Source organism: Corynebacterium sp. CCUG 61414 (assembly GCF_024453945.1).
Classification (GTDB): domain Bacteria; phylum Actinomycetota; class Actinomycetes; order Mycobacteriales; family Mycobacteriaceae; genus Corynebacterium; species Corynebacterium pseudogenitalium.
Genome location: NZ_JAGPYU010000003.1, coordinates 1 through 56,861, shown reverse-complemented (window position 1 = coordinate 56,861; position 56,861 = coordinate 1). Strand labels below are relative to the sequence as shown.

Genomic DNA, 56,861 nt, shown 5'->3' with positions numbered 1-56,861 from the left:
GGTAATCAACATGATGTTCATCACGCCGATACCGCCGACGAGTAGCGAGATCCCGCCGATTGCGGAGACCACCACGCTCATCATGGTCAACGTCTGGTTGAGCTGATCGATGTCACGCTTCATGTCGGCCACTTTCCCCTTGTAATCGGGGTCGTCCTCATAGGCACGGTCCGCCCACGCCTGGACGTCCTTGGCCACTTGATCGGTGTCGGCGCCATCGGCGACGCGCACACTCACGTTGTCTACGCCAGGCACCGGTGTGCGCATCATGTCCGGCTGCACCGTGTACGGCACCGCCATCATCGACTGCGAAAAGTCCCCGACCAGCACGCCTTGCTTCTCAAAGTGCCCGTACGCGCCGACCACCTGCACCGAAGCATACTGCCCGCCGATGTCCAGCTCGACTTCCTGCCCGATCGCCGAATCAGGGTCGTTATTGAACAGCTGCTCCACAACCTCCGGCGAGACCACCGCCACGGCGCGGTTCGCCTCAATGTCGTCTTGGGTCAGAAATCGCCCGGCGGTCAGCGGCAGGTTCTGCATCTCCAGCTGGTCAGCGTTGACAAAACTCACCATCGTGGTGCCGTGCGCCAGCCCGCGTGTCGCCTGAGCTGTCGAGCTATCCAACTCAAACGCGATACCCTTCGCCCGCGTCCCGAGTTCGGCGCGCAGGTCCTCGAACATGTCGGGGGTGAGCTTCGAGGCGTCGTCAATTTCTTGGAACATATAGCGGGCGGCCTCGCTGTCATCCTCTTGGCGGGGCTTGACTTCGAGGTGGACGTCGTGAATGCCGAACTGCTCCAGGCTATCCAGCGTCTGCTTCTGCATCGCCTTACCCAGCGTCATAATCGCAATCACCGAGGCGATGCCAATGATCACCCCGAGCAGCGTCAGCGCCGAGCGCATCTTGTTCGCCCGCAGGCTCACCGTAGCGAGCCTGACAGATTCGCGCGGGTTCACTCCTGCTCCTCAACCAAGGTCACGGTGGCACCGACGCGTTCGCGATACTCGGCAGGCTTGTTCAGCACCCGCGTCCCCTTCTCGACGCCCTCTACGACCACATCCGAATCCGACACCAGCCCAACCTTGACCGGCGTCTTCACTACCTCGAACTTGTCCCCGTCATCCTTCGGGCGCAGCGCGTACACCGAGTAGCTACCATTCTCATCGACGACGGCCTCCCGCGGCACAGCGAGCACGTCCTTCGCGGACTCCGTGGTGATCTGCGCCTTTGCCGTCCCGCCGATCTTGAGGCCCTCGGTATCACCCAGAACCTCGATCTCCACGGGGAACTCCGGGCGCGCCGCCTGTGCCGACGCCCCATCCGCCGCGGGCTGCGTTTCCGCAACTGATGAAACATCTAGCACACGGCCCTTAAACTTCTTCGCGCCGGTGCCAGGCGTGGTGAACGTGACGGCGTCGCCCGGCTGCATCTTCGCCGAGTCCAGCTCCTTGACGCTCGCGCGCAGCACCAGCCGATTCGGGTCCGCCACCGAGAGCAGATAGCCCGTCGGCGTTTGCCCCTGCTTCACCGCTACCTCCGCGACCACACCCGCGATCGGAGCACGCACCTGACCCGACGCCACGTCGACCTCAAGCTGCGCGATTGACTGGCCAGCTGCCGCCTGCGCCGCCTGCACCCCACGCTGTGCCTGCTGCACAGCCGCCGCCTGGGAATCGAGCTGCTGCTGGGCGGCAAGCTTCGCCACCTCGAGCCCAACCGCCGCCTCTGCTTTCGCATCAAATGCCTGGGCAACCGCGCGCTGCTTCGCCGCAAGATCCGCGTCGGTGTCGTTGAGGGCGGCATCGTACGCCTTTTGCGCCGCAGAAAGGTTGTGCTTCGCGCCGCGGAAACGCTCGTCAGCCTCCAGTTTGCTCAGCAACGGCTGCACAGCATCGTCTTGCGCCATCCCAGATTGGAAGATGCTGTGGTTGCCGCGCACAGACTCCAGGGCCGCCGTCAGCGCGTCACGACGCGCCGAGTCCACGCCCTGCGCCTGCGTGAGCAGCGTGCTGTCCAGGCCCGCCGCAACTGCCTTCTTGCGTTGCTCAAAGACCGCGGTAGCCTCCTGCAGCTGGCCATCAGCCTGGCGAAGCGCCGCTTCCGCCTGCGTCACCTGTGGGTTCAGGCCACGCTGCATCGCGTCGCTCGACTGCTGGTAGGCCTGCTGGGCCTGCTCAAGCTGGTTCTGCGCCGCGACATCCGCCGAAATCTGCTGTGCCCGCTGCGCATCAATCTCACGCTGGACCCCCGACGTATCCAGGACCGCAACGACCTGGCCGGCCTCAACGCGCTGCCCCACCTTCACGTTCAGGGCTGTGACCGGGCCGGTCAGGTGCGTCGTCAACGCGGTCACCGTGGCAGCCTCCACCGTCGCGGTGACCGGCACTTTGGCAGCAACATCACGAGGAGCGAGCTCTGTCGTATCAGCTGCCATGACCGGCTGACCGCCCCCAAACCCGCACGCAGCGGTAGAGGCAAGAATACAAAGCCCGAGCCCCACGGTGGCAAGGGTCCGGGAAACGACATGGTTCGTTCGGCGCAGTCCTTTATTCACAGCGCTAAGGATAGCCGAAGTTTCACATCAATCAGAAGTTTTACGGATATAAAACTCCGGGTGATCCGCGCGCAGCAACGTGTTGCCAGTCAGGCCGCACCAGGCACGAATATCGATATCGATCGCCTCGTTCGTGGACCGCAAGTGCAGCACTTCCCCGTCCTTGATCTGGTCGCGGAACAAGAGGAAGAGGCGCACCAGGACATCACCGCACGCGATGTCCTGGGCGTCCCAGTAATGATCCTCATGCATTGCGGCGTGCCATCACGTTGTCGCGGGCCTGCACAATGAGCGCGAGCTGCTGCTCAGCCAAGTTCGCGGCCACGATTGGGTTATCCGCAAACGTTGCAAAACCGCAGTCCGTCGAGAAGACCACCCGGTCAGCTCCGAACGTGTCCATTGCGCGCTCGATGCGCTCCTCCACTGCCTCGACGGGCTCCAGCTCCTGGAGTTTTTGGTTCAGCACGCCAACGCAGATGCGCTGGTCGTCGCGGATTCCCTCGAGGGCTCGGATATCGCCGGCGCGTGGCGTCGCCAACTCCATGGAAAGCATACCCACGTTCAGCGAGGCGAACAGCTCAACAAACGGAGCGTAATCGCCCGTCAACGCCGCGGACTCATCCGTGGTCCAGTTGCCGCGGCACACGTGCAGCGCCAACCGCTCCTTCGGCAGCCCCTCCGTCAGCTCGTCGAGCAACGACTTCGCGAACTCCAGCTCCTCATCCACCGTGCCCTCCAGGCCGTCGAGCGCGCCACACATAAACGTGCGGCCGCCCCCGCCTGCCTGCCCGTACACGACTTCAGTAAGCACCGGCTCATCGATCTGCACCAGCGCCGTGCCCTTCGCCAGCAATTCGTGGAGCTCCTCGCGTAGCACGCGGACGATATCCTTCGACATCTCCTCGCGGTTCTCGTACGCGCGGTCGGAGACACACTCCATCCACATCGTGCGCGTGAGCAGATACGGCCCCGGCAGGCACACCTTCACCGGGCGGTCGGTGAGCTGCTGCACGAACTCAACCTCGTGCGCAACCAGCGGCTTATCGCGACCAAGCGGGCCAAAGACCGCCGGGTGGCGCACCTCGCCCGCCGGGACGTCCAACGCGCGAAGCTCACGCTCGAACTCCTCCGGGTCATCCACGTACGGCAGCAGGTCCGTAATCGGGATGAGCTGGCAGTTCTGCAGACGCCCCGCGACGAAGCTCGAGTAGTTGTCGCGTCGCATTTCACCATCCGTGACGACGTCCACTCCGGCCCGCTCCTGCGCCGCAAGCACAAGGCGCACTGCGTCGTCGGCTGTGGCCTGGAACGTGCCCTCATCCATCCGCTCTTCGAGGTGGCGGTGCAGCGCATCCAACAACCACGGAGACCGTGGCCAAGAGCCCATCGTCAGCACAGATCCCGCCGGAATCTCCGGCGCGGGAGCTGGCTCAGGCAGTTCCTTGGCGATCGTCGGCTCCACGACCTCCTGCGTCACCGGCATCTGCGGGCGCTTGCGCGGCCCCTTCTTCTTTTTCGGGCGCACAGCCTCGGGAGCGGCCGGGATGTCAGCAACCTCCACGGGCTTCGTGAACGCCCCCTTCGACACAAGGAAGCGCCACCGCTTGTGCTCTGGCTCCTCAACCACGTTGACCAGGTCGTTGCCAGTCAAGTTACACCAGGAAGGCAGGTCCACCTTGACTGTGGGGTCGTAGGAGATAATCTCCAGCAGCTGGCCAGACTCGAGCGGATCGATGTTCTTTCGGATCAATAACAGCAACCCGTTACCGCAGTCCAGATCGCCACCGTCGAAGCTGGCGTCTGGGGCGTACGGGTGCAGATTCTCGGACTGAGACATCGTTGCCTTAGTAGGAAACGCTTGGGGTGCCGTCTGCCAGGAACTCAACCAGCTTTGCGCCGCCGACGATGGTGGCGCCGTCGATAAGATCCTCTTCTCCGAAGCCACGCTTCTTGGCACAAGGCGCGCACACGTACAGCTTGCCCTCTGCAGCAACGAAGTTCTCAATCAACTCCTTGATTGGAGCGAAGCCCTCCTCATGAATGTCGTCCGCGTAGCCCTTCACCGCCAGGCGAGCACCCTCAGAGGAGAGGAACACCATCGTGTCCTGCGCGGAACCTACCGCAGCGTTCGCGACCACGAAGCCGAGCGTCGCCAGATCCTCATTGTCCTTCGCGTGTGCAACGGTGACGCAAAACTTACCAGTACCCATCATGTACTCCTTCAAATTGAATGTTTCGAACACCAGAAAGTGTACCGAAACACAAAAAGCACCACCCCCAAGTTGCGAAACTCGGGGGTGGTGCTGAGTTGTCCTTGAGTCGGACGCGTCTACCGGATGGGTTTAGCGTGCCTTCTCAATGATCTCCACGAGACGGAAGTGCTTGTCCTTGGACAGCGGACGCGTCTCCTGGATGCGGACGAGATCGCCGACACCGGCGGTGTTCTCCTCGTCGTGTGCCTTCACGCGCTTGGTGGTACGGACAATCTTGCCGTACAGGGCGTGGGACTTGCGGTCCTCGACCTCGACAACGATGGTCTTGTCCATCTTGTCGGATACGACGTAGCCGCGGCGGTTCTTCTGAACACGCTTCTCATTGGTCTGTTCGTTCACGTTTGCCTCACTCATGATTAAGCCTCAGCTCCCGGAACAACGGACAGGCCGAGCTCGCGCTCGCGCAGCACGGTGTACATACGTGCAATGTCGCGCTTCACGGTGGAGATGCGGCGGTTGTTGGTCAGCTGGCCGGTGGCAAGCTGGAAACGCAGGTTAAACAGCTCTTCCTTTGCCTCGGACAGACGAGCGCGCAGCTCTTCGTCGTTGAGCTCGCGGAACTCGGATGCGGGGGTACCGTTTGCCATTAGAACTGGTCCTCCTTCTTGATGATGCGAACCTTGCAAGGCAGCTTCGCGCCTGCGCGGCGCAGTGCCTCGATAGCGGTTGCGTCGTTCGGGTAGGACATCTCAAAGAGAATACGTCCCGGCTTTACGTTAGCGACCCACTTCTCGACAGGGCCCTTACCGGAACCCATACGAACACCGAGCGGCTTCTGCGTCAACGGACGGTCCGGGAAGATGTTGATCCAGACCTTGCCACCACGCTTGACGTGGCGGTTGATCGCAATACGAGCCGCCTCAATCTGACGGTTGGTGATGTACGCCGGCTCGAGAGCCTGCAGAGCGTAGTCACCGAAGTTGATCGTGTTGCCACCCTTGGACACGCCAGAACGAGTCGGGCGGTGCTGGCGGCGGTACTTCACACGCTTAGGAATAAGCATTGATTAGCCCTCCTGCTTCTGCTCTGCACGCTGGCGGCGCTGGCCACCACGGCGTGGGCGGCGATCGCCACGGCCACGACGCTCGTTCGACGGAGCGTTGAGCTCGGACTCGCGCACGCCACCGACGACGTCGCCCTTGTAGATCCAAACCTTGACGCCGATGACGCCGAAGGTCGTGTGTGCTTCTGCGATGCCGTAGTCGATCTCAGCACGAAGGGTGTGCAGTGGCACACGGCCTTCGTGGTAGCGCTCGACGCGGGACATTTCAGCGCCGCCGAGACGACCCGAGGTCATGACCTTGATGCCCTTGACCTGTGGGTTACGCATAGCGGACTGGATTGCCTTGCGCATCGCACGACGGAACGCAACGCGGTTGACCAGCTGTTCAGCGATGGACTGAGCAACGAGCGTCGCGTCGGCGTCGACGTTCTTGACCTCGAGGATGTTCAGCGCAACCATCTTGCCGGTGAGCTTCTCGAGCTCACGGCGGATGCGGTCAGCCTCAGCGCCACGACGGCCAATCACGATGCCCGGGCGGGCAGTGTGAATGTCGACGCGGACGCGGTCACGGGTGCGCTCGATGACAACGTCGGAGATACCGGCGCGCTCGAGGCCCTTGGACAGGAACTCGCGGATCTTGATGTCTTCTGCGACGTAATCAGCGTAGTTCTTGTCGGCGTACCAGTGGGACTTCCAGTCGGACGTGATACCCAGGCGCAGGCCGTGTGGGTGAATCTTCTGGCCCATTACTTCGCCCCTTCCTTGGACTCGACAACTACGGTGATGTGCGAGGTGCGCTTCCGGATCTGGAATGCGCGACCCTGAGCGCGTGGCTGGAAGCGACGCATGGTCGGACCTTCGTTTGCCCAGCACTCGGAGACGACCAGCGTACGCGGGTCCAAACCGAAGTTGTTTTCAGCGTTGGCGGCTGCAGATGCAACAACCTTGGCAACGTCCTTCGCAGCACTCTGTGGTGCGTACTTCAGGACTGCGAGAGCCTCGGAGACGGACTTCCCACGGACGAGGGCGAGCACGCGGCGCGCCTTCATCGGAGAAACACGAACGAACTTGGCCGTCGCGGATGCAGTGGTGATGGTGTCAGCCATTGCTTATCGACGTCCCTTCTGTTCCTTGACGTGACCCTTAAAGGTCTTGGTTGGTGCAAACTCACCGAGTTTGTGGCCGACCATGGACTCGTCGACAAACACCGGGACGTGCTTGCGGCCGTCGTGGACGGCGAAAGTGTGTCCGATGAAATCTGGGAGAATGGTCGAACGGCGAGACCAGGTCTTGATTACCTGCTTGGTGCCTGCATCGTTCTGAGCGTCCACCTTGTTGAGGAGGTGCTCATCGACGAACGGGCCTTTCTTTAGGCTACGTGGCATGTCTTACTACCTCCTCTTAACGCTTCTTGTTCTTCGAGCGACGGCGTCGCACGATCATGTTGTTTGAGTAACGGTTTGGGTTGCGGGTGCGAACTTCCTTCTTGCCCCATGGGGACACTGGGTGACGACCACCGGAAGTCTTACCTTCACCACCACCGTGTGGGTGATCCACAGGGTTCATGACAACACCGCGGACCGTTGGGCGCCAGCCCTTCCAGCGCATACGGCCAGCCTTGCCCCAGCGGATGTTGATCTGGTCAGCGTTGCCGACCTCACCAACGGTTGCGCGGCAGCGGATGTCCACGCGGCGAATTTCGGAGGACGGCATACGCAGCACTGCGTAGGAACCTTCCTTACCGAGCAGCTGGATAGAAGCGCCTGCGGAACGAGCAAGCTTGGCACCTGCCCCAGGTTTGAGCTCAACAGCGTGGATCGTCGTACCGGTCGGGATGTTACGCAGTGGGAGGTTGTTACCAACCTTGATGTCGGCGTTAGGACCAGCCTCAACGACGGCACCCTGCTTCAGGCCCTTCGGAGCGATGATGTAGCGCTTCTCACCGTCGTAGTAGTGGAGCAAAGCAATGTTAGCGGTGCGGTTCGGGTCGTACTCGATGTGAGCAACCTTTGCCAGCACGCCGTCTTTGTCCGAACGACGGAAGTCAATCACGCGGTAACGACGCTTGTGGCCGCCACCACGGTGACGAGTGGTGATGTGGCCGTGCGTGTTGCGGCCACCCTTCTTCGGGAGCGGGCGCAGCAGCGACTTTTCCGGAGTGGAGCGAGTAAGCTCCTCAAACTCCGAAACAGAGCTGGCACGGCGACCCGGGGTTGTCGGCTTGTACTTACGAATAGCCATATTTTGTCCTTTTCTATCGAGTCACTTAGACGGCTGCGCCGCCGAAGATGTCGATGGGATCGCTGCCCTCGCGGAGAGTAACGTAGGCGCGCTTGGTGTCCTTGCGCTTACCGAAACCAGTGCGGGAACGCTTGCGCTTGCCCTCACGGTTCACGGTGTTCACCGAAGCGACGTCGACGCCGAAAATCTCTTCCACGGCAATCTTGATCTGGGTCTTGTTAGCAGACTTCGCTACAAAAAACGTGTAGGTGTTCTGCTCCATCAGCGCGTAGGTCTTCTCAGAGAGGACCGGCGCGATGATGATGTCGCGGGAATTCACGATCTTAGCCATTTACTTCTCCTCCTCCGCAGCTTCAGCCTTGCCACGGTTGATGAAGGTGTGCAGCGCCTCAACCGAGAACACAACGTCATCGGCGTTCAGCACGTCGTAGGTGTTCAGCTGCGCCGGCTCAAGAATGGTGACGCCCGGCAGGTTCCTTGCGGACAGACGGGAGTTAACATCCTCACGGCCGATCACGAGCAGCACCGACTTACGGTCAGTCAGACGCTCAATGAACGCACGAGCAGACTTAGTCGAAGGCTTCTGGCCCGGAACAAGCTCCTCAATGAGGTGGAGGCGCTCGTTGCGAACACGATCAGTGAGTGCACCAGCAAGTGCAGCCTTGATCATCTTCTTTGGGGTGCGCTGCGCGTAAGAACGCGGCTGCGGACCGTGGACAATGCCACCGCCGGTGAAGTGTGGCGCGCGGATCGAGCCCTGACGAGCGCGACCGGTGCCCTTCTGGCGGAATGGCTTCTTACCACCACCGCGGACCATGCCGCGGGTCTTGGTGGCGTGAGTGCCCTGACGAGCGGCTGCCAGCTGAGCTGTCACAACCTGGTGCATCAGGGGAATGGAAGCTTCACGGTCAAAAAGTTCTGCCGGAAGCTCAACGGAACCGTTGGTCTTTCCGTCTGCGGTGTGGACGTTCAACGTCAGGTTCGTCATGCGTGAGCACCGCCCTTCACTGCGGTCTTGACGGTAACAACAGAACCCTTCGCACCAGGGATTGCACCCTTGATGAGGAGGAGGTTGTTGTCGCCGTCGATGCGTTGAATCTTCAGGTTCTGGGTAGTAACGCGGTTACCGCCCATACGGCCAGCCATGCGCTTGCCCTTGAACACGCGACCCGGCGTAGACGCGCCACCAATGCCACCAACGCGACGGTGAGCAGCCTGGTTACCGTGTGCTGCACCCTGGCCCGCGAAGCCGTGACGCTTCATTGCGCCAGCGAAGCCGTGGCCCTTGGTGGTGCCAGCAACGTCGACGAAGACGTCGCCGTCAAACACGTTGACGGTGATCTCTTGGCCGAGTTCGTACGCAGAGGTGTCATCCATGCGGATTTCAGCTACGTAGCGACGTGGGGTGACGCCAGCCTTCTTGAAGTGGCCAGCCTCTGGCTTGTTCGTCTTACGGGGATCGATGTCGCCGTAAGCAATCTGGATGGCGGAGTAGCCATCAGTCTCTGGTGTACGGATCTGGGTGACCACGCACGGCCCAGCCTCAACGACGGTAACCGGGATAACACGGTTCTCGTCGTCGAAGATCTGGGTCATGCCGAGCTTGGTGCCCAGAATGCCCTTGATCTGGTTATCAGACATGTATTAGTTCTCCACTACTTACAGGTTGTCGGATCTCTAGTGATTACTGGATGTTCACGTCAACGCTTGCAGGAAGGTCGATACGCATGAGCGCGTCAACCGTCTTCGGCGTCGGATCGAGAATGTCGATGAGACGCTTGTGCGTGCGCATCTCAAAGTGCTCGCGAGAGTCCTTGTACTTGTGGGGAGAACGAATAACGGCGTACACGTTCTTCTCTGTGGGCAACGGCACCGGTCCAACGACGCGGGCACCCGTGCGGGTGACCGTCTCAACGATCTTCTTCGCAGATGCGTCGATCGCTTCGTGGTCGTAGGCCTTCAGCCTGATGCGGATCTTCTGTCCCGCCACGCTTACCTCTTCCTCGCATCCCCACATTCTGAACGAAGCGGTGGGGTTGTAGCTTCTAGTTTCTCTATAACGTTGTCCGGGCTGGGCCCATGGCTCAACGCCAGTGTCGTTTTCATTGACTGTTTGACACTTCCGGAAGGTGAGTAACGCGACAATAAACTGCGCGCTTACTTCAGTGCTTCCGCCTCGGTGCACACGTGCATCGGGGTGTCAGACTCGGAAGGGTGCGTGACCCTTGCGTACTGCCGCTGTTTATTTGCCATGTCCCTTCTCCGGTTTCTCACCTAGTTAACCTAGATAAAAACCTTCTTTGGAAGGTGTCATGTTTACCCCACCATCACAACCTTGCGGCCATCATGTCGAGGCAACCCGAGTATTAAAACACGTTCTTGCAAGAAGTGCAACCCCTTCTCCGAACATTTCAGTTTGGTTGCAGACTGATATCCATTCGGAAATTTTTGCATCGATTCAGGCAAGCTAGCTGGTTGCTGTGTACCCTGGGTGTTTACACGGGCGTCTGTCCGTCGTACTTTTCTTTACCCAATATATAGACGAAGGGATTTTCCATGGCCGACCACAATGCAACCGAGAACACTCCTGCCACCACCGAGGCAAAGGAGACAGAGCAGGTTCGCACCCGCAACTCCAACCTTGAGACTGAGCACGGCACCACAATGATCGACGACAACGTCGTCGGCAAGATCGCCGGCATCGCCGCCCGCGAAGTTTCCGGAGTTTACAACCTGGGCGGTGGCGCTGCACGCATGTGGGGCGCTGTTCGCGAGTCGCTGACCTCCTCCACCAATGTTCAGCAGGGCGTCGATGTCGTTGTCGAGGACGGCCACGCTTCCGTCGCTGTTGCAATTATTGCGGAGTACGGCGTCGCCATCCACGAGCTCGCAAACGCCATCCGCGAGAACATCACTGTTGCTGTTACCCGCATGACCGGCCTTATCGTTGACCGCGTCGACGTCACTGTTCACGACGTCCACCTGCCGGAGCAGGACAACGAGGAGTCCAACGAGGCCGCTTACAACGCTAACCAGGCGCTGGCTCAGTAGTTATGGCGTACACCTCCGTTAGCCGCGAGGTGGCCGAAGCCGCCCGGGACGCCATTTTGGCTGTCCCTGGCGTTGCGGGTATGCACGGCGGGTTCTTCGGTGAAGTTGCCCTCCTGCTACCCGGCGAGCGGATCGAAGGGCTCAAACCCGCGACGCGATCCTCAGACCCCAACCTCCGCGGCCTTGAAGTCAACTTTATTTACGACGTTTCGAGCGAACGGGACATTCACTCCGTCGCCGACGACGTACGCACCGCTACCCTGCGCGCCACCGATGTCGATTTCGTCGACGTTGTTGTCGCCGACGCCGAATAGGAACGCCCGTTAGGGCGTCCGCGTTGCGTACCCACAACTACAAGTAAGTGGTGAACAATGAATCTTTTATCTAACAAAGCGTTAACCGGTGTCATTATCGGCATTATCGTTGCTTTCTTCGTCACCTTTGGCGGCGGACTCGGGCTACTGTGGCTCGTTCTCTTCTCCGTCATTGGTGGTGTCGTCGGCGCCCAGCTTGATGGCAAGCTGGACCTCGCAGAAATCCTGAGCACCAGCTCGGGCAAGGGTCGTAGCTAATGGCGTCGAACCAATTCCATCTCAGTGAGCGCGTCATCGCGCAGATTGCTGAGGTGGCGGCTTCGTCAGTGCCCGGCACGATCGAAATGGACGCAAAGCTTGCAGGTTTGGCAGGCCGCAGCTTTCCCCAAATCGATGTCCGCCTGGACCGAGTTTCAGGCACCGCGGCCGTCGAAGCCGAGATCGCTACTACTTACCCTGCCCCCATTGCTGCCATCACGGACGCCGTGCGTTCAACGATCATCTCGCACATCCGGACATTGACTGGGCTGGACGTCTCCAGCGTCAATATCGAGGTGGCAAACGTCACCGCGAACGCCGGTGAACCCGTCTCGTGGGACGACGTTGCAAACCACCAGTCGTTCATCATCCCAACTCCGCTGAAGGTCAAGCCTTTGGACGTAGAGTCCCCGACGACGAAGGAGCCGGAACCGTTGCACGATATCGTCGCTCGCTCGCTTGTCGACGACCTGACGGACACCCACGTTCCAGAGCCAGTCTCTGTGAAATCCATTGCCGCTCCGACTCCGTACCCCGTGCGTACCAAGGGCTTCGAAGCACAGCCCACGCGGGTTTTCCGTCCACAAACGCCGGAGCCTGCCCGGCTGCTTGGCGTGCAAACACGCCAACAGCGCGTATATAGCCCGAGCGTTCCGCAACCTGCGCCGCTCAAGCCCATTCGCGTGAAGCGCACAGCGGCACCGACGACAGTATCGGCACCGCAACCTCAGCCGCTTCGTGAAATTACGATCAAACCGGCGGTGAAGTACTATGACCGAACCTAATACACCCGTCGCCCCAGTAGGCCCGCACCCGGCTGCCGCACCGAAAGCTAGCCCAGTTGCACGCTGGATCACCGTGCTCGCCGGCCTGGCGTTCCTCGGGGGCGCCGTTGTTATCGGGCACGACGTTTGGGTCCGCCTCCAAGAAGCAGATGGCCAAACCGAATGGCTCCCCGAGCTCTACGACCAGTTGACGTTGAATCTCATTGACATTACGTGGGTAGCCGTCGCCGTCGGCATCGTTGTGATGTTGGTGGGGCTTGCGCTCGTGATTGCGTCGTTGAAGCCACGCCAGAAAACTCATCTACGCGTGCAGTCACCGGTTTCGATCTGGACGCGACCCGTGGATATTGCGCGGAAGTCGACGTTCCTTGCAACGTCTCAGTTTGGCGCAAACCATGCGCGTACCAAAGCGGACCGGAACAAATTGACGCTCACAATGCAGACCGACGTCCAGCGGCCCGATGTCGAGCAGCAAGCGCACGAAACTCTCGTTGGTGAGTTCCAGCGTCTGGAGCAGGTACCCGCCATCACCATCAAGACCGAAGCGCCAGCACCAGTTGCTGAACAGGAGGCGAAGTAAATGACCAAGACACTTGCGTTCTTTGACCGCCTGCTCGTGTTCATCATTGGCGTTCTCCTGCTCTGCGTCGGGTTTATCCCACTCACGTACTTCTGGGACATCCCCTACGTGAGCGAATGGATCCAGCAGGTCGATCCAGTGGTGATCGGCAACCTGCCCTACCGTTCCTGGTACAACACCGCGTTGATCGTCGGTGCGGTTGTGCTGGTAATTATCGGGCTGTGGGCCATTATCGCGAACACACGCAGCCGCGGATTCTCGACCCGAGCAATCACCGCGGCCGACGCCGAGCATGGCACAACCGAAATCAACGTCAAACGCGTCGCCGAAGCGGCGTGCCACCACTTGGCTATGGACCCCATGATCAACTCCGCCGACGCCAAAGTTGCGATGGTCGAGACCAGGCCGACCGTTGAATTCGTTGCGATTGCCAACCCAGCATTCTCGCTTGACGAAGTCGTTGACGTTCTCGAACGCGCCGATCAGGACTTCCGAATGGCAAACCACACAATGAACGTGGATACCCTGTGGAAGCTGCACTTCGACCAGGTTAGCGCCTAAAAGTACTCACGCGAATGCTCCCCACCAACAGGTGGGGAGCTTTTCGTGTCCAGACGGTGCGGCTTAAGGGACATTTTGTGTGTATAAATCTATTCGGTTTCCCGGACTCCCGATATGGTTTTCAAAACAGTTCCATTCGCCGGTCTTGAGAATTGAACGCCGGATGACGTCTGACGTGTGGGATGTATCGAGTCTGCGGGTAGCGCAGCGAGATTGGTGGCTCTAGAGAACAAGAACCGGTCTCTCTACGCGTTGGGCGATCGCATACTGCCAGGGGGACGAGCAAAGCCCTGGGCGTGCACGATACTGGCCAGGGCACGAACAGGACCGGGAAGCAAGGCATTGGGGTATGCCGTTAAGCGAGCTGCCATACAGCCTGCGGGGCGAGAGACGATCTTGCACACAGCGGTGCACTGAATGGGCGGCTGAAAGAATTCAATACTGGCAATGATCGTCAGTGCAACCCCAGTCTAGCCGTGAGAAAGGGGTGGGCTGGACGCGGCTAGTTACACACAAAATGTCCCTTAAGTCGGCGGTGCCCAATGCACTGAAGTAACAGCACGGTGACCAGCTGCAGGACATAGTGGTCCTAGAACCGTTGCCTTCCCAACGCACTGTAGGCATGAAAAAAGGTCACTCCCCGATGGGGAGTGACCTTTACGTCACGTTATCGGACTGAATTAGCCGAGGATCTTGGTGACGCGGCCAGCGCCGACGGTACGGGAGCCCTCGCGGATAGCGAAGCGCAGGCCCTCGTCCATAGCGACTGGGTGGATCAGCTCGACGGACATGTCGACGTTGTCGCCAGGCATGACCATCTCGGTGCCCTCAGGCAGGTGCACAACACCGGTAACGTCGGTGGTGCGGAAGTAGAACTGAGGACGGTAGTTGTCGAAGAATGGCGTGTGACGGCCACCCTCGTCCTTGGACAGGACGTAGACGGAGCCCTCGAACTTGGAGTGAGGGGTGTAAGCGCCCGGCTTGATGACAACCTGACCACGCTCAACGTCCTCACGCTTCAGGCCACGAAGCAGCAGAGCCGCGTTGTCGCCAGCCTCAGCGGTGTCGAGAAGCTTGTTGAACATCTCGATGGAGGTGACGGTGGTCTTCGTGGACTTCTCGCGGATACCGATGATCTCAACTTCGTCGTTGAGGTTCAGGACGCCACGCTCAACACGGCCGGTAACAACGGTACCGCGGCCGGAAATGGTGAAGATGTCCTCGATCGGCATCAGGAAGTCACGGTCGGTCTCGCGAACTGGGTCCGGAATGGAGTTGTCGCAAGCTTCCATGAGCTCAACGATGGAGTCAACCCACTTCTCCTCGCCCTCAAGAGCCTTCAGAGCGGAGATGTGAACGATTGGAGCCTCTTCGTCGTAATCCTGCTCTGCGAGAAGCTCACGAACTTCCATCTCGACGAGCTCGATGATTTCCTCATCGTCGACCATGTCGCACTTGTTCAGAGCAACGAGGATGTAAGGAACGCCAACCTGGCGAGCAAGCAGAACGTGCTCGCGGGTCTGAGGCATCGGGCCGTCGGTAGCAGCAACCACGAGGATTGCGCCGTCCATCTGAGCAGCACCGGTGATCATGTTCTTGATGTAGTCAGCGTGGCCTGGAGCATCCACGTGTGCGTAGTGACGCTTAGGAGTGTTGTACTCGACGTGGGAAATGTTAATGGTAATGCCGCGCTCGCGCTCTTCCGGCGCCTTGTCAATCGCGTCGTACGCGAAGGACTTGTTCTCCTCCGGGTACTTGTCAGCGAGCACCTTGGTGATAGCAGCCGTGGTGGTCGTCTTACCGTGGTCGACGTGACCAATGGTACCGATGTTGACGTGCGGCTTTGTACGTTCGAACTTTGCCTTTGCCACTGTATGTCCTCCTAGGACTTCATGGTGGCTACGACCTTCGCAGCCACGTGGTTTACATTTGCCTTTGCCTTCGAAAAGGCGTCGGCTCATTCACAATGTGCCAGTTACCTGATCCTAGAGATTCCCAGTCTGATTTTCAAACCGTCAGACCGAAAGTTCCGGGATCATTCGTCGCGAGTAACGGCCGGCTCAAACCACCACTTCAATCTTGTGGCGATTCCAGCGCGACCGCTACTAGCGGCCATCCCCGCTTCCTTCTACCGGTCACGCTCACTGGCACGTGAGCAGGCCGTCGAGAAGCAGGGAGCAGCGATTAGTTGCCGTTGCGGGCGTCGATGATTTCCTGAGCGACGTTGGACGGAACTTCACCGTAGGAGTCAAACACCATGGTGTAGTTCGCGCGACCCTGCGTCTTGGAGCGCAGGTCACCAACGTAGCCGAACATCTGCGACAGCGGAACAACAGCCTTGACAACCTTGGCGCCAGAGCGGTCGTCCATCGAGTTGACCTGGCCACGACGGGAGTTCAGGTCACCGATGACGTCACCCATGTACTCCTCAGGCGTGACAACCTCAACAGCCATCAGCGGCTCGAGCAGCACTGGCTTCGCCTTAGCGACAGCCTCCTTGAGCACCTGCGAACCGGCCATCTTGAAGGCCATTTCGGAGGAGTCAACCTCGTGGTAAGCGCCGTCTTCGAGGGTTGCCTTGATGTTGACCAGCGGGTAGCCAGCGAGGTAGCCGTACTGCATCGCGTCCTGGATACCGGCATCCACGGAAGGGATGTACTCCTTCGGCACGCGACCACCGGTGACCTCGTTGACGAACAGGTAGGTTGCGCTCTCGCCCTCTTCCAGGGTCTCTGGATCCGGGTTGTAAGGCTCGATGGAAACGATAACCTTTGCGAACTGACCGGAACCACCAGTCTGCTTCTTGTGGGTGTAGTCCAGGGACTGCACCTTCTTGCGGATGGTCTCGCGGTACGCAACCTGTGGAGAACCAATGTTCGCCTCGACCTTGAACTCGCGCTTCATGCGGTCAACGAGGACGTCGAGGTGGAGCTCGCCCATGCCGCCGATAACGGTCTGGCCGGTCTCCTCATCCAGGTGAACGGTGAAGGTTGGGTCCTCTTCAGCAAGCTTCTGAATAGCGGTGCCCAGCTTCTCCTGGTCAGCCTTGGTCTTCGGCTCAATAGCAACCTGAATAACCGGATCCGGGAAGTCCATGGACTCGAGGATGATCGGATGATCAGGGTTGCACAGGGTGTCACCAGTAGTGGTGTGCTTCAAGCCAATGAACGCGTAGATGTTGCCGGCGTCAGCGTGCTCAACCGGGTTCTCCTTGTTCGCGTGCATCTGGAAGAGCTTGCCCACGCGCTCACGCTGCTGCTTGGTGGAGTTCATCATGTTCTCGCCCGGGATAGCCTGGCCCGAGTACACGCGCACGTAAGTCAGCTTGCCGAAGAACGGGTGCACAGCAATCTTGAACGCCAGTGCAGAGAACGGCTCATCAACGGAAGGCTTACGCGTGAGGTCTTCCTCACCGTCGACGGAGGTGCCGTGAACCTCGCCGATATCCAGCGGAGAAGGCAGGTAATCGACGATGGCGTCCAGCACAGGCTCGACACCCTTGTTGCGGTACGCAGTACCACAGAACACTGGGTAAACTTCCGAATTAACGGTCAGCTTACGGATGCCAGCCTTGAGCTCTTCGATCGTGAGCTCTTCGCCGCCGAAGTACTTCTCCATGAGCTCTTCGTCGGACTCAGCAACGGTCTCGACGAGCTTCTCACGGTACTCCTCAGCCTTTTCCTTCAGATCGTCCGGGATCTCGGTGATCTGTGCAGGAGTGCCGGTCTCGACCTTGCCTGGCCACAGCATTGCCTTCATCTCGAGAAGGTCAACGACACCGTCAAAGTCATCCTCAGCACCGATCGGAAGCTGCATTACCAACGGCTTGGCGCCGAGACGATCGACGATCGTGCCAACGGTGTAGTAGAAGTCAGCGCCCAGCTTGTCCATCTTGTTGACGAAGCAGATACGCGGAACGTCGTACTTTGCAGCCTGACGCCAGACCTGCTCAGACTGCGGCTCAACGCCTTCCTTGCCGTCAAACACAGCAACTGCGCCATCGAGCACGCGCAGGGAACGCTCAACCTCAACGGTGAAGTCCACGTGACCCGGCGTATCGATGATGTTGATCTGGTTGTTATTCCAGAAGCAGGTCACTGCTGCGGACGTAATGGTGATGCCGCGCTCTTTCTCCTGCTCCATCCAGTCGGTGGTTGCGCCACCGTCGTGGGTCTCGCCGACCTTGCGGTTAATACCGGTGTAGAACAGAATGCGCTCTGTCGTGGTGGTCTTACCAGCATCGATGTGCGCCATGATGCCGATGTTGCGGACCTTGTGCAGATCCTTAAGCACTTCTTGTGCCACGTTATTTACCCCAACTTAAAAGTCGTCGACGTGCTGCACACGTCTTGGCGAATATTTACCTAGTTCATTGTGCCACTGTTTGCCCAAGATGGGCAGAGCCAGCCTGTAAGTCACTTCAAAACAAAAACCCGGACGCCGCACGTGCACCCACATTGGTGGGTAACCACGTATGCAATTGTGCACACGTTGTCCGTGTCAGCATGGTCCGGGCGCTTTGTTTCATATATGACCTACCGGCGACTACCAGCGGTAGTGAGCAAACGCGCGGTTTGCCTCGGCCATCTTGTGGACGTCCTCGCGACGCTTCACGGATGCACCCAAGCCGTTGGACGCGTCCAGGATCTCGTTAGCGAGACGCTCGATCATCGAGTTCTCACGACGCTGGCGCGTGAAGGTGACCATCCAGCGCAGAGCCAGAGTGGTTGCACGAACTGGCTTCACCTCGACTGGAACCTGGTAGGTAGCGCCACCGACACGACGGGAGCGAACCTCAAGGTCAGGACGGATGTTGCCGAGTGCCTTTTCCAAGGTGCCAACCGGATCGGTGCCGGTCTTTTCACGGCAGATCTCGAGTGCACCGTAGACGATGCGCTCAGCGGTGGACTTCTTGCCGTCGAGAAGCACCTTGTTGACCAGCTGGGTCACGAGTTCAGAGTTGTATACCGGGTCCTTAACGATGGGACGCTTCGGAGCTTGCTGCTTACGCATTTCTGATTACTGTCCCTTCTTTGCGCCGTAGCGGGAACGAGCCTGCTTACGATCCTTGACACCCTGGGTATCCAAGGAACCACGAATAATCTTGTAGCGAACACCCGGGAGGTCCTTCACACGACCACCACGGACAAGCACCATGGAGTGCTCCTGGAGGTTGTGGCCCTCACCTGGGATGTATGCGGAGACCTCAATACCGGAGGTCAGACGAACACGAGCAACCTTACGAAGCGCCGAGTTCGGCTTCTTCGGCGTGGTGGTGTACACGCGGGTGCACACGCCACGACGCTGCGGGGAACCCTTCAGCGCTGCAGTTGCTACCTTGCCACGCTTGTCGTGGCGGCCCTTGCGGACCAGCTGCTGGATAGTTGGCATAGATTTTCCTTCTAATTTTTACGCTGAGGCGGACAATCGCCTGAACATGCAAAAATGAGGGCTCTTTCCCGGGGCCCTGCCGCACGTCCAGAACACTCCGCCACGTTTATGCGAAAACGATCAGACACTTCACCTTGAGGTGGTGAACCGTCCGACAGAGTATCACGAACCACCCCAGCTTTGCAAGACCGAAACTTCCTCCACAGCACATACCCCTATTCGAGGGTGTGCTGAAGATGCATAGCAACGCTACTACACCTACCCCTATCGTCCGACGTCCACCAAGGGCACACACCCCCATGGCTACCACATGTTGTACCTCAGTGACTCTTTGTGTCCATATCTACTAAATACGACCAATGGAATTACAGCTACGTTAGTTACGAACCGAGAGAAAGGAAGCAGCATGGCCGCCAACAACGTCGACCCCCAAGCCACCATCAACGAATACCTCCACCGCGCTGACTGGCGCATCAACGCAAACGCCAACCAGGACTACTCGCTCGGCGGAATGATTCTCAACTCCGCCGGCAAAATCACCGCCAACTACTGGCTGGACGAAGTGTTTTCCGACGTCGCCGGCAATGCCCACCGCAACGGCGACCTCCACATCCACGATCTCGACATGCTCTCCGGGTACTGCGCAGGGTGGTCATTGAGGCAGCTCCTTGAAGAAGGGTTCGGAGGGGTACCTGGCACGATATCTTCTCTGCCACCAAAACATTTCTCCTCCGCGTGCGGACAAGTAGTGAACTTCCTCGGCACACTGCAGAACGAATGGGCTGGCGCGCAGGCATTCTCCAGCTTCGATACCTACATGGCACCATTCGTGCGGCTGGACTCGCTCACCTACGAGGACGTCTTGCAACACATGCAGGAGTTCGTCTTCAACCTCAACGTTCCCTCGCGTTGGGGGACGCAGACTCCGTTCACAAACCTTACATTTGACTGGACGTGCCCTCAGGACCTCGCTGAGCAGACTCCGTTCATCGGTGGAGACCCTGTCGACTTCACTTACGGCGAGCTCCAAGAAGAGATGGACATGATCAACCGCGCGTTCATTGAGGTTATGTCCCAAGGCGACGCCGACGGCCGACCATTTACCTTCCCCATCCCGACGTACAACATCACCAAGGACTTCGACTGGGGCTCGCCAAACGCGAAAGCCCTGTTCGACATGACTGGCAAGTACGGCCTCCCCTACTTCCAAAATTTCCTCAACTCGGATTTGGACCCAGGCATGATCCGCTCGATGTGCTGCCGCCTCCAACTCGACCTGCGTGAGCTACTCAAGCGCGGAAACGGTCTGTTCGGTTCCGCGGAGCTCACTGGCTCCATTGGCGTAGTCACCCTGAACTGCGCACGCCTCGGGTACCTCTTCCCCAACGATGAGGCTGCGCTACTGCGCAGGGTTGACGAGTTGATCGAGGTGGCTGTCGATACGCTGGAGCGGCGTCGCGCGTTTGTGCAAGATTGCTTCGATAAGGGGCTATACCCGTACACGAAACGGTGGTTACCGGGGTTTGACAACCACTTCACCACCATCGGGGTCAATGGTTGCAACGAAATGGTACGTAACTTCACGCACGGCGCCTACGACATCACCGACCCCCAAGGCCATGCACTTGTGGCGCGCCTGCTCGACCACATCAATGCCCGCATCACGGAAGCTCAGGAACGTACAGGGCACCTCTACAACCTAGAAGCGTCCCCCGCGGAAGGCGCAACGTACCGCTTTGCACGCGAGGACCGTGCCCGCTATCCCGGCATCATCCAGGCAGGTACCGAGGAGCAGCCGTACTACACCAACTCCTCCCAGCTGCCTGTTGCGCACACTCCAGATCCGTTCGCGGCGCTCGCCGCCCAGGAGGACCTGCAAACGAAGTACACCGGCGGCACGGTGCTTCACCTGTACATGGGCGCAGCAATGTCCAGTGGCGAAGCAACCGCCAAGCTCGTACGACGCAGCCTAGAAACCTTCCGCCTGCCGTACATCACTATCACGCCGACGTTCTCCATCTGCGCAAACCACGGCTACATCTCCGGCGAGCACCCCGAATGCCCGCACTGCGGAAGCGCCACCGAAATGTGGACGCGCGTAATGGGCTACTTCCGGCCCGTGCAAAGCTTCAACACTGGGAAGAAGGGTGAGTTCGCTGAGCGTCACTACTTCGCAGAAGCCTTCGCCTAACCTGCCGGTGGCGGGGATCATTCCGTTCTCCGCCACCGACTGGCCCGGCCGTCTCACGGTCACGGCATTCACACAAGGCTGCCCACTGCGCTGCAGCTACTGCCACAACCCTAGCTTGCAGGAATTTACTCCTGCTCCCCACGATTTCTCGGAAGTGCTCGACTTACTGCGGGCTCGACACGGACTTATTGACGCCCTCGTCATTTCCGGCGGCGAACCACTCGCATGCGCAGGTCTCGGCGAAGCGATTGCCGCGGCCCATGAGATCGGGTTTCCCGTCGGGCTACACACGAGTGGTTACGTTCCCGCGAGGCTGGGTTCCATTCTCGCTGACTCGGCTACCCGCCCCGACTGGATCGGGTTCGACGTCAAGGCGCTTCCCGAGCACTTACCCTCGGTCGCTGGTGTCACCAGCGTGGTGGCTGCACGGATGTGGGAAAGCCTCGACATCGTGTGCACCGCGGCCCGCGAACATGGCATGGGACTGCAGCTGCGTACTACGTTGTGGCCGGGGTCCGTCATCGAGCAAAACATCGACCAGCTGCAGGACGCCGCCGCACAGCGGGGCCACGCGCTGGTATTGCAGTGGGCTCGCGGAGTTGACGCCGACGGCGTGTACAGCGCCTAAGGCAAAGCGCCCCGCCTCCCTGGGTTCAGGGGGCGGGGCGCCGGTGCTGGGGTAGCAGACCTAGCTATAAGCCAGAGTCACTAGATCTGGTCGTACCCGTATTCCTCCAGTGGGACGGAGGCGCCGGTGTAGTCGCCGTATGCCTCGTCGCCGTAGATGCCGTCGCCGAAGGACGGGATCGAGTAGGCGGCGGAGCGGGCGGCTTCCGTCGGCTTGACCGTGATGTTGCGGTAGCGCGAGATACCGGTACCAGCCGGGATCAACTTACCGATGATCACGTTCTCCTTCAGACCGATCAGCTGGTCAGAACGCTTGTTGATAGCAGCGTCCGTGAGCACACGCGTGGTCTCCTGGAACGAGGCGGCGGACAGCCAGGACTCGGTTGCCAGGGAGGCCTTGGTGATACCCATGATCTCGGAGCGCATCTCTGCTGGCTCGCCACCATCTGCAACAGCTGCAGCGTTGACCTGGCGTGCCTCCGACAGATCCACAAGCGTACCCGGCAGGAACTCGGTGGTACCCGAGTCGATGACGGTGCCGCGTCGCAGCATCTGGCGGATGATGATCTCGATGTGCTTGTCGTGGATGGACACACCCTGGGTGCGGTACACGGCCTGCACTTCGTCGATGAGGTGCTTCTCCACACCACGGCGGCCGAGAACCTCGAGCACGTCGTGCGGGTCAGCAGCGCCGCGCAGGAGGCGGTCGCCCACGTTGACGTGGTCGCCTTCACGTAGGGAGCGCTCGATCATCGCGTTCGGGTTGGACTCCATCGGGCGGCGGACCTGTGCGAGGCCCTGGCGCTTCGACAGCTTCTCGTAGACCACAACGTCGGAGCCGTCATCCGGGTGGATGGTGAGCGTCCAGAAGTTGCCTTCGTCTTCGAGGGTGACGGTGCCGGCCACGGATGCGATCGGGGCGCAGTTCTTCGGCACGCGGGCCTCGAACAGCTCCTGAACACGTGGCAGACCACCGGTAATGTCGCCACCGACACCACCCTGGTGGAAGGTACGCATGGTCAGCTGGGTACCAGGCTCACCAATCGACTGTGCAGCCACGATACCGACGGCTTCACCGATGTCGACAAGCTTGCCGGATGCCATGGACTTGCCGTAGCACTTCGCGCAGACGCCGGTTGGGGTCTGGCAGGTCAGGACGGAGCGGACCTTGACTTCCTCGACACCGGCGGCGACGAGGGCGTCGATACGCTCTTCCGAAAGCTCAGCGTCGGCTTCGAGCACAACGTTGCCCTCGGCGTCCTTCGCGTCGGATGCCAGTACTCGGCCAGCGACGGAGGTCTCGACGAACTCGTCGCGGACGAACTTCTCACCGGCAAGCTGCGCAACTGGAACCTTGACTCCCTGGCGGGTGCCGCAGTCGTGCTCGCGGACGATGACGTCCTGGGCGACGTCGACAAGACGGCGGGTCAGGTAGCCGGAGTCTGCGGTACGCAGTGCCGTATCCGCCAGGCCCTTTCGGGAACCGTGGGAGTTGTTGAAGTACTCCATCACTGTCAGGCCTTCGCGGAAGGAGGTCTTGATCGGGCGGGTGATGTACTCACCGCGCGAGTTCACGACCATGCCCTTCATGCCGGCCAGGGTCCAGATCTGACGCATGTTACCGGCAGCGCCAGACTTCACGATCATCGGAATCGGGTTGTCATCCGGGTACAGCGCCTCAACTGCTTCACCGACCTGGTTCGTGGCGTCCTGCCACAGCTCCACGAGACGGTCGTAGCGGTTCTCCTCGGTCAGGGCACCCTTCTCCCAGTACTTGCGCTCGATCTCTTCGGCGCGCTGCTCGTACTGCTCAAGGATTTCCGTCTTGTTCGGAAGCACCAACACGTCGGACATGGAGATGGTCACGCCGGAACGGGTCGCCCAGTAGAAACCGGCGTCCTTCAGCTTGTCCAGCGTCTGGGCAACGGTAATCATTGGGTACTTCTCCACCATCGACTGGATGATGTCGCCCAACAGCACCTTGCCGGCGCCGCCGCCCTTACGGACCATCGCGCCTTCCTGGTACGGGAAGTTGAACGGAAGCAGCTCGTTGAACATGATGCGACCAAGGGTGGTCTCCATCATCCAAGCCTGGCCCTTCGACCAGCCGTCTGGGAACTGCTCAGCTTCAATCTCAATCGTCGGACGCAGGTGGTCGATGCGCACCTTGATCGGTGCCTGCAGGCCAAGTACGCCCAGGTCGTAGGCCATGATGGCCTCACGGTAGGAGGAGTACACGCCCTTGGCTGGGCCGTTCTCGTCGGCTGGGGTGAAACGACCCTCGCCGCCGATCTCGTCCTCGCCCTTTTCCATGGTCAGGAAGTACAGGCCGGTCACCATGTCCAGGCGAGGCATCGCCAGTGGCTTGCCGGATGCCGGGGACAGGATGTTGTTCGAGGACAGCATCAGGATGCGGGCCTCTGCCTGCGCCTCCGCGGACAGTGGCAGGTGGACTGCCATCTGGTCACCGTCGAAGTCAGCGTTGAACGCCTCACAGGCCAGCGGGTGCAGCTGGATTGCTTTACCCTCGACCAGCTTCGGCTCGAACGCCTGAATGCCAAGACGGTGCAGGGTTGGCGCACGGTTCAGCAGCACCGGGTGCTCGGAAATCGCCTCTTCGAGGACGTCCCACACCTCAGGGCGCTGGCGCTCCACCATGCGCTTCGCCGACTTAATGTTCTGCGCGTACTCATTGTCCACGAGGCGCTTCATCACGAACGGCTTGAACAGCTCGAGCGCCATCAGCTTCGGCAGACCACACTCGTGCATCTTCAGCTGCGGACCAACAATAATGACCGAACGGCCAGAGTAGTCCACACGCTTACCCAGCAGGTTCTGGCGGAAGCGACCCTGCTTACCCTTCAGCAGGTCAGACAGGGACTTCAGCGGACGGTTGCCTGGGCCCGTGACAGGGCGGCCACGACGGCCGTTGTCGAAGAGGGCGTCGACAGACTCTTGCAGCATGCGCTTCTCGTTGTTCACGATGATCTCTGGGGCTCCCAGGTCAATCATGCGCTTCAAACGGTTGTTGCGGTTAATCACGCGACGGTACAGGTCATTCAGATCCGAGGTGGCGAAACGGCCACCGTCGAGCTGCACCATCGGGCGCAGCTCTGGTGGGATCACCGGGATCGCGTCCAGGATCATGCCGGCAGGATCGTTGCCGGAACGCTGGAACGCAGCCACGACCTTCAGGCGCTTCAGTGCGCGGACCTTCTTCTGGCCCTTGCCCTCAGCGATGATGGTGCGCAGTTCCTCTGCCTCAGCTTCGAGGTCGAAGTTGCGGATCAGCGTCTGGATCGCCTCAGCGCCCATGCCGCCGGTGAAGTAATCCTCATAACGGTCCACGAGCTCTTCGTAGAGGAACTCGTCGATAATCATCTGCTTCGGAGCAAGCTTCTGGAAGGTCGACCAGATCTCGTCGAGGCGCTCAACCTCACGCTCGCCAGCCTCACGGATGTGCTGCATCTCCTTGTCAGCAGCATTCTGCACCTTCTTACGGGCAGCAGCAGTCGCGCCGGCGGCCTCGAGCTCAGCGAGGTCCTCCTCCAGCTTCTGTGCACGCTCCGCAATCTCGGCGTTAGCGTCCTGCTCAACTTCCTTCTTCTCGAGCAGCATCTCCGCCTCGAGCGTCGACATATCGTTGTGACGCGCCTCCTCATCAACACTGGTGATGATGTTGGCAGCGAAGTAAATGATGCGCTCCAGATCCTTCGGAGCAAGATCCAGCAGGTAACCAAGGCGCGACGGGACGCCCTTGAAGTACCAAATGTGGGTCACCGGCGCAGCCAGCTCAATGTGGCCCATGCGCTCACGGCGAACCTTCGACTTGGTGACCTCGACGCCACAACGCTCACAAATGATGCCCTTGTAGCGAACACGCTTGTACTTGCCACACGCACACTCCCAGTCACGGGTAGGACCGAAGATGCGCTCGCAGAACAGGCCGTCCTTTTCCGGCTTCAACGTGCGGTAGTTAATCGTTTCGGGCTTCTTGACCTCACCATGCGACCAACGACGGATGTCGTCAGCAGTAGCCAGGCCGATGCGAAGCTCGTCGAAGAGGTTTACGTCAAACACGTAAATTCCCTTTCACCTCCCCAACGACGGGGAGGATTGCAGTTGGATAGATTCTTTCGTTCGTTCCTGGCTTAGGCGGTGTCCGCCGCGGAGCCCTCGTCACGTGACAGGTTGATGCCAAGGGAGGAACCAGCCTGATCAAAGTCGTCGTCATCGCCGTCGAGCTCCATCGGGGTGCCGTCCGTCGAAAGAACCTCGACGTTCAGGCACAGCGACTGCAGCTCCTTGAGCAACACCTTGAACGACTCCGGAATACCCGGGTCAGGGATGTTCTCGCCCTTCACGATGGCTTCGTACACCTTCACGCGACCAACCACGTCATCCGACTTGATCGTCAACAGTTCCTGCAGCGTGTAGGCGGCGCCGTATGCCTGCATCGCCCACACCTCCATCTCACCGAAGCGCTGGCCACCGAACTGGGCCTTACCGCCAAGCGGCTGCTGGGTAATCATGGAGTACGGACCAGTAGAGCGAGCGTGAATCTTCTCGTCAACCAGGTGGTGCAGCTTGAGCATGTACATGTAGCCGACGGAAATCGGGTACTTGAACGGCTCGCCGGAGCGGCCGTCGAACAGCGTGGTCTTGCCGTTCTCATCGACCATGACGTCACCGTCGCGGTTCGGCTTGGAATTCGCCAGCAGACCAGCGATCTCCTCGTTCGTCGCGCCGTCAAACACTGGGGTCGCGGTGAGCGACTCAGGCGGGACGTCGTACAGATGCTCAGGCAGCGTCTCGAGCAACTTGGCGTTCGCAGGATCGTCCGGGTTGACCGTCCAACCAGCCTTCGCCAACCAACCGAGGTGTACCTCAAGGACCTGGCCAATGTTCATACGACGCGGCACACCGTGGGTGTTCAGAATGATGTCCACCGGGGTGCCATCCTCCATGAACGGCATATCTTCCTGCGGCAGAATCTTGCCCACGACACCCTTGTTGCCGTGGCGGCCAGCCATCTTGTCGCCGTCCTGGATCTTGCGCTTCTGCGCAACATAGACGCGAATCATCTCGTTGACGCCTGGGGACAGATCGTCGTCGTCCTCGCGGGAGAAGCGACGAACCGCGATGACCTTACCGGTCTCACCGTGCGGCACCTTCAGGGAGGTGTCGCGGACCTCGCGGGCCTTCTCGCCGAAGATGGCGCGCAGCAGACGCTCCTCCGGAGTCAGCTCGGTCTCACCCTTCGGGGTGACCTTACCGACCAGGATGTCGCCGTCGCGCACGTCCGCACCGATGCGGATGATGCCGCGCTCGTCGAGGTCCTTCAGCACGTCCTCGGACACGTTCGGAATCTCGCGGGTGATTTCCTCGGCACCGAGCTTGGTGTCGCGGGCATCAATCTCGTGCTCCTCGATGTGCACGGAGGTCAGGATGTCATCCTCAACCACGCGCTGGTTCAGGATGATCGCGTCCTCATAGTTGTGGCCTTCCCACGGCATGAACGCAACCAGCAAGTTGCGGCCGAGCGCCATCTCGCCGTTCTTGGTGCCCGGACCGTCAGCCAGCACCTGACCAGCCTCAACGCGCTGACCGTGGTCAACGATCGGGACCTGGTTGTAGCAGGTTCCCTGGTTCGTACGCTCGAAAGTGCGCAGCATGTACGTGTCCTGGATGCCCTCGTCGTCCATGACGGTGATGAAGTCACCGGTCACGTTCGTGACGACGCCAGCCTTCGCCGAAATAATCGTGTCACCCGCATCGTACGCGGCGCGCTGCTCCATGCCCGTGGCCACGTACGCAGCCTCAGAGCGCAGCAGCGGCACAGCCTGCTTCTGCATGTTCGCACCCATGAGGGCACGGTTCGCGTCGTCGTGCTCGAGGAACGGAATCATTGCCGTTGCCACGGACACCATCTGGCGCGGGGAAATGTCGAGGTAATCGACGCCCTTCGGGCCGACGACGCCGATGTCGCCGTCCTTCAGACGGACCTCGATACGCTCACCGGTGAGGTTGCGGTCCTTATCCATTGGGGTCGCCGCCTGCGCGATTGCGTAACGGTCCTCTTCATCCGCGGTCAAGTAGTGGACCGTATCGGTCAGCTTGCCGTCTTCGACCTTCTGGTACGGCGTCTCAATAAAGTCGAACGCGTTCACGCGTGCGTAGGAGGAGAGCGCACCGATCAGACCAATGTTCGGGCCTTCCGGCGTCTCAATCGGGCACATGCGGCCGTAGTGCGACGGGTGCACGTCTCGGACTTCAATGCCGGCGCGCTCACGCGACAGACCACCAGGGCCCAGCGCCGACAGACGACGCTTGTGCGTCAGACCAGACAGAGAGTTGTTCTGGTCCATGAACTGCGACAGCTGCGAGGTGCCGAAGAACTCGCGGATCGCCGCGGAAACCGGGCGGACGTTAATCAGCGAGGTCGGCGTGATGGACTCCGCGTCCTGCGTCGTCATGCGCTCGCGCACAACGCGCTCCATGCGGGACAGACCAACGCGGACCTGGTTCTGGATCAGCTCGCCTACCGTGCGCAGACGACGGTTACCAAAGTGGTCAATGTCGTCCGTGTTGATCGAAATGACCTCGCCCTCTGGGGAAGTCATCTCGTGCTCACCTGCATGCAGGCGCACCAGGTACTCGAGGGTCGTCGCGATGTCTTCCTCGGTCAGCGTCATCAGGCCGTCGTGGTCGCCGCCAAGACCGAGCTTGCGGTTGATCTTGTAACGGCCAACTCGTGCCAGGTCGTAGCGCTTCGCCTTGAAGAACGAGTTCTCCAGCAGGGACTGCGCGAGGTCGCGCGTCGGCTGCTCGCCCGGGCGCTGCTTGCGGTAAATCTCCAGCAGCGCCTCGTCGGTGTTCGCCACACCGTCATTCTCGAGGGTGGACATCATGATCTCGGAGAAGCCGAAGCGCTCCGTGATCTGCTCCGTCGTCCAACCAAGCGCCTTCAGCAGCACCGTCACTGGCTGACGACGCTTACGGTCAATACGCACACCAACCGTGTCACGCTTATCGACGTCAAACTCCAACCACGCACCGCGCGAAGGGATCACCTTCACCGCGTGCAGCGGCCGCTCCGTCGACTTATCAATCGTCTCGTCGAAGTACACGCCCGGCGAACGCACCAACTGCGAAACAACAACACGCTCAGTGCCGTTGACGATGAAGGTGCCCTTGTCCGTCATCAGCGGGAAATCACCAATGAACACCGTCTGAGACTTAATCTCCTGGGTTTCATTGTTGATGAACTCCGCCGTCACATACAACGGCGCGGAGTAGTTAATATCTTTTTCTTTACACTCGTCGATCGTGTCCTTGACATCTTCGAAGCGCGGCTCGGACAGCGTCAGGCTCATGTTGCCCGAGTAGTCCTGGATTGGAGAAATCTCTTCGAGAATGTCCTCCAAGCCACTCGTGATACGCGCGTCGGCGCCGCGAGCTTCCTGCTCACGCTCACGCCACTCCTGCGTACCAACAAGCCACGCGAAAGATTCAAGCTGTACATCAAGAAGACCCGGGACAGCGATCGGCTCTGCGATCTTCGCGAACGAATAACGTTCGGGAGCCCCGGGAATTTCAGCCATTGACATGGTCTGGTTTGAGACTGCCAAGTTGGGTCCTTCCAGCACCTAAGGCGGACGCCGATCTCTACTCTGGCTCTGTAAAAATCGGCGTTTCCGCTGGGTAGATTAGCATTCGGTCTGCTTCGGAATACCCGCCCCCAGAGACAGCAAAATCACCTTGTCAAGTCAGCGCTTCGAAAATTCTCGACGCCAACAAAGCAAGGTTGACATAGCGGACTGGAGACGGCTTCCAGTGCACCGAATGAGTTTACACAATGCACCCAATGTTGTAAAGGGCAGCAACAATCCCCCGATTCAATGCCGTCGCGGGGAAGCTTAGCACTAAACGCAGGCGCGACGCTAACGCCGACGCGGCCACAACGCGCCAACCAGACCAATCAAGGTCAGCGCACCACCCAAACCGAGCACGCCCCACGTGAAGGCCTGCTGCACGGAAGGTCCGTAGGCGCCGTCGAGAAGCGAGATGAGCTCGGCCGTCTGCTGCTCGTCCATCGCGGCGTCGTAGGAAACAATGCCCTGGACCTCATTGCCGTCCACGTCAGCATAATAGTCGTTGACACGCTCCTGCATCCCCACGACCACGCCGGTGATCTGATCAACCAACAACTCGCGCTGCGCGCTATGCGTATAGAACGTGCGGACCGGCTCACCGTCTTCCCCTTCGACGGTCAACGTGTTTCGCATATCCGCGTACCGCTGCGCCACGTTCGTTGGCGCAATGACCTGCCGGAACCGCAGCACCGCGCGCCCAGCAACCGATTCCTCTGCGACGAACTCCGCGGGAGCAGCCCCACGCAACACCGGGTCGAACACCTGGTACGTCTCCTGCTTCACCGGCGACGGCAACTTCAGCCACGACCCCTCCATCGGGACATCGACGGCCGGCATCGCCATCACAAGCTGGACCTTTGCCGGTCCCTGCGCCTCACCGGTTTCACGGTCCAACGTATACGTCCACGTGCTCGCGCCGACAAGGTTTTCAAAGTCCGTACCCGCGTCCCCCGCACGCAACGTGTCCCCCACGCGCACGCTGGCAGAGTCCTTGCCCGCCGGATTCTGCACCTCCATGTGCAGCTGGTGCACCACCGGGGCCGGCTCACCCTCGCGGGTGCCGTCGGGATCGACCATCGTCAGCGTTACCGCCCCAAGGTCCAGCGGTAGCTTCGCGCCCGAGTTCAGCACACGCGGGGCCAGCAGACCACCAACCAACAACGCAATGCCGAGGCCCGCCAACAACGAAGCAATGATCCTGGATTTGGGCAGCATGGTGCGAAATCTTAGCACACAACGCGAAACACCCCGCCAGCCACAGTACGTGGCAACGGGGTGTTCGTCGAAAAGCTATGCAGCCTGCGAGATTACTTGAGGGTAACCTTTGCGCCAGCCTCTTCCAGCTTGGCCTTTGCAGCCTCTGCATCGTCCTTGTTTGCGCCCTCGAGGATAGCCTTTGGAGCACCCTCGACCATTTCCTTGGCGTCCTTCAGGCCCAGGCCCGGAACGAGCTCGCGGACAACCTTGATGACACCGATCTTCTTGGCGCCAGCGTCCTCGAGAACAACGTCGAACTCGTCCTTCTCCTCTGCAGCAGCAGCGTCGCCGCCAGCAGCGCCCGGAGCAGCAGCAACAGCAACTGGTGCAGCAGCGGTAACGTCGAAGACCTCCTCGAATTCCTTCAGGAACTCGGAAAGCTCGATGAGGGTCATTTCCTTGAACTGCTCAATGAGCTCGTCCTTAGACAGCTTAGCCATGGTGGCTTCCTTTCTATTGGTGGGCGGTTAGCCCAAGTTTGTAAGTGTGTTATGCGGCGTCGTTCTGCTTGTCCTGCAGCGCAGCGACAAGGCGAGCCGTCTTGGATGCCGGAGCCTCGAACAGCCCAGCAGCCTTTGCCAAAGAACCCTGGAATGCGCCAGCGAGCTTTGCAAGCGTGGTCTCGCGGTTGTCCATCTCAGCGATGGCGTCAACCTGAGCGGCGTCGATGGCAGCGCCATCCATGTAGCCACCCTTGATCACAAACGCGTCGTGATCCTTGGAGAACTTCTTCATGACCTTAGCAGCGTCGACAGCCTCGCCCTTAATGAAAGCGATAGCGGTCGGGCCGGTCAGAAGCTCGTCGAGACCCTCGATGCCGTGCTCGTTCGCAGCGATCTTGATGAGGGTGTTCTTGGCGACGTGGTATTCGACATCGAAGCCGAGATCGCCACGAAGAGTCTGCAGCTGACCAACGGTCAGGCCACGGTACTCCGTCAGCACGATGGAGCTAGCAGCGTCAAACTTCTCCTTCAACACAGCAAGCTCGCGCTCATTCTTCGGATTTGCCATTACACACGCCTCCTTCCAATAACTTCATGTCCTTCAATCCGCCCGGGACACAAAAAGTGCCCCGTGCAGAAGCACGAGGCACCATTAGAAAGGTAGGCCACGTTCCTCCTGCGTGGGTCGACCCCTGGAGAGGGGTACCTTCGGCCCCGAAGGGCGACCGACGGTCTTCGGTGAAACTTGAGCTCGGGTATTACCCGTTCAAACTTCGTTGTGGAACCCTACACGTCTTCTTGTGTACGCGCAACTCCGCGCAACATCCGCGCCGCCACCACGAACAACGCAATGCCTCCCAGCAGCGCCATCAAGCCAACACCGAGGATGAGCCCGCCCCAGAAACCGCTGGCAGTCACGCCCGTTGCGGGTTCCTCCTGCGCTGCTCCCTGGTCGAAAGATGAGACGATGCCACCGCCACCAGCCTGTATCGGAGCGTCCGGGATCGCTCTTCTTGTCGACGTCGGCTTCGCCCCCGTCGCCGTTGCCGCCTTCTGCTTCGGTGCCGATGTTGTTGTGGACTTCTGCGCCGGTTTCTGCGCCGTCGTCTGCTTTGGTGGCGCCTGCTTGGTCGCGGCCTTCGTTTCCGTCGCACGCACAGTACTTATTACAGTGCGCGGTGGCACTGGCTTTGACGGCGCAGTCGTTGCGGCTGGCCGTAGCTTCTGGCCGAACTTGCTCAACTCCTCGTCGATTGAGCGGATCCCCTTCGCCAATGCGCCCATCCACGTGTCGCTGGTCGCTGCATTGGAGCCGCACGAGTCCAGCTCACGATACCCGCTCGCGTACTGTTCGCGGGCCGTCGCGATGGCGGCGTCGCCGACCGCGAAGACCGCAACGAGCTCCGCGGAGTCAAACGCGAAAGTCACGGCGTAAAGTCCAGGCTCGGTGAATCCGAATGCCTGGTGGTCATGGGCGTTCGCCGGGTAGCTCAGCGTGCGGGACTTGTCGCCGGAGTCCAGCTCGAGCTTCGCGCCCTGCAGACCCTCGTGCCAGGTGTACATACGGCCGGGTCCGGCGACAGCAGTAATGCGGACGGTGGCGGGGGCTGGGTGGTGGGTTGTCGAGAACCCGAGCCATGGCAGGTCCGCCTTCTGCGACTGCGGCAACACCCACATGCGCTCGGAGCGGGTGGGGAACGTGTCGCGCAGCGTCGCAGGGATGTCCTGGCGAGCGCGGTCGGGAACCTCGAAGAGGAAGGTGCCGCTGGAGTGTCGCGCGGGGTTGTTGGGGTCGCGGTCGTCGATGAGCGCGGCCTCCCCCGTATCGACGGGCCCCATGTCCATATGCCCGTTCGCGATGAACGCCTCCGGGCGGGTGCGCAGCGCGGCGCAGTGCTTCGCAGTGGGTGCGGGTGCCGGTGCCGGTGCCGCGGTTGTCACTGGTGCTGTTGGTGTTGGTGTTGGCGGTTGCGTCGGTGACGGAGTGGGCGTCGATAGTGCGGGGGTGCGAAGTCCCGTCGTGGTGCCCTCCGGCAAACCGACGTCCGCGTCGGTGCCAACCAGCCAGTACTGGTCGGTCCAGCCGGTGTACTCAGTCTCACCGTTGGTCAGCTCGGCGCGACCCTGCCAACGCAGCTTATAAACGCCGGGCTTCGTAAACGTCCAGTTGAAATGGCCGTGCGCGCCAACCTCATACTCGACGGTGCGCATCTGTTCGTCAGCGCTATTGAAGAGGCGCTCGGCCGACGAGGCGGCGTTCTTAAAGAAGATCTGCACATCACCCGGACCATCGATGCCCAGCAGGTCGAAGTACATCATGTCGTCTTTGAAGTTGCTTGGCACAGCACCCGGCAGCTCGTGCGCCGGGTCAAATGCACCGATGCCGGACCAGATGGGGCGCCAATCATCGGTGAAATCCGAGTGCTGGGGCGCGAGCCACACCTGACTGCCCGGAGCGCCCAAAAAATCGAGGGAACCATCATCCGGGATGGTGAGGCGGGAGACGTCATTGCCGTCGGCGTCAGCGTCGAGAGGCAGACGGAAGCAGACGTCGCGCTGGTCGGTGACCTGCTGTCCGTCAACCGCACCAATGGACAGCTGGCCGTCGAACCGGGTGCCGTACAGCGCGTCATTGTGGGAGTGGTAGAGCAACTTACGCCCGGCACAGGGGTGGTCAAGGTCCTCCGGGAGGACGACGCCATGCCCCGGGTCACCGGGTTGATGCCCGGCAGGCGTGGTCGCGTGCGCCGGGGTGACAGTAAACGCGATCAGCGCAACCACAAGGATGAGTCTGCGGATCATGCCCGCACCCCTTTCCTAGCGAAGAGCCAACTCGCACCGAAGATGGCAGTCACACACAGTACAATCGTTGCGCCGGTCGGCGAGTCAAACGACCACGCCAGCCATACACCAACCACGCTGCCTACCACGCCAATCAGCGCGGCGAGGATCATCATGGTCTCCAGGTTGTCTGTAAACAGTCGCGCGGCGGACGCCGGGGTAACCAACAGTGCCAACACCAGAATGTTGCCGATCGTCTGCACCGAAACCACCACCGCGGCCGTCACACACAGGTACAACACCAAGTCCAGGAGCGCGACGCGCACGTTCATCGCGCGCGCCGTCTCTCGGTCGAGCGCCACCGCGGTCAGCCACGGCCGCAACACCACCACCAGCGACACAATGACAGCACACGTCGCAGCACTGACTATAAGGTCGCGCTCACTCACACCTGTCAGCGAACCAAACAAGAACGAACTCAGCGACGCTGTGTAGCCCTCAACGCGCGAAATAATCACCAAGCCAAGCGCGAACGCGGCCGCAAACACAATGCCAATCACCGCGTCCTCTTTCAGCGCACGCCGTTGCGACAGCACTGCAATCAACACCGCCACGATCAACCCGGCAACGGCCCCACCGAGCAGCACCGACACCTGCAGAGCGAACGCCAACGCAACACCCGGAAACACGGCGTGTGCCACCGCATCCCCGATAAACGCCATACCGCGTAGCACCACAAAACACCCAACGACCGCGCACAACACGGACGCCAACACTGCCGCCGTCAACGCGCGCGGCAAGAACGCCAGGTGCGGGTTGGCCACGTCAGCCAAGAATTGCAGAAACCCGATCTCAAGCACGGGATACCTCTTTCACATGTGTTTGCAGCGCCGCCAGCCATGGCGAATCCGGGCCGACGCCGAACGTGTCCATCCAGGGGCGGGCGTCGTCAAGATCAGCGGGAGCCCCGTCCGCGACGATGCCACCGCGGAACAGCAGGAGGCGATCACAGGAGTCAACAGCCTCCACGATGTTGTGCGTGGACATCACGATCGCGATTCCGCGGGAAGCCAGCTGACGAAACAGCGCTAGCAGCTGCTCAGTAGACGGGATATCGAGGCCGGTGAACGGCTCGTCGAGGAACAGCGCGCCTGGACGACGCACCAGGGCGCGCGCCACCAATACGCGTTGGCGCTGCCCTCCGGAAAGCGCCGCGATCGGCCGGTGTGCCAGGTCTTGGAGGTTCACAGCTTCGAGTGCTTCCGCCACAGCTTCGTGGTGCTCCGCCTTAGGCCGCGCGTACCACGGGCGCAGGTCAAGCGTGGCGTTCATGACAGCGGACGCGACATCGATCGGGAAATCCCAGGCGACGTCGTGACGCTGCGGGACGTACCCCACCACTTTGCGCACCGCGTGGCCCGTACACTCCCCTACCCGCACCGTTCCGGCTGCGCCGGGAATCAGGCCGAGCGTTGCACGCATCAGCGTGGTCTTCCCCGCCCCGTTCGGACCGAGCAGCGCGACGAACTGCCCGGCAGGCACAAGAAGATCAACTCCCTCAAACACCGGGCGACCCGGGTACCCGGCGCGCAAGCCTCGCACCTCTATAAGCGGTTGCGTGCTCACGCGCGACGCTCCTTCCGAGAACGCGCCACTAGAAGCGCCACCAGCGCGAGCACCAACACGCCGATCACCCCACCAGCGATCAGCCCCGCATTCAGCGTGCTCTGGCTATCTGCCTGTTCTTCCGTCGCAGCACCCTCGCGCCACGGCCCGTTGAACTGCGCGGACTGCGCCGCCGCTACGTCCGTCCCGTCGCCTACAGCCATGCGCACCAACTGCTCGTCCGTGTGAACGGTGCCAGCGTCATCCTTCACCACTGCTCGCACCCCGACCAGGTGCACTCCCGGCTCGGTGAAGACCCAATTGGCGTGGGTATGCGTGTTCGGCTCCACCCACATTGGCTGCACACCCGGCTCAGTAGTCGTCCACAGCAACTGTGGTGCGTGGAACCCGCCCGGTTGCAGGAACAGGGAGAACTCGCCTGGCCCTTCGTGTCCGCCGAACTCCAGGCTCACGCCGTTTCCGGAGTGTTCGAGCAGGCTCGCGGCCTGCGTGTTCCACCCCAGCCACGGCACCCCGGCAACCTCAGTCTGTGGGATCACCCAGACGTCCGCACCTGGCTTTGCGCCGGTGAAGGCGAAGTCGTCGCCGTCGGGGAGGGTTTGCTTCGCGGCATCGGTCACGCGGAACACCACGTCGTCGAGGTGACGCCATACGGGCGGTTGCTGTGTGTCGTCGCGAGCGAGAAATTCAAGGGTATCCCCGTTGAATGTCGCGCCTAGATCGACGTGACCGGCGTCAATAACTGTGTGCTCACCGGCTGGCGCAATCGCCTCATCTGCGCTGACCACCTGTTGTAACGCAGGATCGTTGTTGGCGGCCTGCGCATTCGCGATCGCAGGAGTTGCCACGATCATCGCAGCAACCATCAGTGGGATAATTCGAAGTTTCATTGTTCGCTCATTTCTCATTTCGTCCGAGGCACCTGCGTATCGACGCAGCATTCGCCTCCACAAGGTGTATATAGGTATCGGCTGGCCCAGACCCCGGAGGATCCAATGTGTCGCCCCAGATTGGGCATACCTCTATGCCAAGCTGGGCGGCGGTTTCTGTCAGCACTGTGCTGCGCCCCGCCAACTGTGGTTCCAGGAAGACCGCGGGCACGTGCAGATTCTCCAGTGTGCGGGTGAACGCGATGACATCACGCGGGCTCGGCTCCACGCTGGGGTTTGGCGTGACAAAACCTGCAACTCGCATTCCATATGCCCGCGCGAGGTAGGCGTATCCATGGTGTGTAGTCACCAGGTTGCGTTGTTCCTCCGGAACCGCGGAGACAGACTCGTGCATCATTTCATCCGCTGCGTCCAGTTTTTGCAGGTAGTCGCGGGCGTTTGCCTGGTAGATTTCCGCGTGGTGCGGATCCACCGCAGCCAACTCGTCACGGATTACCTGAACGATCGCTTTCATCGCCCGAACGTCGTGCCACACATGCGGGTCCAGCTCACCATGCACATGATTGCCCAGTACCGCCTGCGGGAGCAGGTAGGTTTCCTCCCCCGGCGTACCGAGGAATCGGAAGGGGCGCTCCGGAGGGATCGGCTGCAGGGTTGTATTCGGCACTGTGACGGCTACGTTCACTGGATCCATGCGGCCATCGTCATCCGAGTTGAGCACGAGGTGAGCCGCACCTTGCCCATCAAGCTCTGTTGTAATGTCGACGTGCCCCTTCTCCACCGCGTGCAACCCCGGCGTTACCCGCGCGGGATCCTGCCCCACAACGACCGTCACCGTCGACTCCACACTTGCGCGCTCAGGTGCACCGACGGCATCGCGAATATGCGATTCAAACCTCAGCTTGTACACGCCTGGCTTGGAAAATGCCCAGCTCAAGTGAGTATGCGCGTCAACCGGCAGGGTCTTTACGTCACGGCTATCCAGCCCGTCGTGAGAGTTGAACACCACCTCCGGGGTGCCGAAGGTTCCCAGGATGAACGCGAAAGTGGCACCGGGGCCGTCAACATCTACAAGGTGTAAGTCCGCGACTCCCGTCGTCGGGAGCTGTTGGCCCGTATCCACCCGCAACCCGAGCCACACCGCATCTAGGCTCGCGTCCTCCACAAGCGGAATCGGCGCAAACCCGTACCGTTGCGCCTCCTGCGCAAGTGCCACGACCGGAGTCGTGTCACGCACGGTCGCCGCAATCGTATTCGTTAAAGACTGTGGCTCCAACAACAGTCCGTTGGTAAAAATGGCATCCGCATACGCGATGTCGCGTGTGGCATGCAAGCTCGGTTCGTAGCTGTGCGGATCAACCCCACGCGCCATCAGCGTGTGCACATCAGCCACATCACCTGCAACGTTTTGAACCGCATCCGCCAAAATAGGTGTCGACGCCACCACCGACGCCTTCCCCTCTCCCACCGACTGCCCTTCCGGTGCGCTACACGCCCCGAGCAGCGCCACGCACATCAGCACAGCGGCTCGTTGAAAAAACTGGATCACCGGTGGCCACCGAAACCCCACGCTGCGGCGACACGACGGCGCAACGACGCATCCAAACACAACCAACCCGCACCAAAGACAAACACGCCCAAGCCGAGCACAGCCACCGGCAGCGTCATCACTGTCGTACCCGTTTCTGCAAGGGCCCCACCGCGTTGCGCGGGAGCAACATCCTGCTGCTGGTGATCTTGTGATTGCAACTGAGTCTCTCCCTGATCAGGCGCTGGATTCGCGTTGCTCGCCGCCACTGGCTGCGCGCACTCGCCCTCCTCGTCAAAGACGGAGCCAAAGTCGAAGTGACCATCGTTCGCGTTACCGGCGCCGCCAATGTCAAAGGTGAGCGTCGCCTCCCCGCTCACCGGCTCGCCATTACTCGTCGTCGCGCTTTGACGAACTGTCACCGTGTAAGTCCCCGGAGCACTGAACATCCAGTTTGGATGCACATGTGAATTCGCAGGAATGGTATGGCTGCCCTGCGCCTGCCCATCCACGCCACGGAACCACTCCTCGCCCACGACCTGACCGAGCCCACCCTGCGTGAACACAAACATGGCACCAGGTCCATCAAAATTTGTAATCTCCCAGGCCACATCCCCAGAAGTGTGCTCAAGCAGCGACGGATGCTGCGTATTCGCTCCAAGCCATGGCACACCGGCTTGCTGAGTTGCACCGATCATCCACGCGGTACCGGCCGGAATTGGCCCAACTGGATTGGAGAGCTGCTGCTTTGCTGCATCACCCAGCCCAAAAACGAGCTCTGCGGGATCGCGCCACTCGGCCGGAACAGTGCGGTCGTCTTTCACCATCGGGTGCAGTGTCGGGTGGCATTCCGCCGCGAAAGCAGGCGTCGACATGGAAAGGAGCAGTAATGTCGCGGCGAGCGCTCGCAGAATCTTGAAGACAGAAAATTTCACCTAATGAACATTATTTTCATTAGCGTTCGCATGCAAGTCATACGTTATCCACAGGGCACTTCAGAAAACGCCACACAAGAAGAAGTTATCCACAGGTAGCGTGAAAAGCCTTTCCCAGGCGTTCTGCAACCACATATGTTCAGGTTATGAACTTCAAGACATTCCTAGAATCCATGTCCACGCAGGCACTCGACGTACTGGACGGCTTCGATTACGAAGCCGCCATCGAAGCAGGCGTCGATCCCACACGAGCCCGCGCCTGGCGCCAGCTCCACGACATCTACTTCGGGCCCACAAAATCCCGACAAAAACAGCGACTCGCTACCGAAAAGGCTCGACGCTACGGCTTCTCACTCGACCAACTCGCTATGATCGAACGGCGCTTACGCCCCATCAAGTCCGCGCGAACACGCACCAAACTGCGCCTCGTACTCCTCGATACCAAGGGCACATACAAAAAGCTCAGCGAACGCGCAAAAGCACTTCTTCCGAACAACACCAAGCCCCAAAACGACCGCCTCACATTTTCGCCTTCCCGCAATGGGCGCCGCACCATGACGCTCACCACCAACGAGCGCGACCTCGCCGACCTTGAACACGCCCTCACCCAAGACATGGACCCCAAGACGCCACCCACGAAACTCATGCTGCGCAGATTCCTCGACATCATACGTGGCGACGGCCGTTCCGTCCCCCACGCGGTCCCCCGACCTCTCTTGCTCATTCCACTCCCCCAGTGGATCCAAATACAGCGCGGCCACGGCGACGAGACCACCCTCACCCTGACCGATGGCACCACCATGACAGGCGCCGAATACCTAAACAGCCACGTCGCCACCACCGAGAACGAGCTCGAAGCCGCCGTCTTCCACCCACAGCACGGGGCAGTCAACCTCTACCGGACACAACGCCTCGCAAATGACAAGCAGCGCGCTCTGGCCCGCGCCGTTACCCCCGGCTGCCCAGTGCCTGGATGCCGCCATGCAGCCGACGCCTGCGAAATCCACCACATCACTGCATGGCAACACGGCGGGGAAACGAACATCAACAACCTGTCGCCATTGTGCCGCTACCACAATCGCGTCAACGACGACGACCCCCAACGAGCACGCCGAGGTCGGATCGAAATTGTGGACGCACAACCGCTCTGGCACTCACCACGCGGCTACTCCGCCCCAAACCCAGTCCACCGACCTGGTGCGATGAAAATGTTGTACACATAGCAAAACGCCCACCACGACGGGGCCGAAGTGGGCGTCGAAAAGCTGCTGACTAGAACTGACGCTTCATCCAGTTCACGATGACCTCATTGAACTCATCAGCCTTCTCAACCTGCGACCAGTGGCCACACTGTGCGAAAAGGTGAGCGTCAGCGGACGGAATTGTGTTCACCAGGTCCCACGTGCGCTGCGGCGTAATCACGACGTCTTGCATGCCGTGCACTAGCAGAACCGGGATCTCGACCTTCGACAGCACGTCGAAGTCGAGTGGAAGCTCGGTACGGTCACGGTCACGCGCCTGCACAACCTCCTGTAGGCGATCAGACGCCGTATCGTTCAGCGCGGACTGATAGCGCAGCGACACGAGCTCATCGGTGATCAGCGACTTATCCACCACGAACTGCTCGAGCGTGTTGCGGATACCTTCTTCGGTCAGCTTCGGGTTCGAATGACCCTTCAGCGCGCCGGTCAACTTCGCCCCACCGGTGCCCATGGAGATGATGCCCTTCACACGCTCCGGGTGGTCGATGATCATCTGGAAGCCAACCCAGCCACCGAGCGAGTTACCAACAATCCAGGTCTTTTCAATTCCCAGGGCATCCAGCACACGGATTGCGTGCTCAACCCACTCGCGGATACCGTACTTGGTGCCCTCAGCTACGACGGTCTGGCCGTAACCAATGGAGTCGATCGCGATGCATCGTGCGTTCTCGGAGATGGTCGGAAGGTTCAGCCACCAGTTCGCGGCTGCAGTCACGCCCGTGCCGGAGCCGTGGAGGAACAGTACTGGTTCGCCCTCGCCGAGATCGTGGTAGTGAGTGAGCTCGCCGGGTGCCGTCTCCAGCCACTTGTCCTCGAGCCCGAAGAATTCGTCAGTCTTGTAATCAGGAATGGAAATTTCAGTCATACAGCCAACATAGCGACGAACCCACGCACACGCCGGAGTGTTCCAGTCCGTGGCACACGATAGACACTATCCGGTTACACTGAGCCTATGGTTCAAGACGCAAAACCAAACTCCATCGACAAGGCGTTCGGCATTCTGAAAGCGTTCAAGAGCGAGGACGTCAACGGGGTTGGCGTTTCAGAGTTAGCCCGGCGCGTCGATCTTCCAAAGTCGACGACGCACCGCCTTCTTAACAAGCTGGTGGAAAATGATGCCGTCCTCAAAGCGAACGAGCTCTATCGGCTCAACCCGGCGCTCGGAATGGCGTCAACACCGGAGGTGTATTCCGAGCAAACCGCGCAGGTATCAGAGTTGCTCACACCATTTTTGGCAGCGCTTTTTGAGCGCACTCGACACACCGTCCACCTTGGACATATTGAAGGGACGAACGTTCGTTACGCGAACAAGCTCTTTTCCGTCCGTGGTGTGACAGCGCCGTCGCGCATTGGCGGCCTCATTCCCGCTTACGCGACTGGCATTGGCAAAGCAATTATGGCGTACGACGAAACGCTGACCGAGCGCATCATCCGTGAGGGGCTCGCACCATGGACTCCGCACACGATCTCAGACCCGGATGAGCTGCGTGAAACGTTGAAAAAGATCCGCGATGAAGGTATCGCCTACGACCTTGAGGAAATTTCGGAAGGTCTATGCTGCGTCGCCTGCCCGATTTTCGGCACCGAGGGCGTACCGATTGCCGCGATGAGCGTTTCCTTTCCCGCAGAAGACTTTCAGCCCAAAACAGTAATCCCGGTCCTCAAAAAGATTTGTGGATCCGGGACTCGTGCGTGGAGAGCGAAGCACGCGGGATAAACCCGCATACGCGCTCTACTTCGCTACTTCTGCTTTGCCAGGTCGATTGCGACGTCGATAATCATGTCTTCCTGACCACCGACGTAACCACGGCGACCGACTTCTTCCAGGATGGTCGCTGCAGGCACACCATAGCGTTCCGCGGCGCGCTGCGCGTGGAGCAAGAAGGAGTTGTAAACGCCAAACTCACCCTGGACGATGGAGCCACGGTCCATCATTGGGAGGCGCTCGACCATTGGCTTCAGGATGTCTTCAGCGGCGTCACGAAGCTTGGCTTGATCAACATTGCCGATGTCAATGCCGGTGCGGTTGAACACCGTGGCTAACACCTCGATCGGTGCGTTACCGGCGCCAGCACCAAGCCCATACAGGGTGCCGTCAATTTGGCGAGCACCATTGACTACAGCGAGCAACGAGTTTGCAACCCCGAAACCGAGGTTCTGGTGTCCGTGGAAGCCGACCTGTGCGTCGTCGCCAATCTCTTCAACGACTGCCTTGACGCGGTCCGCGGCCTGGTTCATCACTAGGTAGCCGGCGGAGTCGACCACGAAGACGCACTGACAGCCGGCATCGACCATGATGCGGGCCTGCTTCGCAAGCTCTGCTGGTGGGATGCGGTGTGAAAGCATCAGGAAGCCACCGGTCTCAAACCCAAGCTCCCGTGCTGCCTGGAAGTGCTGGATCGAAATATCTGCCTCGGTGCAGTGAGTGGCAACGCGCACGATGGATGCGCCCGCACTCTTTGCTTCTTTGAGGTCCTTTACGGTACCCAGGCCTGGAAGCATCAGTGCGGCAATCTTCGCATTCTTGACTTCTTCGACTGCGGCTTCGATGAGTTCGATGTCGCGGGTGTGGGAGAAGCCGTAGTTGAAGGAAGACCCGCCAAGCCCGTCGCCGTGAGTGACCTCGATCATTTCGACGCCGGCGTCGTCAAGCGCGCGGGCGATCTTTTTCACCTGGTCTTTGGTGTACTGGTGGCGTACGGCGTGGGATCCGTCACGCAGGGTCGTGTCGTTGAGGCGGATTTTGTGTGTCGGGATGCCATCGATGACATCGCTCGCAACCGTGTTCATACTATGCTCCTTGCTTCTGCGCCGACACGAGCTCGGCGTACTTGTTTGCGGTGGCAATTGCTGCCGATGTGATGATGTCGAGGTTGCCGGCGTAGTCCGGCAAGAAGTCGCCTGCCCCTTCTACTTCGATGAGGACGGAAACACGACCGAGTCCGTTCCAGTCGTCGCGGGCTTCTTCGAACTGTGGATCCGCGGTGAGGCGGTAGCCCGGTACGTACTGCTGCACCTTCGCTGCCATTTCTTTGATGGACGCGGCGATCTGGTCTTGCAGTTCGCCAGGAGCCGCGGCTTCTGGAGGTAGGGCACAGTAGACGGTGTTGCGCATCATCATTGGTGGCTCGACGGGGTTGAGGATGATGATGGCTTTTGCGTGTTTCGCGCCAGCGAGTTGTTCGAGGGCGGCGGCAGTGGTTTCGAGGAACTCGTCGACGTTAGCGCGGGTGCCGGGACCCGCGGACTTCGAGGAGATCGACGCAACGATCTCCGCGTATTCGACGTCTACGATGCGAGATACTGCCGCGACAATCGGGGTGGTGGCCTGACCGCCACAGGTAATCATGTTCACATTGTCGACGGTTTCGAGCTCATCCAGGTTGACCGATGGGCAGAAGAATGGGCCGACGGCCGCCGGGGTGAGGTCGATGGCGCGGATGCCTGCTTCGCGGTAGCGCGGTGCGTTTGCTGCGTGTGCGCCCGCCGAGGTTGCTTCAAAGACGAGGTCTGGAAGCGGATCCTGTTGCAGGAGCCAGTCGACGCCTTCGTGGGAGGCCTCGATGCCGTTTTCGCGCGCACGCTTGAGGCCTTCCGATTCTGGATCGACGCCGACCATGTAGCGCAGATCAATGTTGGATTCGTTGTTCAAAAGCTTCATCATCAGGTCGGAGCCGATGTTGCCCGATCCGACGATGGCTGCTGTCATTTTCTTTTGCATTGTGGTGCTCCAAACCTATTTAAACCGGACGTCGATGGCCCCGTATGGGCCGTAGGATACTGCGAGGTGTTGGCCTGCTTTGAAAGCGACTGCGCCGCAGAAGCTACCGGTAAGCACGATGTCACCGGCGCGCAGGGCGGTGCCTTGCTCGTCGAGAATGCCTGCGAGCCACGGCAGCGGGAGCAGCGGGTCGCCCATCACATCCTTGCCGACGCCCTCTCCGACAACTTCGCCGTCGAGCGTCATCGTCGCGTGGACTGTTGCAGCTTCCTCCAGGTCGAGATCGAGCGGGGTCGGGTCCCACACGATGGCGCCGAACGAAGCGTTGTCGGCGATGGTGTCGACAAGGCGGATGTCCCAGTCACGGACTCGTGAGTCGATGATTTCGACTGCAAGGTGCGCGGACTTGACAGCCTTGCGGGCCTCTTCGAGTGTCGCGCCCGGTTCAAGGTCCTTCCCGAGCACGAACGCGAGTTCCGGTTCGACCTTCGGGGAGATGAAGCGGTCGACTGCAATGTCGGTGCCGGCTTCGTAGAGGTCGGCGTCGGTAAAGAACCCGAAGTCTGGGCTATCGACCCCCAGCTGCTGCTGCATTGCGAGTGAGGTCAGACCAACCTTGCGCCCGATAACTTTGTGTCCGCGGGCAACGAAGTCTTTTTCCTGGATCTGTTGGATTGCGTAGGCGTCGGCGATATCAAGGTCGGCGACGACGGTGCGCGGTGGCGCGATCGGCTCGCAGGACGGGTACGCGGCGAGCAGGTCGTTTGCGATGGTACGCAGGGAGTCCTCACGGCTACTCATCTATCTGTCTCTCCTATGATGCGATGACCAGGCCGAAGCCTGCGACGAACTCTGGGATTGGGCGGTAGAACGTGAACTCCGCGTTGACTCCACCGTTGGCGGCGGTCAGCGCGGAAAACGCCGCAACCCAGGTACGCACCTCGTGCGAGGAGTGACCGGCTTCGTCGTCCATGGTGTCGGCGTCGTAGGCGTCGAATCGCGTCGATTCGCCGGAGATGCAGTCCGCCATGAACTTTTCGTCCCACTCTGGGTTGATGTCGATGATTCCTGCATTTGCGGCACCTTCTTTGCCGGCGGCGATGACGCGAGCTTCACGAGCGTCGCGGTCGGCCTGGTCCGGGTGGCCGTGGAGCATGAAGTGCTTCTGCGCGTCGGTTGCGGATGCCCAGCGTGGAAGCGGCGGGTCGTGGGACAGGCCACCGGAGGCAACCATCAGCACCTTCTTATCCTGGGCCTTCGCCCACTTGCCGACGGCCTCCCCCATCACACGGATGCGCTGCATCGCGGTGAACGGTCGGGCGACTCCGTTGACGAAGATCGGGATGACTGGCTTGGCGGTCAGGGAGCCGAAGAGCAGCTCGACAGGCTGTGCGCCGCCGTGGTCGAGAACCATCTGGCGGGAGATTGCCATGTCGACGTCCTGGTCGATAACGAATTGCGCGAGCTCTTCTGCGGCTGACTCGGGCACGTCGAATGGGCCAGGCGTAGTGAGGTAGTCACCCATCGATTCTGCTTGTAGGCCTACACAGAACGGGGGCATCAGGGTGTAGAAGAACCCGTTGAAGTGGTCCGGCGTGAAGACGATGACCAGATCTGGGTCATATTCTTCCGCGGCTTTGCGGGCTTTTGCGAATGCGTCTTGCAGCGCCTCGTTCACCTCTGGTTTTGGCTCGTTGATGCCGAGCAGCGGGCTGTGGGAAAGCGCAATAAGTTTTACGCTCATGGTGGCCTCCTCCGGGGCTGGGTTTATCAGCTGTCACATCTGACTGTAGAAGTAGCGCATCACACTCCGCACCCTCGTTCCGGGTTTTGGAACACTAAACCACATACTCAAAAGCAAGAATGCCTGGACTACCCTCGTTCCCTACCCCCGTTCCACAGATTCTGTTCTATTCACTGGAACACATACGCGAACATAACTGCCCCCATGTAGCTTAAGAATTGTGTGAAGCAAAGAACGCTTCAGAAGTAATTGTGCTTTCTATCACTAGGTGCGAAGGAGTTACCTATGGCAACGCCACCAAAGTCCGGCTTACAGCGGCCGCCAGAATTGGATCAGTGCATCGACGTCAGTGGCATGGTCGACCCTGAAGGTGGCCTGGTAGATCGTCGAGTCTTTACGGACGAGGCCGTCTACAAGCAGGAAATGTCGCGTATTTTTGCCCGTTCCTGGCTGTTTATCGCCCACGAGTCGCAGTTCCAGAAACCGGGCGATTTCTTCCAGACGTACATGGGCGAAGACCCGGTCATCGCGACGATGAACAAGAAGCGCGAAATCCGCGTGCTGCTCAACAGCTGCCGTCACCGCGGTGCCCGCGTGTGCCGCGCCGACCAGGGCCGCACGAAGATGTTTACCTGTACGTACCACGGCTGGGCGTACGACCTCGACGGTAACCTCGTCAACCTTCCTGGCAAGGAGCAGTACGACGAGAACTTCTCCCAGGACGACTGGCCGCTGGTCACGGTGCCTCGCGTGGAGTCCTACAAGGGCCTCATCTTCGCGAACTGGGACGAGAACGCCGAGCCGCTCGAGGATGCGCTTGGTGATATGCGCTGGTACATCGACGCGTTCATGGATCGCGACCCTGAAGGCACCTATGTCGTTGGTGGCGTCACTAAGTGGGTGCTCGACGGCAACTGGAAGTTGGCAGCGGAGCAGTTCGCTACTGACTGGTACCACGTCAACATGTCGCATGCCTCTGCGCTGATGGTGATGTCCCCGTCGGGCAAGGGCCCGAAGAAGGAGATCGCGGAGCGCACCGGTGTGCAGTACCACGACGACCACGGCAACGGCGCGGGCTTCCCAGTCCACCCGAAGAACCGTTTCGACGCCCAGCCGGTCCACGAGTACTACGACTACGACTTCCTGCGCGAGCGCCTCTCCCCTGAGCAGGTGATGGGCCCGATGACGAACGGCCACGCAACCGTGTTCCCGAACTTCTCCTACCTTCCGGTCAATGGCTCGATCCGCGTCTGGCATCCGAAGGGCCCAAACAAGATGGAAGTTTGGGCGTGGACTGTCCTGGACCGTTCGATGCCGGAGGATGTGGCTCGCGCGCAGCGCCTGTACAACCTGCGCACTTTTGGCCCGTCGGGCATCTTCGAGCAGGACGACGGCGAGAACTGGTCTGAGTGCCAGTCCATCGCGCATGGCTTCATGGTTGGCAACACCCCGCTGAACTACCAGATGGGTATGGCCACGGTCGGCGAACGCGAAGGGTTCCCCGGCACTACATCCGAACTGTATTCAGACGCTGCTGGTCGCGCGCTATACCGCCGTTGGCGCGAACTGATGTCGACCCCAGCTTGGCACGAGAAGTAAACCAAACACACCCTCGAAAGGAACCGAATTACCATGGCTGAACCAGTAAAAGTTGCTGACCTGGACGATCTCGAGCAGGAGGAAGGCTTCCTGGTCACGGAGGAAATGTCGGGATACGACAAGCCGATTGCACTCTTCCGCACCGAAGACGATGAAGTGTACGCCCTCGACGATATTTGTACCCACGAAATCGCTCACCTGTCTGACGGCTGGGTCGACGGCACAATGGTTGAGTGCCCGGTGCACTCCAGCCAGTTCTGCATGAAGACTGGCGCGGTGCAGTGCATGCCAGCGACCGAAGACACCAACACGCACAAGGTTGAGCTGCGTGGCGAAGAAGTCTGGCTCTACCCAGGCGTGCCTGCTGAAGGAGCCGACAAGTGAGCAGCACGACGATCGTAGGCGGCGGAATCGGCGGCTTTACCGTCGCTGATGAGCTGCGCAGGAACGGCTACACCGGCGAGATCACGATCATTGATCCGCTTGGTGTTCCGTACGACCGCCCACCGCTGTCCAAGGACTACCTGACCAACGAGAAGACGCGCGCTGAGATTGAGTTCCGCCCGGCGGAATGGCTCGAGGAAAACAACATTGTGCTGAAGCAAGCCACCGTTGAGCGCGTTGAGGCGCAATCGAAGAAGCTGGTGCTGGAGGGCGGTGAGGAGGTTGCGTACGACAACCTCGTGATCGCCACTGGTGGTACTGCTCGCCGCGGCAGTGCGCCGGGCTTCGATAGCGACAACGTCGTGGTGCTGCGCACTACTGAGGACGCGGATAAGCTGCGTTCGCTGATCGGCCCAGGCAAGAAACTCGGCATCATTGGCGCTGGCCTTGTTGGTGCAGAGGTCGCGTCCTCTGCACGCAAGCTGGGCGCGGACGTGGTACTCATCGACCCTGCGCCGGTATCCCTGGTCCCTGCTGTCGGTCCTGAGCTGGCGCAGCGCCTCCACGACATGCACGCGGAAAACGGCGTGGAGTTCATCAACGCGATGACCTCCAGCATCGAGGAGTCTGACGGTAAGTTCCAGATCGGCCTCGACGGCCACGACGCCGTCACGGTTGACGCTGTGTTGCTGTGCATCGGCATCATCCCGGAGACGGTCCTCGCCGAATCCGCTGGTCTGGAGACCGATAACGGCATCCTGGTGGATGAGCAGCAGCGCACGTCGAACTCCTCCATCTGGGCTGTAGGCGACTGCGCCCGCACCCGCCTCGAGGATGGCACGCTACTTCGCCGCCACGAGCACTGGGACTCCGCAATCCAGGAAGCAAAGACAGCCGCCGCCTCAATTATCGACGGCCCGTCTCCGAAACTTTCTGCGTCCTGGTTCTGGTCCGACCGCTACGGCGTCCACGTTGAGGGTACCGGCGACATGACTATCCCTGGCGAAACCATCATCCGCAATGACGCGGAGGGTCGCCCGGCCGTCGCGTTGCGCCTCGACGAGAACGGTGCCCTGGTTGGCGCGGCAGCAATCGAAGATTCGATGGCTGTTCGTGCGGCACGTCGCATCATCGACCGCGGTATTGCCGTCGATAAGGACAAGCTGGCTGACGCATCGATTCCTCTGAAGAAACTTGCTCGATAGCTACAAGAAAGGAATGGACTCGTGACTGACTTTCTACGTCGCGACGACGTGACCCCCGGGGAGCGAGTGGACCAAACCACCTACTTCGATCTCCAAAACATGTACTACGACGAAGCCACCCTCCTCGACGAGGGACGCTACGTCGACTGGCTGACCCACTTCGACGAAGACCTCTTCTACTGGGCACCAACCCGCACGAACCGCCTCCGCCGCGAGCAGGCCCTCTCCATTTCGGACGAGGACGGCCCGGCCTTCTACGACGAAACCTACGACTCGCTAGCGTGGCGCATCCGCCGCTTCGACTCCGGCATGGCGTGGGCTGAAGACCCACCGTCGCGTACGCGCCACCTGATCACGAACCTGATCGCACGGCACGTCACCGTCGGTGAAGGCGCCGACGCCGTCGAGGCACTCGAGGTCCGCACCAACTTCTACGTCTGGCGCACCCGCCTCGAGCGCGAGCAGGACCAGTTTGTGGGCACCCGCACCGACCTGCTTCGCCCCGCGAAGGACGGCGAGGACGGCCCGAAGTGGAAGGTCTTTGACCGCCGCATCCTGCTCGACATCAACGTTCTGAACTCCAAGAACATCTCTACCTTCTTCTAAGGGCCGACATGCTACAAGGACAACACGTACTTATTACTGGTGGTGGCTCCGGACTTGGGGCAGCGCTGGCGAAGCGCTTCGTTGAAGAAGGTGCGCGCGTAGCAGTTGTGGACATCTCGCTCGAGCGATGCGAAAGCGTCGCCGACGAGATCGGCCGCGAGCACGTCCTGCCGCTCGAGGCGGACGTGACCGACACACACTCGCTACACAAAGCCGTCGACGCTGCCGTGGCGGAGTTCGGATCCCTGGACACCGTCATCGCAAACGCTGGCATCTGGGACTACAACCGTTCCATCACCCGTCTCAACGGCGAAGAGATGAGCGCCATTTTTGACGACGTCATGAACGTCAACCTCAAGGGCTACCTGCTCACCGCGGAAGCTACGTGGCGTCACTTGCTAGCGTCGAACGGTTCGCTGATCTTCACGCTGTCCAACGCATCGACCTACGCGGCCGGCGGCGGGCCGGTCTACACCGCAAGCAAGCACGGTGCCGAAGGCATGATGCTTGAGCTGGCGTACGAGCTCGCCCCGAAAATCCGTGTCAACGGTGTCGGCGTTGGCGGCATGCGCACGAACCTATCCGGCCCCGCGTCCGCTGGCCTGGATGACCGGAAGTTCTCCGACATCATGGACAAGCGCGGCGACGGCGGCAACCCATACCTACCACTCCACGACATTTCTACTGACCCCTATGCATTCACCGGGCCGTACGTGCTGTTGGCGTCCAGGAAAGACGGCGCGAACATCACCGGCGAAGTGATCAAGATTGATGGCGGAATCGCGGCTCGCGGTTTCGCTAAGACTGCCGGAGGCGACAACCTATGTTAATTCGCGGTGTTGAGCACGACGCAAACACTCTCGACGTCAGCCCTTGCTTCCAAGTACAGCGCCATGCTGACTGGCAGCCAGAACGCTTGGCGATGGCCTACGAAGGCCAAGAAATCAATTACGGTGAGTTCCGTGACACCGTAGTCCGCTGGGCGGCACAGCTGAAGGAAGCTGGCGTGAATCCGGGCGATCGCGTCGCTTACTTCGGTATGAACTCCAGCTCCTTCATGTATGGCATGTTCGCGTCCTGGTGGATCGGCGCAGTGTTCATGCCTGTGAACTTCCGCCTGGCTGCGGGCGAAGTCTCGCAGCTGCTGGCGATGGGCAGCCCGAACAGCATCATCGTGGAGGGCACGTTCCTCGACGAGGCAAAGCGCATCTACGGCGTGGAGCGCCACCATGTCCTCGTTGTCGATGACGACGAAGCCGCCCCACCAGAGAGCGATATCCCGCTGTACTGGTCGCGGACCTCGCAAAGCTCCGAGTACGAAACCGTGGCTGTGGAAAAGCCGACGCCACGCACCATGTCTGACTTGGCGCTGCTGCTGTTCACATCCGGCACGACTGGCCTGCCGAAGGGCGCCCAGATCACGTTCGGCAACCTGTGGTGGAACCAGATCAACGTGGACACAGCGATCGACAGCCGCATCGGCGACGCGACGCTCGCGTCCGCCCCGCTGTTCCACGTCGGCGCGCTGAACTCCTTCGCGGTGCGCGCCTTCGGCCGCGGCAACTCGGTTGTGGTGCACCGTACCTTCGACCCAGCCCGCATCTTCAAGGACGTCGCCCAGTACAAGATCGGTTCGGCGTTCCTCGTGCCGGCACAGCTCGAGGCAATGGCACAGCACGACGAGTTCGCTGACTCCGACCTTTCTAGCCTCCGCGTCATCATCTGCGCAGGCGCCCCGGTGCCACCACGGCTGATCCGCACGTACTGGGAACAGAAGGACTCCGTCGTCCAGCAGGCGTGGGGCCTCACCGAGACCTCCCCATTTGCCACCTACCTCCCACCGGCCAGGACCATGGAAAAGCTCGGCTCCTGCGGCATCCCCATGGCGCACACCGAAGTCAAACTGATGGACACCGAAACCGGGCAGCACATCAAGGAACCAGGCGTTCCCGGCGAGATGTGGGTGAAGGGCCCAAACGTGGCCGTCGGCTACTGGAACAACCCTGAAGCAACCCAGAAGGCGTACACCGGTGGCTGGTTCCACTCCGGTGACATTGGCTACTTCGACGAGGACGGATACTTCTTCATCGTCGACCGCCTCAAGGACCTGATCATTTCCGGCGGAGAGAACGTCTACCCCGCCGAGGTGGAGCGCGTCCTCGCCGAACACGACGACATCCTGGCTAACTCCGTCATCGGTATCCCCGACGAGCGCTGGGGTGAAGCCGTCGTCGCCGTCCTGCAGGTCAAGGACGGCAAGGAACTCACCTTGGAAGAAGTCCGCGACCACTGCGCGAACTACCTGGCACGTTACAAGCTGCCAACCCGCGTTGTGCACGTGGATGAAATCCCACGCAACCCGGCAGGCAAGATCAACAAGATCCAGCTACGCCAGGAAGTGCGCGCGATGTTCGGCGAGAATCCCGAGACTGCCAGCCAGTCCGTCGTATCATCGCAAAATCAGCCCGACGCACAGAAGTAAGGAGGCGGAAACGATGCTCGACTACCGCAACATCACCAAATCGCCGCTGAAGCACACGTACCCGTACGGCACCACGGACACCGTGGTGGACCTCGGGACTACCGCGGAAATCAAAGAGACCGTGGCTGAGGTGTTCAAACAGCAGCCGGAGTGCCGGCGCGTCATTGTGCCTGTGCCTGTCGGCGACACCGACGGCGTCATCGCTGCGGAGGAGGCCGGGCTGCGGTACGTCTTGGACGTCACCCAGCGTGATGGCCAAGAGTTCTCCCTCCTGGTTGCTGAACCCGACTGGGTCACCAACCAATCCATGGATATCGACGGACTGGAGTTGAAATAAATGGCCGAACTTAACGAGTTCCAGAAGCGCTGGGCGCACTTCTACCGCGAGGACGGCGGCGTCCAAGACGTGGCACAAACCTTGCGCGTTTACGCCATCGACGGCAACAAGGACCAGGTCAAGCTCGGTATGCCGCTGCACAAGGCAATCGCCCAGCCGGCCGGCATGTTCTCTGCCCCGGCGCTGTTCGGCCAAGCCGACTTGTGCGGCACCTGGCTGGCGATGCAGCAGGTACCAGAAGGCGTATTCCCGCTCGCTGTCTCGGTAGCTGGCAACGTGGTGTCCAACACCAAGGAGGGTGACGCAATCGCTACCGCCTCCATCGTGAGGGCGGGTCGCACCATCATCGTTGCGGACGTGGAGACACACTCGGAGGTCACAGGCGCCATTCTGTCGAAGTTCACCTTCACCTACTCGGTGCCGCGCCCCAAACAGTAACCAAGACGCAAGAGTAGAAAACACCCCAGTCGACGAATCGACTGGGGTGTTTTGCGTAGTAAAACGCCGAAGCTTACGCCTTCTTAGCGAAGTTCTTCACAACGTTGGTGTCCACTGGGACGCCAGGGCCCTGCGTTGCGGAGACGGTGACCTTCTTCAAGTACACGCCCTTCGCAGATGCCGGCTTGAGGCGCAGCACCTCGTCGAGCAGAGCGCCGTAGTTCTCGGCGAGCTGCTCAGCGGTGAAGGAAGCCTTACCGATCAGCGCGTGCAGGTTCGAAGCCTTGTCCACGCGGAACGCGATCTTGCCGCCCTTGGTCTCCTCGATCGCCTTCGCGACGTCGGTGGTGACGGTGCCGGTCTTCGGGTTCGGCATGAGGCCACGTGGGCCCAGGACGCGAGCAACGCGGCCAACCTTCGCCATCTGGTCCGGGGTCGCGATTGCGACGTCGAAGTCGATGTTGCCGGCGTTGATCTGCTCGATCAGTGCGTCGGTTCCGACGATGTCAGCGCCTGCAGCCTCAGCCTTGGTTGCGTTCTCGCCCTCTGCGAACACAGCGACGCGGACGGTCTTACCGGTGCCGTGTGGCAGGTTGACAGTGCCGCGGACCAGCTGGTCAGCCTTGCGAGGGTCGACGGACAGACGCATTGCGACGTCGATGGTGGCGTCGTAGTTCTTGGAGGAGGTCTCCTGTGCCAGCTTGACGGCGTCGAGCGGGTGGTAGAACGCGTCGCGGTCGACCTTTGCCAGCGTCTCGTTGTAGCGCTTGGACTTCTTAGCCATGTTGATTTCCTTTCAGAAAATGGTGTTGTCAGGAAATGTGGTACGCGCCTGGCCGGCGCTCCCACAGACGGTGAGAATTACTTCTCGACCGTGATGCCCATCGAGCGGGCGGTACCAGCGATGATCGCGGCGCCAGCCTCGATGTCGCGGGCGTTGAGATCCTTCTTCTTGGTCTCGGCGATTTCCTTGCACTGATCCCAGGTGACAGAGCCAACCTTCTGGGTGTGCGGGACGCCGGAGCCCTTCTTCAGACCAGCAGCCTTCAACAGCAGGGATGCAGCCGGTGGGGACTTCAGGATGAAGTCAAAGGAGCGGTCTTCATACACGGTGATTTCAACCGGGATGATGTTGCCGCGCATGGACTCGGTTGCAGCGTTGTATGCCTTGGTGAACTCAACGATGTTCACGCCGTGTGCACCCAGCGCAGGACCAACCGGCGGAGCCGGGTTTGCCATGCCAGCCTCGATCTGCAGTTTGATCAGGCCAGTGACCTTCTTCTTAGCCATCGAATTACCTCAATTCCTTGGTACAGTGCCACCTGCCACGATGACGGCAGGAACACTTCCGGATGCCCCGCTTGACGGAGCCACCGGGGAGAACGAAAAAACGTCGCGGGCCTTACGGCACACGCGACGTTCAACCTTACGCCCCTACTAGGCTCAAACGCAAACGGTTACATGATGCGTTCGATCTGGTCAGCGGTGAGCTCGACTGGTGTTTCGCGGCCGAAGATGGACACGAGCGCCTGGATCTTGCCGGTCTCCTCGTCGATCTCGGAAATGGTGGCGGACACGGACGCCAGGGCACCGGACAGGATGGTGACGGCTTCGCCGACCTTGTAGTCGTGGTCGATCTTCTTCGGCGCTGCTTCCTCCGGCATCGCGACGACGGTCTCGCCCTCTGCGTTCGGCTTGGTGTCCTCGCCGGTAGCTGGCTCAGCCTTCGGCATCAGGAACTTCGCCACGTCGCGGTGCTTGACCGGGGTAGCGTTGCCCTCGTTGCCCACGAAGCTGGTTACGCCCGGGGTTTCACGCACGACGGACCACGCGGCGTCGTTCATGTCCATACGGACCAGGACGTAGCCCGGCAACAGCTTGCGCTTGACGAGCTTCTTCTTGCCGTCCTTGTTCTCGATAGCCTGCTCGATCGGCACGACGACGTCGTAAATGGAGTCCTCCACCTCGAGCGTCTGGATACGCATGTCGAGGTTGGTCTTCACTTTGTTTTCGTAGCCGGAGTAGGACTGGATGATGTACCACTGGCCCGGCAGCTTCTTCAGCTCACGGACGTACTTGCGCAGGCGCGCGCGGTACTCGGAGTCATCGTCAGCCTCCGAAGCCTCAGTGCCTTCAGCGCCCTCAGTGCCCTCAGCGAGCGGCGACTCGGCCGCGGTGAGGTCGCCCTCCTGCACCGGCTCCTCGACAGCCTCAACGGCCTCGTCTGCCTCTGCAGCGGCCTCTTCTATCTCCGGATCGGTGGCCTCGGTGACGGCGCCGCCTTCGGCGACCATTTCCTCTTCGGCTTGCAGTTCGGTTTCCTGCTCAGTTGCTTCGATGTCGGCGTTTTCCAGGTTTTCCAGGTTTTCCGGCTCGGTGGTCATGGTGTTTCTCCTTGGTGTGGCAAAAACTAATCCCGCCTTACCTCGAGGTTGAGGTGGCGGGACAATCACTTGTTGTTCATGTTAGCGGATGAATACCCATTGCATCAACATGGTGCCGAGGCGGTCGGTCCCCCACACGAGTGCGGTGAGCACGATGAGGAACGCGAATACCACGAGGGTGTAGTTGAGCATCTGGTTTCCGGTTGGCCAGATGACTTTGCGCATTTCCTGGACGACTTCGCCCGGGAACGCGCCTGGGCCGCCGCCGAGGGACTCTTCGCGGTCCTCTTCAGGCTTTGCGGGGGTGTGCTTCGCTTCGTAGGAAGCGGATGAAACAGAGGAGACCCCGCGCAGCTGGCGCTTGCCGGTGGGCTGTGCTGGGTTGTGTTCTTGCGGATTAGTCAAAAGAACTCCTCTAACTAAAGTTTTGGCAGGGGCGACAGGACTCGAACCTGCAACCTACGGTTTTGGAGACCGTTGCGCTACCAATTGCGCCACGCCCCTAGGACACTGTGAACAGTGCTCCTAACCCTACCACGGGAAACGCGTTTCCCGTTTTGAGGTGAGTAGCGATGGCGAGAATTGAACTCGCGACACAGCGATTATGAGTCGCTTGCTCTACCACTGAGCTACACCGCCATGTGCTTGCCGCCACAAGGACTGTACAAACAACAGAGCCCCCTGTCAGAATCGAACTGACGACCTTTTCCTTACCATGGAAACGCTCTGCCGACTGAGCTAAGGGGGCACAGCCTCTATGTTGTGAACTCACCGTTTTGGTGTGTCCGCTCCGTTGAAGCCTTTGAAAGACTAACCCGGTTCTATCATTGAACGCAAATCGCCAGGTAGCAATAGCGGGTTAAGCGACAAAATGTGTGCTTTTTTGGATATGGATTCCAGGTCCTGCCTGGGCCTACGGCGGGACAGTGCTCGTTGAATCGGGATTCCCTGCCGTAGACCGGAAGGTCCACCACTTCAGGCGTTGGATGTGCTATGACAGCAGACTGTTAAACCAGCTGCATGCCAACTCAACACAGAAAGAGAAAACACAACAGGCCCCTATGCCCGGCATGCGAGCACACCGCCACAAAAATGGGCACCACATCCAGCGGAAAACAGCGATGGCGCTGCACAGACTGCGGGCACACCTTCACCAACCCCAACACAGCCAAGACCAGCGCATATCGGTTTGCCATCTTCATTGACTGGATCACCAACCAGCGTCCCCTCGACGCTGTCGCTGCTGCGCACAACGTCTCCAGACGCACACTCATCCGCTGGTTCACCTACTTTTGGTTCATCATCGTCCCGTGCAAACCGGACCCGTACCGCGTCTACGACCAGCTCTTTATTGATGGCACCTACTTCCACAAAAAATGCCTGCTTGTCGCTGCAACCAGCGAGCACGTCGTCGCCTGGCACTGGTGCACACGAGAAACCGCCTACGACTACGCCAAACTCTTCGACATGATCGCCGAACCCCTCGTCGTGACCACAGACGGCTCCGGTGGCGCCCACAAAGCCATCAAACAATGCTGGCCAAACGCCTCCATTCAACGCTGCCTCGTCCACGTACGCCGCGACACCATCAAAGACACCACACGCCAACCCACAATCGCCGCACACAAAGCACTCCTTCGCCTCGGCAACCAGCTGACCCACATCACCACCCGTGACCAGGCAATCACCTGGGTACTTCGCCTCAACCGCTTCCAGGACCTCTACGGTGACTGGCTCAAACAACGCACCTA

Annotated in this window: 59 protein-coding genes and 3 tRNA genes (1 of these 62 running past the window's edge); 19 read left to right on the top strand and 43 right to left on the bottom strand. The window is 60.4% G+C overall.

Annotated elements, in window-relative coordinates; all coding sequences use genetic code 11:
• The 16 genes from KBX14_RS03885 to rpsJ form a co-directional block, all read right to left on the bottom strand.
• Nucleotides 1-960, bottom strand: the 5' portion of a protein-coding gene (locus KBX14_RS03885; protein WP_256041875.1) for an ABC transporter permease. Its footprint begins 303 nt before the window's first position; 960 of the gene's 1,263 nt are visible here — the first part of the coding sequence; it begins with the start codon at nt 958-960; its stop codon lies beyond the left edge, outside the window.
• Entirely contained in the window at nt 957-2,558 is a 1,602-nt protein-coding gene (locus KBX14_RS11285; RefSeq protein ID WP_256041874.1) for an HlyD family efflux transporter periplasmic adaptor subunit, read from the bottom strand. Before KBX14_RS11285 ends, KBX14_RS03885 begins: the two co-directional genes overlap by 4 nt.
• 27 nt (nt 2,559-2,585) lie before the next feature.
• Entirely contained in the window at nt 2,586-2,810 is a 225-nt protein-coding gene (locus KBX14_RS03875; protein WP_070363094.1) for a hypothetical protein, read from the bottom strand.
• Complete coding sequence (locus KBX14_RS03870) at nt 2,803-4,395, bottom strand: sulfurtransferase TusA family protein (protein WP_256041873.1); 1,593 nt, start codon at nt 4,393-4,395, stop codon at nt 2,803-2,805. The genes KBX14_RS03875 and KBX14_RS03870 overlap by 8 nt, the downstream gene beginning before the upstream one ends.
• Before the next feature lie 7 nt (nt 4,396-4,402).
• Complete coding sequence (locus tag KBX14_RS03865) at nt 4,403-4,801, bottom strand: DsrE family protein (RefSeq protein ID WP_256041872.1); 399 nt, start codon at nt 4,799-4,801, stop codon at nt 4,403-4,405.
• A gap of 99 nt (nt 4,802-4,900) precedes the next feature.
• Complete coding sequence (rpsQ, locus tag KBX14_RS03860; RefSeq protein ID WP_070363097.1) at nt 4,901-5,185, bottom strand: 30S ribosomal protein S17; 285 nt, start codon at nt 5,183-5,185, stop codon at nt 4,901-4,903.
• Nucleotides 5,186-5,187: 2 nt separating this feature from the next.
• Nucleotides 5,188-5,418: a 50S ribosomal protein L29 gene (gene rpmC / locus KBX14_RS03855; protein WP_071569411.1), complete on the bottom strand. Its 231-nt coding sequence runs from the start codon at nt 5,416-5,418 to the stop codon at nt 5,188-5,190.
• Nucleotides 5,418-5,834 (bottom strand): 50S ribosomal protein L16, encoded by a 417-nt coding sequence (gene rplP, locus KBX14_RS03850; RefSeq protein ID WP_070363099.1) that lies wholly within the window; start codon nt 5,832-5,834, stop codon nt 5,418-5,420. The genes rpmC and rplP overlap by 1 nt, the downstream gene beginning before the upstream one ends.
• A 3-nt stretch (nt 5,835-5,837) precedes the next feature.
• Nucleotides 5,838-6,581: a 30S ribosomal protein S3 gene (gene rpsC / locus KBX14_RS03845; protein WP_070363100.1), complete on the bottom strand. Its 744-nt coding sequence runs from the start codon at nt 6,579-6,581 to the stop codon at nt 5,838-5,840.
• Entirely contained in the window at nt 6,581-6,940 is a 360-nt protein-coding gene (gene rplV, locus KBX14_RS03840) for a 50S ribosomal protein L22 (protein ID WP_071572786.1), read from the bottom strand. Before rplV ends, rpsC begins: the two co-directional genes overlap by 1 nt.
• Nucleotides 6,941-6,943: 3 nt before the next feature.
• Nucleotides 6,944-7,219: a 30S ribosomal protein S19 gene (rpsS, locus tag KBX14_RS03835; protein ID WP_070363102.1), complete on the bottom strand. Its 276-nt coding sequence runs from the start codon at nt 7,217-7,219 to the stop codon at nt 6,944-6,946.
• A gap of 16 nt (nt 7,220-7,235) precedes the next feature.
• On the bottom strand, nt 7,236-8,075 hold the full coding sequence (gene rplB, locus KBX14_RS03830; protein ID WP_070363103.1) for a 50S ribosomal protein L2: 840 nt from the start codon (nt 8,073-8,075) through the stop codon (nt 7,236-7,238).
• Between the two features lie 25 nt (nt 8,076-8,100).
• Nucleotides 8,101-8,406, bottom strand: a complete 306-nt coding sequence (rplW, locus tag KBX14_RS03825; RefSeq protein WP_070363104.1) for a 50S ribosomal protein L23 — start codon at nt 8,404-8,406, stop codon at nt 8,101-8,103.
• Nucleotides 8,407-9,063 (bottom strand): 50S ribosomal protein L4, encoded by a 657-nt coding sequence (rplD, locus tag KBX14_RS03820; protein ID WP_256041871.1) that lies wholly within the window; start codon nt 9,061-9,063, stop codon nt 8,407-8,409.
• Nucleotides 9,060-9,716, bottom strand: a complete 657-nt coding sequence (rplC, locus tag KBX14_RS03815) for a 50S ribosomal protein L3 (protein WP_256041870.1) — start codon at nt 9,714-9,716, stop codon at nt 9,060-9,062. The genes rplD and rplC overlap by 4 nt, the downstream gene beginning before the upstream one ends.
• Nucleotides 9,717-9,759: 43 nt before the next feature.
• Nucleotides 9,760-10,065 (bottom strand): 30S ribosomal protein S10, encoded by a 306-nt coding sequence (gene rpsJ, locus KBX14_RS03810; protein ID WP_003848085.1) that lies wholly within the window; start codon nt 10,063-10,065, stop codon nt 9,760-9,762.
• Nucleotides 10,066-10,631: 566 nt separating this feature from the next.
• On the opposite strand from rpsJ, the gene KBX14_RS03805 reads away from it, so the two are divergent.
• Genes KBX14_RS03805 through KBX14_RS03780 form a run of 6 tightly spaced genes read left to right on the top strand, consistent with a single transcriptional unit; the run spans nt 10,632 to nt 13,624 of the window.
• Nucleotides 10,632-11,126 (top strand): Asp23/Gls24 family envelope stress response protein, encoded by a 495-nt coding sequence (locus tag KBX14_RS03805; protein ID WP_070363107.1) that lies wholly within the window; start codon nt 10,632-10,634, stop codon nt 11,124-11,126.
• Between the two features lie 2 nt (nt 11,127-11,128).
• The gene (locus KBX14_RS03800) at nt 11,129-11,440 is read left to right on the top strand and encodes a hypothetical protein (protein ID WP_070363108.1); all 312 of its coding nucleotides are present in this window, start codon (nt 11,129-11,131) and stop codon (nt 11,438-11,440) included.
• 57 nt (nt 11,441-11,497) lie between these two features.
• A complete protein-coding gene (locus KBX14_RS03795) occupies nt 11,498-11,698 on the top strand; it encodes a hypothetical protein (RefSeq protein WP_070363109.1) in 201 nt (66 codons plus the stop codon).
• Nucleotides 11,698-12,483: an Asp23/Gls24 family envelope stress response protein gene (locus KBX14_RS03790; RefSeq protein WP_256041869.1), complete on the top strand. Its 786-nt coding sequence runs from the start codon at nt 11,698-11,700 to the stop codon at nt 12,481-12,483. Before KBX14_RS03795 ends, KBX14_RS03790 begins: the two co-directional genes overlap by 1 nt.
• The gene (locus tag KBX14_RS03785) at nt 12,470-13,063 is read left to right on the top strand and encodes a hypothetical protein (RefSeq protein WP_070477535.1); all 594 of its coding nucleotides are present in this window, start codon (nt 12,470-12,472) and stop codon (nt 13,061-13,063) included. The genes KBX14_RS03790 and KBX14_RS03785 overlap by 14 nt, the downstream gene beginning before the upstream one ends.
• The gene (locus KBX14_RS03780; RefSeq protein WP_256041868.1) at nt 13,064-13,624 is read left to right on the top strand and encodes an alkaline shock response membrane anchor protein AmaP; all 561 of its coding nucleotides are present in this window, start codon (nt 13,064-13,066) and stop codon (nt 13,622-13,624) included.
• A gap of 680 nt (nt 13,625-14,304) precedes the next feature.
• On the opposite strand, the gene tuf is transcribed toward KBX14_RS03780, so the two are convergent.
• The 4 genes from tuf to rpsL all read right to left on the bottom strand — a co-directional run bounded on the left by tuf (nt 14,305) and on the right by rpsL (nt 19,015).
• Nucleotides 14,305-15,495, bottom strand: coding sequence for an elongation factor Tu (tuf, locus tag KBX14_RS03775; RefSeq protein WP_070363113.1), 1,191 nt, complete (start codon nt 15,493-15,495; stop codon nt 14,305-14,307).
• 313 nt (nt 15,496-15,808) lie between these two features.
• Entirely contained in the window at nt 15,809-17,929 is a 2,121-nt protein-coding gene (gene fusA, locus KBX14_RS03770; protein WP_070363114.1) for an elongation factor G, read from the bottom strand.
• Nucleotides 17,930-18,169: 240 nt separating this feature from the next.
• On the bottom strand, nt 18,170-18,637 hold the full coding sequence (gene rpsG, locus KBX14_RS03765; protein ID WP_070363115.1) for a 30S ribosomal protein S7: 468 nt from the start codon (nt 18,635-18,637) through the stop codon (nt 18,170-18,172).
• A 6-nt stretch (nt 18,638-18,643) separates the two neighbouring features.
• A complete protein-coding gene (gene rpsL / locus KBX14_RS03760) occupies nt 18,644-19,015 on the bottom strand; it encodes a 30S ribosomal protein S12 (protein ID WP_070363116.1) in 372 nt (123 codons plus the stop codon).
• Nucleotides 19,016-19,421: 406 nt separating this feature from the next.
• Here rpsL and KBX14_RS03755 point away from each other — a divergent pair, with 406 nt between their 5' ends.
• Nucleotides 19,422-21,206 carry a ribonucleoside triphosphate reductase gene (locus KBX14_RS03755; RefSeq protein WP_256041867.1) on the top strand — a complete coding sequence of 595 codons (1,785 nt, stop codon included), beginning with the start codon at nt 19,422-19,424 and terminating at the stop codon, nt 21,204-21,206.
• Nucleotides 21,172-21,834 (top strand): anaerobic ribonucleoside-triphosphate reductase activating protein, encoded by a 663-nt coding sequence (locus KBX14_RS03750; protein ID WP_305083531.1) that lies wholly within the window; start codon nt 21,172-21,174, stop codon nt 21,832-21,834. The genes KBX14_RS03755 and KBX14_RS03750 overlap by 35 nt, the downstream gene beginning before the upstream one ends.
• 80 nt (nt 21,835-21,914) lie before the next feature.
• On the opposite strand, the gene KBX14_RS03745 is transcribed toward KBX14_RS03750, so the two are convergent.
• From KBX14_RS03745 to KBX14_RS03695, 11 genes are all read right to left on the bottom strand, one after another.
• Complete coding sequence (locus tag KBX14_RS03745; protein ID WP_070477529.1) at nt 21,915-25,913, bottom strand: DNA-directed RNA polymerase subunit beta'; 3,999 nt, start codon at nt 25,911-25,913, stop codon at nt 21,915-21,917.
• A 71-nt stretch (nt 25,914-25,984) separates the two neighbouring features.
• On the bottom strand, nt 25,985-29,482 hold the full coding sequence (locus KBX14_RS03740; RefSeq protein WP_256041865.1) for a DNA-directed RNA polymerase subunit beta: 3,498 nt from the start codon (nt 29,480-29,482) through the stop codon (nt 25,985-25,987).
• 294 nt (nt 29,483-29,776) lie between these two features.
• Nucleotides 29,777-30,703, bottom strand: coding sequence for a DUF3068 domain-containing protein (locus KBX14_RS03735; RefSeq protein ID WP_256041864.1), 927 nt, complete (start codon nt 30,701-30,703; stop codon nt 29,777-29,779).
• Between the two features lie 92 nt (nt 30,704-30,795).
• Complete coding sequence (rplL, locus tag KBX14_RS03730) at nt 30,796-31,185, bottom strand: 50S ribosomal protein L7/L12 (protein WP_070363121.1); 390 nt, start codon at nt 31,183-31,185, stop codon at nt 30,796-30,798.
• 49 nt (nt 31,186-31,234) lie between these two features.
• Nucleotides 31,235-31,756, bottom strand: a complete 522-nt coding sequence (gene rplJ / locus KBX14_RS03725; RefSeq protein ID WP_070363122.1) for a 50S ribosomal protein L10 — start codon at nt 31,754-31,756, stop codon at nt 31,235-31,237.
• A 218-nt stretch (nt 31,757-31,974) separates the two neighbouring features.
• On the bottom strand, nt 31,975-33,990 hold the full coding sequence (locus tag KBX14_RS03720; protein ID WP_256041863.1) for a choice-of-anchor M domain-containing protein: 2,016 nt from the start codon (nt 33,988-33,990) through the stop codon (nt 31,975-31,977).
• Complete coding sequence (locus KBX14_RS03715) at nt 33,987-34,829, bottom strand: anchored repeat-type ABC transporter permease subunit (protein ID WP_071572796.1); 843 nt, start codon at nt 34,827-34,829, stop codon at nt 33,987-33,989. Before KBX14_RS03715 ends, KBX14_RS03720 begins: the two co-directional genes overlap by 4 nt.
• Nucleotides 34,822-35,595: an anchored repeat-type ABC transporter ATP-binding subunit gene (locus KBX14_RS03710; RefSeq protein ID WP_256000490.1), complete on the bottom strand. Its 774-nt coding sequence runs from the start codon at nt 35,593-35,595 to the stop codon at nt 34,822-34,824. The genes KBX14_RS03715 and KBX14_RS03710 overlap by 8 nt, the downstream gene beginning before the upstream one ends.
• Nucleotides 35,592-36,485, bottom strand: coding sequence for a choice-of-anchor M domain-containing protein (locus tag KBX14_RS03705; protein WP_256041862.1), 894 nt, complete (start codon nt 36,483-36,485; stop codon nt 35,592-35,594). Before KBX14_RS03705 ends, KBX14_RS03710 begins: the two co-directional genes overlap by 4 nt.
• A 7-nt stretch (nt 36,486-36,492) precedes the next feature.
• A complete protein-coding gene (locus KBX14_RS03700; RefSeq protein ID WP_256041861.1) occupies nt 36,493-38,034 on the bottom strand; it encodes an anchored repeat ABC transporter, substrate-binding protein in 1,542 nt (513 codons plus the stop codon).
• Nucleotides 38,031-38,948, bottom strand: a complete 918-nt coding sequence (locus tag KBX14_RS03695; protein ID WP_256041860.1) for a TIGR03773 family transporter-associated surface protein — start codon at nt 38,946-38,948, stop codon at nt 38,031-38,033. Before KBX14_RS03695 ends, KBX14_RS03700 begins: the two co-directional genes overlap by 4 nt.
• Nucleotides 38,949-39,094: 146 nt before the next feature.
• Between KBX14_RS03695 and KBX14_RS03690 the strand changes: the two genes are divergently transcribed.
• Nucleotides 39,095-40,171: an HNH endonuclease signature motif containing protein gene (locus KBX14_RS03690; protein WP_256041859.1), complete on the top strand. Its 1,077-nt coding sequence runs from the start codon at nt 39,095-39,097 to the stop codon at nt 40,169-40,171.
• A gap of 49 nt (nt 40,172-40,220) precedes the next feature.
• Here KBX14_RS03690 and KBX14_RS03685 read toward each other — a convergent pair whose 3' ends face one another.
• Nucleotides 40,221-41,075, bottom strand: a complete 855-nt coding sequence (locus KBX14_RS03685; protein WP_070363590.1) for an alpha/beta fold hydrolase — start codon at nt 41,073-41,075, stop codon at nt 40,221-40,223.
• Nucleotides 41,076-41,162: 87 nt separating this feature from the next.
• Here KBX14_RS03685 and KBX14_RS03680 point away from each other — a divergent pair, with 87 nt between their 5' ends.
• Entirely contained in the window at nt 41,163-41,927 is a 765-nt protein-coding gene (locus KBX14_RS03680; protein WP_256041858.1) for an IclR family transcriptional regulator, read from the top strand.
• 23 nt (nt 41,928-41,950) lie between these two features.
• Here the strand turns inward: KBX14_RS03680 and dmpG are convergent, their stop codons facing one another.
• Genes dmpG through KBX14_RS03660 form a run of 4 tightly spaced genes read right to left on the bottom strand, consistent with a single transcriptional unit; the run spans nt 41,951 to nt 45,675 of the window.
• On the bottom strand, nt 41,951-43,000 hold the full coding sequence (gene dmpG / locus KBX14_RS03675; RefSeq protein ID WP_070477510.1) for a 4-hydroxy-2-oxovalerate aldolase: 1,050 nt from the start codon (nt 42,998-43,000) through the stop codon (nt 41,951-41,953).
• A 1-nt stretch (nt 43,001) separates the two neighbouring features.
• Nucleotides 43,002-43,931, bottom strand: coding sequence for an acetaldehyde dehydrogenase (acetylating) (locus KBX14_RS03670; RefSeq protein WP_071572801.1), 930 nt, complete (start codon nt 43,929-43,931; stop codon nt 43,002-43,004).
• A 15-nt stretch (nt 43,932-43,946) separates the two neighbouring features.
• Nucleotides 43,947-44,732, bottom strand: a complete 786-nt coding sequence (locus KBX14_RS03665; protein ID WP_070975776.1) for a 2-keto-4-pentenoate hydratase — start codon at nt 44,730-44,732, stop codon at nt 43,947-43,949.
• A 13-nt stretch (nt 44,733-44,745) separates the two neighbouring features.
• The gene (locus KBX14_RS03660) at nt 44,746-45,675 is read right to left on the bottom strand and encodes a 3-carboxyethylcatechol 2,3-dioxygenase (protein WP_070363133.1); all 930 of its coding nucleotides are present in this window, start codon (nt 45,673-45,675) and stop codon (nt 44,746-44,748) included.
• Between the two features lie 285 nt (nt 45,676-45,960).
• On the opposite strand from KBX14_RS03660, the gene KBX14_RS03655 reads away from it, so the two are divergent.
• The 8 genes from KBX14_RS03655 to KBX14_RS03620 are packed head-to-tail and all read left to right on the top strand — an operon-like array spanning nt 45,961 to nt 52,726.
• Nucleotides 45,961-47,274 carry an aromatic ring-hydroxylating dioxygenase subunit alpha gene (locus KBX14_RS03655; RefSeq protein ID WP_256041857.1) on the top strand — a complete coding sequence of 438 codons (1,314 nt, stop codon included), beginning with the start codon at nt 45,961-45,963 and terminating at the stop codon, nt 47,272-47,274.
• A 33-nt stretch (nt 47,275-47,307) separates the two neighbouring features.
• Entirely contained in the window at nt 47,308-47,658 is a 351-nt protein-coding gene (locus KBX14_RS03650; protein WP_070363135.1) for a non-heme iron oxygenase ferredoxin subunit, read from the top strand.
• Entirely contained in the window at nt 47,655-48,863 is a 1,209-nt protein-coding gene (locus KBX14_RS03645) for an FAD-dependent oxidoreductase (protein WP_256041856.1), read from the top strand. The genes KBX14_RS03650 and KBX14_RS03645 overlap by 4 nt, the downstream gene beginning before the upstream one ends.
• Nucleotides 48,864-48,884: 21 nt before the next feature.
• Nucleotides 48,885-49,469, top strand: a complete 585-nt coding sequence (locus tag KBX14_RS03640; RefSeq protein WP_256000483.1) for a 3-phenylpropionate/cinnamic acid dioxygenase subunit beta — start codon at nt 48,885-48,887, stop codon at nt 49,467-49,469.
• Nucleotides 49,470-49,477: 8 nt separating this feature from the next.
• Nucleotides 49,478-50,299, top strand: a complete 822-nt coding sequence (locus KBX14_RS03635) for an SDR family NAD(P)-dependent oxidoreductase (RefSeq protein WP_070477503.1) — start codon at nt 49,478-49,480, stop codon at nt 50,297-50,299.
• Nucleotides 50,293-51,951 (top strand): long-chain fatty acid--CoA ligase, encoded by a 1,659-nt coding sequence (locus tag KBX14_RS03630; RefSeq protein WP_070363139.1) that lies wholly within the window; start codon nt 50,293-50,295, stop codon nt 51,949-51,951. The genes KBX14_RS03635 and KBX14_RS03630 overlap by 7 nt, the downstream gene beginning before the upstream one ends.
• Before the next feature lie 13 nt (nt 51,952-51,964).
• The gene (locus tag KBX14_RS03625; protein WP_070363140.1) at nt 51,965-52,288 is read left to right on the top strand and encodes a hypothetical protein; all 324 of its coding nucleotides are present in this window, start codon (nt 51,965-51,967) and stop codon (nt 52,286-52,288) included.
• Nucleotides 52,289-52,726 carry a PaaI family thioesterase gene (locus tag KBX14_RS03620; protein ID WP_070363141.1) on the top strand — a complete coding sequence of 146 codons (438 nt, stop codon included), beginning with the start codon at nt 52,289-52,291 and terminating at the stop codon, nt 52,724-52,726.
• Between the two features lie 73 nt (nt 52,727-52,799).
• On the opposite strand, the gene rplA is transcribed toward KBX14_RS03620, so the two are convergent.
• The 7 genes from rplA to KBX14_RS03585 all read right to left on the bottom strand — a co-directional run bounded on the left by rplA (nt 52,800) and on the right by KBX14_RS03585 (nt 55,858).
• Nucleotides 52,800-53,510: a 50S ribosomal protein L1 gene (gene rplA / locus KBX14_RS03615; RefSeq protein ID WP_070477499.1), complete on the bottom strand. Its 711-nt coding sequence runs from the start codon at nt 53,508-53,510 to the stop codon at nt 52,800-52,802.
• Between the two features lie 77 nt (nt 53,511-53,587).
• Nucleotides 53,588-54,016, bottom strand: a complete 429-nt coding sequence (gene rplK / locus KBX14_RS03610; RefSeq protein ID WP_070363143.1) for a 50S ribosomal protein L11 — start codon at nt 54,014-54,016, stop codon at nt 53,588-53,590.
• A gap of 167 nt (nt 54,017-54,183) precedes the next feature.
• Nucleotides 54,184-55,110 carry a transcription termination/antitermination protein NusG gene (gene nusG / locus KBX14_RS03605; protein WP_256000482.1) on the bottom strand — a complete coding sequence of 309 codons (927 nt, stop codon included), beginning with the start codon at nt 55,108-55,110 and terminating at the stop codon, nt 54,184-54,186.
• Between the two features lie 81 nt (nt 55,111-55,191).
• Nucleotides 55,192-55,515 (bottom strand): preprotein translocase subunit SecE, encoded by a 324-nt coding sequence (gene secE, locus KBX14_RS03600; protein ID WP_070477497.1) that lies wholly within the window; start codon nt 55,513-55,515, stop codon nt 55,192-55,194.
• A 23-nt stretch (nt 55,516-55,538) separates the two neighbouring features.
• Nucleotides 55,539-55,614 (bottom strand) — tRNA-Trp (locus KBX14_RS03595).
• Between the two features lie 63 nt (nt 55,615-55,677).
• Nucleotides 55,678-55,749 (bottom strand) — tRNA-Met (locus tag KBX14_RS03590).
• A 36-nt stretch (nt 55,750-55,785) separates the two neighbouring features.
• Nucleotides 55,786-55,858, bottom strand: a tRNA-Thr gene (locus tag KBX14_RS03585).
• Nucleotides 55,859-56,202: 344 nt separating this feature from the next.
• On the opposite strand from KBX14_RS03585, the gene KBX14_RS03580 reads away from it, so the two are divergent.
• Nucleotides 56,203-56,861: transposase (locus KBX14_RS03580; protein WP_256041855.1), on the top strand; the 659-nt coding region annotated here is incomplete at its 3' end.

Excerpts from the sequence above, each read along its gene's own strand:
- KBX14_RS03875 (WP_070363094.1), bottom strand. The coding sequence starts at position 2,810 with ATGCATGAGGATCATTACTGGGACGCCCAGGACATCGCGTGCGGTGAT.
- KBX14_RS03870 (WP_256041873.1), bottom strand. The coding sequence starts at position 4,395 with ATGTCTCAGTCCGAGAATCTGCACCCGTACGCCCCAGACGCCAGCTTC.
- rpsQ (WP_070363097.1), bottom strand. The coding sequence starts at position 5,185 with ATGAGTGAGGCAAACGTGAACGAACAGACCAATGAGAAGCGTGTTCAG.
- rpmC (WP_071569411.1), bottom strand. The coding sequence starts at position 5,418 with ATGGCAAACGGTACCCCCGCATCCGAGTTCCGCGAGCTCAACGACGAA.
- rplP (WP_070363099.1), bottom strand. The coding sequence starts at position 5,834 with ATGCTTATTCCTAAGCGTGTGAAGTACCGCCGCCAGCACCGCCCGACT.
- rpsC (WP_070363100.1), bottom strand. The coding sequence starts at position 6,581 with ATGGGCCAGAAGATTCACCCACACGGCCTGCGCCTGGGTATCACGTCC.
- rplV (WP_071572786.1), bottom strand. The coding sequence starts at position 6,940 with ATGGCTGACACCATCACCACTGCATCCGCGACGGCCAAGTTCGTTCGT.
- rpsS (WP_070363102.1), bottom strand. The coding sequence starts at position 7,219 with ATGCCACGTAGCCTAAAGAAAGGCCCGTTCGTCGATGAGCACCTCCTC.
- rplB (WP_070363103.1), bottom strand. The coding sequence starts at position 8,075 with ATGGCTATTCGTAAGTACAAGCCGACAACCCCGGGTCGCCGTGCCAGC.
- rplW (WP_070363104.1), bottom strand. The coding sequence starts at position 8,406 with ATGGCTAAGATCGTGAATTCCCGCGACATCATCATCGCGCCGGTCCTC.
- rplD (WP_256041871.1), bottom strand. The coding sequence starts at position 9,063 with ATGACGAACCTGACGTTGAACGTCCACACCGCAGACGGAAAGACCAAC.
- rplC (WP_256041870.1), bottom strand. The coding sequence starts at position 9,716 with ATGTCTGATAACCAGATCAAGGGCATTCTGGGCACCAAGCTCGGCATG.
- KBX14_RS03805 (WP_070363107.1), top strand. The coding sequence starts at position 10,632 with ATGGCCGACCACAATGCAACCGAGAACACTCCTGCCACCACCGAGGCA.
- KBX14_RS03800 (WP_070363108.1), top strand. The coding sequence starts at position 11,129 with ATGGCGTACACCTCCGTTAGCCGCGAGGTGGCCGAAGCCGCCCGGGAC.
- KBX14_RS03795 (WP_070363109.1), top strand. The coding sequence starts at position 11,498 with ATGAATCTTTTATCTAACAAAGCGTTAACCGGTGTCATTATCGGCATT.
- KBX14_RS03790 (WP_256041869.1), top strand. The coding sequence starts at position 11,698 with ATGGCGTCGAACCAATTCCATCTCAGTGAGCGCGTCATCGCGCAGATT.
- KBX14_RS03785 (WP_070477535.1), top strand. The coding sequence starts at position 12,470 with ATGACCGAACCTAATACACCCGTCGCCCCAGTAGGCCCGCACCCGGCT.
- KBX14_RS03780 (WP_256041868.1), top strand. The coding sequence starts at position 13,064 with ATGACCAAGACACTTGCGTTCTTTGACCGCCTGCTCGTGTTCATCATT.
- rpsG (WP_070363115.1), bottom strand. The coding sequence starts at position 18,637 with ATGCGTAAGCAGCAAGCTCCGAAGCGTCCCATCGTTAAGGACCCGGTA.
- rpsL (WP_070363116.1), bottom strand. The coding sequence starts at position 19,015 with ATGCCAACTATCCAGCAGCTGGTCCGCAAGGGCCGCCACGACAAGCGT.
- KBX14_RS03755 (WP_256041867.1), top strand. The coding sequence starts at position 19,422 with ATGGCCGCCAACAACGTCGACCCCCAAGCCACCATCAACGAATACCTC.
- KBX14_RS03735 (WP_256041864.1), bottom strand. The coding sequence starts at position 30,703 with ATGCTGCCCAAATCCAGGATCATTGCTTCGTTGTTGGCGGGCCTCGGC.
- rplL (WP_070363121.1), bottom strand. The coding sequence starts at position 31,185 with ATGGCTAAGCTGTCTAAGGACGAGCTCATTGAGCAGTTCAAGGAAATG.
- rplJ (WP_070363122.1), bottom strand. The coding sequence starts at position 31,756 with ATGGCAAATCCGAAGAATGAGCGCGAGCTTGCTGTGTTGAAGGAGAAG.
- KBX14_RS03720 (WP_256041863.1), bottom strand. The coding sequence starts at position 33,990 with ATGATCCGCAGACTCATCCTTGTGGTTGCGCTGATCGCGTTTACTGTC.
- KBX14_RS03705 (WP_256041862.1), bottom strand. The coding sequence starts at position 36,485 with ATGAAACTTCGAATTATCCCACTGATGGTTGCTGCGATGATCGTGGCA.
- KBX14_RS03690 (WP_256041859.1), top strand. The coding sequence starts at position 39,095 with ATGAACTTCAAGACATTCCTAGAATCCATGTCCACGCAGGCACTCGAC.
- KBX14_RS03685 (WP_070363590.1), bottom strand. The coding sequence starts at position 41,075 with ATGACTGAAATTTCCATTCCTGATTACAAGACTGACGAATTCTTCGGG.
- KBX14_RS03680 (WP_256041858.1), top strand. The coding sequence starts at position 41,163 with ATGGTTCAAGACGCAAAACCAAACTCCATCGACAAGGCGTTCGGCATT.
- dmpG (WP_070477510.1), bottom strand. The coding sequence starts at position 43,000 with ATGAACACGGTTGCGAGCGATGTCATCGATGGCATCCCGACACACAAA.
- KBX14_RS03670 (WP_071572801.1), bottom strand. The coding sequence starts at position 43,931 with ATGCAAAAGAAAATGACAGCAGCCATCGTCGGATCGGGCAACATCGGC.
- KBX14_RS03665 (WP_070975776.1), bottom strand. The coding sequence starts at position 44,732 with ATGAGTAGCCGTGAGGACTCCCTGCGTACCATCGCAAACGACCTGCTC.
- KBX14_RS03660 (WP_070363133.1), bottom strand. The coding sequence starts at position 45,675 with ATGAGCGTAAAACTTATTGCGCTTTCCCACAGCCCGCTGCTCGGCATC.
- KBX14_RS03655 (WP_256041857.1), top strand. The coding sequence starts at position 45,961 with ATGGCAACGCCACCAAAGTCCGGCTTACAGCGGCCGCCAGAATTGGAT.
- KBX14_RS03650 (WP_070363135.1), top strand. The coding sequence starts at position 47,308 with ATGGCTGAACCAGTAAAAGTTGCTGACCTGGACGATCTCGAGCAGGAG.
- KBX14_RS03635 (WP_070477503.1), top strand. The coding sequence starts at position 49,478 with ATGCTACAAGGACAACACGTACTTATTACTGGTGGTGGCTCCGGACTT.
- KBX14_RS03630 (WP_070363139.1), top strand. The coding sequence starts at position 50,293 with ATGTTAATTCGCGGTGTTGAGCACGACGCAAACACTCTCGACGTCAGC.
- KBX14_RS03625 (WP_070363140.1), top strand. The coding sequence starts at position 51,965 with ATGCTCGACTACCGCAACATCACCAAATCGCCGCTGAAGCACACGTAC.
- KBX14_RS03620 (WP_070363141.1), top strand. The coding sequence starts at position 52,289 with ATGGCCGAACTTAACGAGTTCCAGAAGCGCTGGGCGCACTTCTACCGC.
- rplA (WP_070477499.1), bottom strand. The coding sequence starts at position 53,510 with ATGGCTAAGAAGTCCAAGCGCTACAACGAGACGCTGGCAAAGGTCGAC.
- rplK (WP_070363143.1), bottom strand. The coding sequence starts at position 54,016 with ATGGCTAAGAAGAAGGTCACTGGCCTGATCAAACTGCAGATCGAGGCT.
- nusG (WP_256000482.1), bottom strand. The coding sequence starts at position 55,110 with ATGACCACCGAGCCGGAAAACCTGGAAAACCTGGAAAACGCCGACATC.